At 37.8% G+C, this 57,671-nt stretch carries 49 protein-coding genes and 2 tRNA genes (1 of these 51 running past the window's edge); 18 read left to right on the top strand and 33 right to left on the bottom strand.

The features are described 5' to 3' along the window. A protein-coding gene (locus tag G530_RS0105235) for a rhomboid family intramembrane serine protease (protein WP_035716074.1) crosses the window boundary here: on the bottom strand, positions 1-55 show its 5' end (the start). 692 nt of this gene lie to the left of the window's left edge; the window shows 55 of its 747 coding nt (coding positions 1-55); the start codon lies at positions 53-55; its stop codon lies beyond the left edge, outside the window. Between the two features lie 79 nt (positions 56-134). Between G530_RS0105235 and G530_RS0105230 the strand changes: the two genes are divergently transcribed. After that, a complete protein-coding gene (locus G530_RS0105230; RefSeq protein WP_026933532.1) occupies positions 135-1,409 on the top strand; it encodes a replication-associated recombination protein A in 1,275 nt (424 codons plus the stop codon). Here the strand turns inward: G530_RS0105230 and G530_RS17245 are convergent. Genes G530_RS17245 through G530_RS0105190 form a run of 8 tightly spaced genes read right to left on the bottom strand, consistent with a single transcriptional unit; the run spans position 1,406 to position 9,259 of the window. Further along, positions 1,406-2,242: a hypothetical protein gene (locus G530_RS17245; protein ID WP_051199692.1), complete on the bottom strand. Its 837-nt coding sequence runs from the start codon at positions 2,240-2,242 to the stop codon at positions 1,406-1,408. The two genes, G530_RS0105230 and G530_RS17245, sit on opposite strands and share 4 nt — an antisense overlap. Beyond that, the gene (locus G530_RS0105220) at positions 2,239-3,648 is read right to left on the bottom strand and encodes a DUF5723 family protein (RefSeq protein ID WP_026933531.1); all 1,410 of its coding nucleotides are present in this window, start codon (positions 3,646-3,648) and stop codon (positions 2,239-2,241) included. Before G530_RS0105220 ends, G530_RS17245 begins: the two co-directional genes overlap by 4 nt. Position 3,649: 1 nt before the next feature. Then, positions 3,650-4,201: a hypothetical protein gene (locus G530_RS0105215; protein WP_026933530.1), complete on the bottom strand. Its 552-nt coding sequence runs from the start codon at positions 4,199-4,201 to the stop codon at positions 3,650-3,652. A 42-nt stretch (positions 4,202-4,243) separates the two neighbouring features. Then, the gene (locus G530_RS0105210; protein ID WP_026933529.1) at positions 4,244-4,933 is read right to left on the bottom strand and encodes a YjjG family noncanonical pyrimidine nucleotidase; all 690 of its coding nucleotides are present in this window, start codon (positions 4,931-4,933) and stop codon (positions 4,244-4,246) included. Further along, entirely contained in the window at positions 4,920-6,209 is a 1,290-nt protein-coding gene (locus G530_RS0105205; RefSeq protein ID WP_026933528.1) for a polysaccharide deacetylase family protein, read from the bottom strand. Before G530_RS0105205 ends, G530_RS0105210 begins: the two co-directional genes overlap by 14 nt. A 12-nt stretch (positions 6,210-6,221) precedes the next feature. Then, positions 6,222-6,920: a RadC family protein gene (gene radC / locus G530_RS0105200; RefSeq protein ID WP_026933527.1), complete on the bottom strand. Its 699-nt coding sequence runs from the start codon at positions 6,918-6,920 to the stop codon at positions 6,222-6,224. A 59-nt stretch (positions 6,921-6,979) separates the two neighbouring features. Continuing rightward, on the bottom strand, positions 6,980-8,332 hold the full coding sequence (locus G530_RS0105195; RefSeq protein ID WP_026933526.1) for a UDP-N-acetylmuramate--L-alanine ligase: 1,353 nt from the start codon (positions 8,330-8,332) through the stop codon (positions 6,980-6,982). Between the two features lie 48 nt (positions 8,333-8,380). After that, positions 8,381-9,259 carry a tetratricopeptide repeat protein gene (locus tag G530_RS0105190; RefSeq protein ID WP_026933525.1) on the bottom strand — a complete coding sequence of 293 codons (879 nt, stop codon included), beginning with the start codon at positions 9,257-9,259 and terminating at the stop codon, positions 8,381-8,383. A gap of 183 nt (positions 9,260-9,442) precedes the next feature. Here G530_RS0105190 and G530_RS0105185 point away from each other — a divergent pair, with 183 nt between their 5' ends. From G530_RS0105185 to G530_RS16565, 3 genes are read left to right on the top strand one after another with little or no spacing between them, the layout of a single operon-like run. Next, a complete protein-coding gene (locus G530_RS0105185) occupies positions 9,443-14,488 on the top strand; it encodes a T9SS C-terminal target domain-containing protein (RefSeq protein ID WP_026933524.1) in 5,046 nt (1,681 codons plus the stop codon). Between the two features lie 22 nt (positions 14,489-14,510). Continuing rightward, positions 14,511-15,443, top strand: coding sequence for a PorP/SprF family type IX secretion system membrane protein (locus G530_RS0105180; protein WP_026933523.1), 933 nt, complete (start codon positions 14,511-14,513; stop codon positions 15,441-15,443). 12 nt (positions 15,444-15,455) lie between these two features. Next, complete coding sequence (locus G530_RS16565; protein ID WP_240472132.1) at positions 15,456-17,150, top strand: OmpA family protein; 1,695 nt, start codon at positions 15,456-15,458, stop codon at positions 17,148-17,150. 87 nt (positions 17,151-17,237) lie between these two features. Here G530_RS16565 and G530_RS0105170 read toward each other — a convergent pair whose 3' ends face one another. The 3 genes from G530_RS0105170 to G530_RS17450 form a co-directional block, all read right to left on the bottom strand. Next, positions 17,238-17,759 (bottom strand): DUF4136 domain-containing protein, encoded by a 522-nt coding sequence (locus G530_RS0105170; RefSeq protein ID WP_026933522.1) that lies wholly within the window; start codon positions 17,757-17,759, stop codon positions 17,238-17,240. Positions 17,760-17,831: 72 nt separating this feature from the next. After that, positions 17,832-18,827: a GTPase ObgE gene (gene obgE / locus G530_RS0105165; protein ID WP_026933521.1), complete on the bottom strand. Its 996-nt coding sequence runs from the start codon at positions 18,825-18,827 to the stop codon at positions 17,832-17,834. Between the two features lie 7 nt (positions 18,828-18,834). Further along, positions 18,835-19,947: an adenylate kinase gene (locus tag G530_RS17450; protein ID WP_169514032.1), complete on the bottom strand. Its 1,113-nt coding sequence runs from the start codon at positions 19,945-19,947 to the stop codon at positions 18,835-18,837. Positions 19,948-20,069: 122 nt separating this feature from the next. Here G530_RS17450 and G530_RS0105155 point away from each other — a divergent pair, with 122 nt between their 5' ends. The 5 genes from G530_RS0105155 (at position 20,070) to G530_RS0105135 (ending at position 24,895) form a co-directional block, all read left to right on the top strand. Beyond that, the gene (locus G530_RS0105155) at positions 20,070-21,233 is read left to right on the top strand and encodes a 5-(carboxyamino)imidazole ribonucleotide synthase (protein ID WP_026933519.1); all 1,164 of its coding nucleotides are present in this window, start codon (positions 20,070-20,072) and stop codon (positions 21,231-21,233) included. A 1-nt stretch (position 21,234) separates the two neighbouring features. After that, the gene (gene purE / locus G530_RS0105150; RefSeq protein ID WP_026933518.1) at positions 21,235-21,720 is read left to right on the top strand and encodes a 5-(carboxyamino)imidazole ribonucleotide mutase; all 486 of its coding nucleotides are present in this window, start codon (positions 21,235-21,237) and stop codon (positions 21,718-21,720) included. Positions 21,721-21,946: 226 nt separating this feature from the next. Beyond that, positions 21,947-23,977, top strand: coding sequence for a M3 family metallopeptidase (locus G530_RS0105145; protein WP_026933517.1), 2,031 nt, complete (start codon positions 21,947-21,949; stop codon positions 23,975-23,977). A gap of 97 nt (positions 23,978-24,074) precedes the next feature. Beyond that, positions 24,075-24,626 (top strand): sigma-70 family RNA polymerase sigma factor, encoded by a 552-nt coding sequence (locus tag G530_RS0105140; RefSeq protein WP_026933516.1) that lies wholly within the window; start codon positions 24,075-24,077, stop codon positions 24,624-24,626. Positions 24,627-24,628: 2 nt separating this feature from the next. Beyond that, positions 24,629-24,895, top strand: a complete 267-nt coding sequence (locus tag G530_RS0105135; protein WP_026933515.1) for a hypothetical protein — start codon at positions 24,629-24,631, stop codon at positions 24,893-24,895. On the opposite strand, the gene G530_RS0105130 is transcribed toward G530_RS0105135, so the two are convergent. Continuing rightward, positions 24,864-25,703: a UbiA prenyltransferase family protein gene (locus G530_RS0105130; RefSeq protein ID WP_026933514.1), complete on the bottom strand. Its 840-nt coding sequence runs from the start codon at positions 25,701-25,703 to the stop codon at positions 24,864-24,866. The two genes, G530_RS0105135 and G530_RS0105130, sit on opposite strands and share 32 nt — an antisense overlap. A 134-nt stretch (positions 25,704-25,837) precedes the next feature. On the opposite strand from G530_RS0105130, the gene gcvP reads away from it, so the two are divergent. The 4 genes from gcvP to G530_RS0105110 all read left to right on the top strand — a co-directional run bounded on the left by gcvP (position 25,838) and on the right by G530_RS0105110 (position 31,296). After that, on the top strand, positions 25,838-28,687 hold the full coding sequence (gene gcvP / locus G530_RS0105125; protein WP_026933513.1) for an aminomethyl-transferring glycine dehydrogenase: 2,850 nt from the start codon (positions 25,838-25,840) through the stop codon (positions 28,685-28,687). Between the two features lie 126 nt (positions 28,688-28,813). Further along, positions 28,814-29,872 carry a 3-oxoacyl-ACP synthase III family protein gene (locus G530_RS0105120; RefSeq protein WP_026933512.1) on the top strand — a complete coding sequence of 353 codons (1,059 nt, stop codon included), beginning with the start codon at positions 28,814-28,816 and terminating at the stop codon, positions 29,870-29,872. Position 29,873: 1 nt separating this feature from the next. Next, positions 29,874-30,395, top strand: a complete 522-nt coding sequence (locus G530_RS0105115; RefSeq protein WP_026933511.1) for a methyltransferase domain-containing protein — start codon at positions 29,874-29,876, stop codon at positions 30,393-30,395. A gap of 40 nt (positions 30,396-30,435) precedes the next feature. Next, entirely contained in the window at positions 30,436-31,296 is an 861-nt protein-coding gene (locus tag G530_RS0105110) for a glycosyltransferase family 2 protein (RefSeq protein ID WP_340139845.1), read from the top strand. Between the two features lie 2 nt (positions 31,297-31,298). On the opposite strand, the gene pafA is transcribed toward G530_RS0105110, so the two are convergent. After that, positions 31,299-32,930, bottom strand: coding sequence for an alkaline phosphatase PafA (gene pafA / locus G530_RS0105105; protein WP_026933509.1), 1,632 nt, complete (start codon positions 32,928-32,930; stop codon positions 31,299-31,301). 116 nt (positions 32,931-33,046) lie between these two features. On the opposite strand from pafA, the gene G530_RS0105100 reads away from it, so the two are divergent. Together G530_RS0105100 and G530_RS0105095 are read left to right on the top strand one after the other, a co-directional pair. Beyond that, on the top strand, positions 33,047-33,784 hold the full coding sequence (locus tag G530_RS0105100; RefSeq protein ID WP_026933508.1) for an MlaE family ABC transporter permease: 738 nt from the start codon (positions 33,047-33,049) through the stop codon (positions 33,782-33,784). A 3-nt stretch (positions 33,785-33,787) separates the two neighbouring features. Then, the gene (locus tag G530_RS0105095) at positions 33,788-34,552 is read left to right on the top strand and encodes an ABC transporter ATP-binding protein (protein WP_026933507.1); all 765 of its coding nucleotides are present in this window, start codon (positions 33,788-33,790) and stop codon (positions 34,550-34,552) included. On the opposite strand, the gene G530_RS0105090 is transcribed toward G530_RS0105095, so the two are convergent. From G530_RS0105090 to porV, 9 genes are all read right to left on the bottom strand, one after another. After that, positions 34,553-35,986 (bottom strand): DUF389 domain-containing protein, encoded by a 1,434-nt coding sequence (locus tag G530_RS0105090; RefSeq protein WP_026933506.1) that lies wholly within the window; start codon positions 35,984-35,986, stop codon positions 34,553-34,555. A 4-nt stretch (positions 35,987-35,990) separates the two neighbouring features. Then, positions 35,991-37,082 carry a mannose-1-phosphate guanylyltransferase gene (locus G530_RS0105085; protein WP_026933505.1) on the bottom strand — a complete coding sequence of 364 codons (1,092 nt, stop codon included), beginning with the start codon at positions 37,080-37,082 and terminating at the stop codon, positions 35,991-35,993. Positions 37,083-37,085: 3 nt separating this feature from the next. After that, positions 37,086-37,685: a SprT-like domain-containing protein gene (locus G530_RS0105080; RefSeq protein ID WP_026933504.1), complete on the bottom strand. Its 600-nt coding sequence runs from the start codon at positions 37,683-37,685 to the stop codon at positions 37,086-37,088. 3 nt (positions 37,686-37,688) lie between these two features. Further along, entirely contained in the window at positions 37,689-38,372 is a 684-nt protein-coding gene (locus G530_RS0105075) for an SDR family NAD(P)-dependent oxidoreductase (protein WP_026933503.1), read from the bottom strand. Then, positions 38,372-39,340: a M20/M25/M40 family metallo-hydrolase gene (locus G530_RS0105070; RefSeq protein ID WP_026933502.1), complete on the bottom strand. Its 969-nt coding sequence runs from the start codon at positions 39,338-39,340 to the stop codon at positions 38,372-38,374. Before G530_RS0105070 ends, G530_RS0105075 begins: the two co-directional genes overlap by 1 nt. A 62-nt stretch (positions 39,341-39,402) precedes the next feature. Further along, positions 39,403-41,100, bottom strand: a complete 1,698-nt coding sequence (locus tag G530_RS0105065; protein WP_026933501.1) for a pyruvate dehydrogenase complex dihydrolipoamide acetyltransferase — start codon at positions 41,098-41,100, stop codon at positions 39,403-39,405. Between the two features lie 3 nt (positions 41,101-41,103). Then, entirely contained in the window at positions 41,104-42,105 is a 1,002-nt protein-coding gene (gene pdhA, locus G530_RS0105060; RefSeq protein WP_026933500.1) for a pyruvate dehydrogenase (acetyl-transferring) E1 component subunit alpha, read from the bottom strand. Positions 42,106-42,215: 110 nt separating this feature from the next. After that, a complete protein-coding gene (gene cdd / locus G530_RS0105055) occupies positions 42,216-42,698 on the bottom strand; it encodes a cytidine deaminase (protein WP_026933499.1) in 483 nt (160 codons plus the stop codon). 82 nt (positions 42,699-42,780) lie between these two features. Then, a complete protein-coding gene (gene porV / locus G530_RS0105050) occupies positions 42,781-43,932 on the bottom strand; it encodes a type IX secretion system outer membrane channel protein PorV (RefSeq protein ID WP_026933498.1) in 1,152 nt (383 codons plus the stop codon). A gap of 418 nt (positions 43,933-44,350) precedes the next feature. On the opposite strand from porV, the gene gldJ reads away from it, so the two are divergent. Both gldJ and G530_RS0105040 read left to right on the top strand, forming a co-directional pair. After that, on the top strand, positions 44,351-46,045 hold the full coding sequence (gldJ, locus tag G530_RS0105045; RefSeq protein WP_026933497.1) for a gliding motility lipoprotein GldJ: 1,695 nt from the start codon (positions 44,351-44,353) through the stop codon (positions 46,043-46,045). 65 nt (positions 46,046-46,110) lie between these two features. Continuing rightward, entirely contained in the window at positions 46,111-47,403 is a 1,293-nt protein-coding gene (locus G530_RS0105040) for a UDP-N-acetylmuramoyl-tripeptide--D-alanyl-D-alanine ligase (RefSeq protein ID WP_026933496.1), read from the top strand. Positions 47,404-47,576: 173 nt separating this feature from the next. Here G530_RS0105040 and G530_RS0105035 read toward each other — a convergent pair. The 9 genes from G530_RS0105035 to G530_RS0104995 form a co-directional block, all read right to left on the bottom strand. Beyond that, positions 47,577-47,651: transfer RNA gene (locus tag G530_RS0105035), tRNA-Val, on the bottom strand. 375 nt (positions 47,652-48,026) lie between these two features. Continuing rightward, positions 48,027-48,101, bottom strand: a tRNA-Val gene (locus G530_RS0105030). 144 nt (positions 48,102-48,245) lie between these two features. Next, positions 48,246-49,067: a hypothetical protein gene (locus G530_RS0105025; protein WP_026933495.1), complete on the bottom strand. Its 822-nt coding sequence runs from the start codon at positions 49,065-49,067 to the stop codon at positions 48,246-48,248. A 174-nt stretch (positions 49,068-49,241) separates the two neighbouring features. Further along, a complete protein-coding gene (locus G530_RS0105020; protein WP_026933494.1) occupies positions 49,242-50,462 on the bottom strand; it encodes a bifunctional folylpolyglutamate synthase/dihydrofolate synthase in 1,221 nt (406 codons plus the stop codon). Continuing rightward, on the bottom strand, positions 50,463-51,287 hold the full coding sequence (locus G530_RS0105015; RefSeq protein WP_026933493.1) for a hypothetical protein: 825 nt from the start codon (positions 51,285-51,287) through the stop codon (positions 50,463-50,465). 1 nt (position 51,288) lies between these two features. Next, positions 51,289-51,681: an ExbD/TolR family protein gene (locus G530_RS0105010; RefSeq protein WP_026933492.1), complete on the bottom strand. Its 393-nt coding sequence runs from the start codon at positions 51,679-51,681 to the stop codon at positions 51,289-51,291. Between the two features lies 1 nt (position 51,682). After that, entirely contained in the window at positions 51,683-52,384 is a 702-nt protein-coding gene (locus tag G530_RS0105005) for a MotA/TolQ/ExbB proton channel family protein (protein WP_026933491.1), read from the bottom strand. Positions 52,385-52,497: 113 nt separating this feature from the next. Continuing rightward, entirely contained in the window at positions 52,498-53,724 is a 1,227-nt protein-coding gene (locus G530_RS0105000; protein WP_026933490.1) for a Glu/Leu/Phe/Val dehydrogenase dimerization domain-containing protein, read from the bottom strand. Between the two features lie 65 nt (positions 53,725-53,789). Further along, positions 53,790-54,917 carry an anhydro-N-acetylmuramic acid kinase gene (locus G530_RS0104995; RefSeq protein ID WP_340139844.1) on the bottom strand — a complete coding sequence of 376 codons (1,128 nt, stop codon included), beginning with the start codon at positions 54,915-54,917 and terminating at the stop codon, positions 53,790-53,792. A gap of 28 nt (positions 54,918-54,945) precedes the next feature. Here G530_RS0104995 and G530_RS0104990 point away from each other — a divergent pair, with 28 nt between their 5' ends. Then, positions 54,946-56,088 carry an acyl-CoA dehydrogenase gene (locus G530_RS0104990; RefSeq protein WP_026933488.1) on the top strand — a complete coding sequence of 381 codons (1,143 nt, stop codon included), beginning with the start codon at positions 54,946-54,948 and terminating at the stop codon, positions 56,086-56,088. Between the two features lie 73 nt (positions 56,089-56,161). Here G530_RS0104990 and G530_RS17690 read toward each other — a convergent pair. Continuing rightward, positions 56,162-57,671 (bottom strand): T9SS type A sorting domain-containing protein (locus G530_RS17690; protein WP_035715941.1); only part of this gene is annotated, 1,510 nt, incomplete at its 5' end.

Below are 57,671 nucleotides of genomic sequence, written 5' to 3'. Positions count from 1 at the left end.
GCAATGGATATCCAATAGTTCCACTGGTAAAAACAAAAGGAGTAGATGCTTTCAAGTTTTCTTCAATTTTAATTAATATTACAAAAAACCATCCAAACTTTTCAGGATGTAAATCTGTCACATAACCAATTACCATGAATCAACCTCTTGCTGAGAGACTAAGACCAAAAACTTTAAACGACTACCTGAGTCAGTCACACCTGATTGGTGAAAACGGTGCTTTAAGACAGCAAATTAAGCAAGGCATCATCCCTTCTATGATATTCTGGGGCCCGCCCGGAGTTGGAAAGACCACTTTAGCTAATATTATTGCTTCTGAATCTGAAAGGCCTTTTTTTACATTAAGTGCAATTAGTAGCGGAGTAAAGGATGTTAGAGAAGTTATAGAAAAAGCGAAAAAGAGCGAAGGATTATTCACCACTAAAAGCCCTATTTTATTCATAGATGAGATCCATAGATTTAGTAAATCTCAGCAAGATTCCTTATTAGGAGCTGTAGAAAAAGGCTGGGTAACGCTAATTGGTGCCACCACCGAAAATCCAAGTTTCGAAGTCATTTCTGCTTTACTCTCCAGATGCCAGGTTTATATATTGAAACCTTTCTCTAAGGACGATCTGGTTGCACTGCTAAATAGAGCAATGAAAGAAGATAAGGTAATTGCTTCTAAAAATGTAAAGCTTACTGAAACTGAGGCGTTGCTTAGATTAAGTGGCGGAGATGCCAGGAAACTCCTGAATATATTTGAACTTTTAGTGACCTCAGCAGAAAAAAACGTTGAGATCACAAATGAACTTGTTTTATCGAAGGTTCAGCAAAATACAGTTCTTTATGACAAAACCGGAGAACAGCATTATGATATCATTTCTGCATTTATTAAATCTATTCGTGGAAGTGACCCAAATGCGGCAGTTTATTGGCTAGCCAGAATGATCGAAGGTGGCGAAGATGTAAAATTCATCGCCAGGAGACTTCTTATACTTGCCAGTGAAGATATTGGAAATGCGAACCCCACTGCTCTCGTGATCGCAAATAATTCATTCCAGGCAGTAAATACTATTGGCTATCCTGAAGCGAGAATAATATTAAGCCAGTGTGTCACTTACCTCGCAACCTCTCCTAAGAGCAACGCCTCTTATATGGCTATAAATGAAGCGCAACGACTTGTAAAGAAAACAGGGAATCTTTCTGTTCCACTATCAATTCGAAATGCTCCTACTAAATTGATGAAGGATATTGGATACGGACAGGATTATAAGTACGCTCATAATCATCAAGGCAATTTCGTAGCTTCTGAGTTTTTGCCAGAAGAGATTAAGAACACTACACTCTATCAACCCGGAAATAACCAAAGGGAAAATGCACAGCGTGAATTCCTGAAAAAACGATGGAAAAATAAATATGGATATTAGTCCTGCAGTATATATTTCAAGGTTACCTTCTTATTTTTCTGTCGATCAAAATACTCGACTACCAGGTCTTTATTGGCATCAAAATATCCCACCCCTTGTTTAGTTAACGAATTGTATATAAAATTACTTCCTCCTTCAGTTTCTATAAGAATGGCGATAGGCTCTGTAGATCCATCCTGAAATAAATTATAGCCTTCAGAAGACTCTTTTAAAATAAATTTTTTCCCTTCGTAGGCATAACTTTTAATAGAATCATTAGCTTTTGGAAGTGAGGTCACTTCTTCAACTACATTTTCAGCAACTGTCTTCACAGTACTTTCTACTTTTTTAGCCTGAGCAACTACAGGTGCAATTACTTCCTCAGAAACACCCTCTGCAGATTCATTTTGCATTTTCCTTGAAGATGGATCATATTTATAATTTAATTCTTCAATGCTGGTGAAGGCATCCCTCAAAGCTTCATGATAGGCAAGCTTGTATTCTTTCTCCCTGCTTCTCCCCTCTTTACTTTTAAAGACAACATCCCCGTTGCAGTCCTTCAGCTCAACTACTAGTTTTGTCACAAATAACCCTGAATTATTCTTCACATTAGATTTTAAACCTAAACACCCATTCATATTGAGATCCTGAGGTTTTTGTTCAGACTGCATTAAAGTGTTGTAGCCCTCCTGCTCAAAGAGAAATTTAAGAAGTGAATTTAACTGATATTCATTTACTTCACCTGCAAACTCAAAGCTTTCAGGAATTAAAACATATTTATATTCATTAATATTCTGTGCGGAAGACATTAAAATTCCTCCAAAAATAAATAGTGTTGTTAGTAATTTTTTCATAGATCTTTAAAAATAAACTGCATCCCCAATTGCAGGGACGCACTGTTAGCTTTTGCTAAATTAGTATAACCAATAATATCGTTTGCTGCAAGATAGATATTAAAATTTTTAAATCTTGAAGACATCATAAATCCAAGTTTGGTGAGAGTAAACTCATCTACGGCGTATGCCAGCCTGAATCTTAGATTATCGGTCACTTTTCTATCCCAGTAGGCCGTAACTCCATATGTAGGACCCTTTGGCCGGTTAACGCCAGAAATAATCATGCCGAATAAATTCATAAATCTTGGCTTCTTACTCAATAGATAATCACAGGGCAGTATAGACTTTCCAGTTCCAAATTGAAAAGATGCATTATACTTTAAAGGTCGCCAGGTAGTATACGTATTATTAGTGGTCTCCTCCTGTAAATTTCGATCTACCCGCTCCTCAAAGATCTCCCAATATGGAATTGTTGGTTCATTACCATCCAACTCGGGAAACAAAGGCTCTAATCCATTGGTTTGAAACGATCCAAAATAATTATAGTTCTCAACATCTTTTTGATGAAACATCAAGCCAAGATCCTGTATAGAGGCATTTATTGAAAACTGATCGGTAACGCGATAATTAAAACCCAGATCCACTCCAAGGCCGCCGTTCTGACCAAAAAAGGAGCGACTCAGTAATTCGGCCACTGCCTTATCTACAGTCATATCTTCTTCTTCCTTTAAAGAAGCATATCCAGAAGTATTCACAGTAACATCTAGCCCTCTTACTTCATGCAAATAAAAGTTAGGCCCTCCTGGAGTTTCGACTGTTCTAAAAAAACCATCATTACCTGTGCTTTCTGCATTGAAAATACCTGAATATAATTTGAATCTTCCACCTACCGTCAATTTCGCATCTACTTTATAATTAAATCCAGCATGATAGACGGTAAGCACCTCTCCCATAAAGTTAGCATCAGAAAACTTAAAATCCTGACCTATATAATCCGCATTCCCCTCAAAAGCCAGAAGTGCAGGATCTTTAGGGAAATATGCGAACACATCGAGTTCCTGATATATTCCTGCTGAAAAGTATCCCCTGGCCCCCATTTTCCAGCCAAACGAAAGAATTTCCAGCTGTTCATTGATCGAAAAATAATCTCCTGAAGTGATCTCGCGCATCACATTGCTAACCCGTTGATTCACGTTAGTTCCATCATCTGCAAAAATATCATAAGCAGTAACACCGGTAGACCCCGCTGATAAATGAATCTGGGAAAGAAAAGGAACCCCTATATGTCTGGTAAAATCTATTCTTGCTCCAGGATTTTGAAGTAGTGACTGCGGCAGATCGTCCACATTATACAACAATGGCCTGTTCTGACTAAAACCAGAAAAGAAAAAAAGAAGAAATATAATTGGGGCAAATCTCCTCATATTAAAATTCAAACCTGAATAGCCCTTTCGACATAAAATCTAGTTCACCTTCGAGCTCTTTACCAGCTCCAACAACCTCCAACTCCACTACCATTTGTATAGATCTACGCAATTTCTCAATTTCATTACTGTCTAGAACTCGCGTAGTATCTATTACAGATGTAGCAGCACCGGAACCTTCAGGAATTACATAAGCAACATTAAACTGGCTACGACCATTCTCGCCTAAAAATCTGATATTACTATTTATCTGGTAGGGAAATTTGTTTTGATGCTTAAATCTCAGGGCGGCATACATTAATCCATCCTGGATATAATCATCATCCAGAAATTCCAGCCTAACCGTATCTCTAATAACAGGTGTATATGCGTTGGTTTCGGAATCCAGAAAATCTGTTTCATTAAGTTGATAAAACAGCAGATCTACCTCCAGGTCTGGTTCAAGAGTGATATCTTCAGCCTGACTGAAATCAACATCCTTAAAACACGATGAAAAAAGAACACAGGAGATTAACCCTGAAAAAAGTAATTTTATGTATCTGGAATTCCGCAATTAAAAGATTTGTTGACGCACGAAAATACCTATTATCTCCTGTTATAAATAATTTAGAAGTTCTTTTAACTTTTGAACCTGAGGATACTGATCCTGAACCGTTTGCTCACTTGAACTAAGATGAATTACCCGCAGACCAAATTGATGAGCACCGATAATATCTGCCTCTAAATTATCACCTATCATGACAGATTTTGAAATTTCTGCCCCACTCTTGTTTAATGCTACCTGAAAGACCTGAGGATGAGGCTTTTTTACCCCCGCTTCTTCAGAAGTTGTAATAGTTTCAAAATAATCATGGATGCCGGAGCCTTTCATCTTTTTATGCTGAACCTCTTCGAACCCATTTGTAATAATGTGGAGCCTATATTGATCTTTAAGAGTATTTAAAAGTTCCATTCCTCCTTCCAGAAGGTGATTATTCTTGGGTAAATATTCAATATAATCGTCTGCGATCAGATTGATCGTGGCATCCAAAGTATCAAATTTTAAAGCAGTAAAACTTTCCTTTAATCGGCCAAAACGTAACGTTTCTTTTGAAACTGAATTGTTCCTGTATAGCTCCCAGTATTTGAAATTAATAGGCTTATAAACTTGAAGAAAATCTTCTACGTCTATGGTTATTTTCTGTTTTTCAAAAATCTCTTTGAAAGCCAGTTCAGAATTTCTATCAAAATCCCAAAGCGTATGATCTAAGTCAAAAAAGACATGTTCTATATTATCCAATTTCATGAATCTGTTTTAAAAGCGAGTAATAATAATCCTTGTTAGCATAGCCGGAGAAATCCTGACTCCTAAAAACACCGCGAAACATTCCTTTAACTTCCTTTACTTCTAATAACATTCGCCCGAGTTCTTCCTTCAGTTTATTTTTCGTCATATTATCAGCCACTTCCGAATTGAAAGCATAAGGATGAACCTTCAGCGGAGTGGTCACCTCCATATTGATATCATAGAAAAGATAGGGCGAACATGTCCCTGCCCTGAAGCCCAAAACATCTGGATATCCCATGGAGTGATCATTGTTTATTTCAAGCTCGGTTAGGTTATTGTATTGATCTGGTAATCGAAGATTATACTTAGAGTTCATAACATTTTCCACCGGACTATGTATAATTTCCTCCAACCGCAATTTTTCCTTTCTAAGACTTTTGATATTCTCCATTGCATAATAGCCCATAAGCAAACCTACTTTAGCATAATCTGCCACAGATTTAATAACCGCTCTATGCGGAATCCTGTTATGACTTATATTACGATCATGAATGGAAAAATCACTCAATTGAAACATAAACAGCATATATATTTTATGCTCTTTGATGAGATCAATTAGATCTTCAAAAATATCATGTGGATCATTTTTCACTCTAATCCACACCTGGAGCCTATCTATAACCTTTCCTATATTTAATTGAAACAGGTCTGCCCACATTCCTATAAAGCTCCTTAAAAAACCTTTATTCTTAAAAATGAAAGTATGTTCAGAAGCGACTATAGTTCCCACTTTATATCTTCTATCTGCAAATTCCAGATCTGGGAAACGATCTAAAAGTACATCTCTAAATTTATATGCCCAGATATCCACAACCGGTTTATGCAGAAAGCTTTCCTGGTGAGCCAAACTTTCTGAAGCTGGAAAGCGACCATATTCATCTTTCACATGTGGAAGATATTCTTCATATCGGCTTAACAGGTAAAAGGAAGCGGCAAAAATATCAAACGGTAAACCACTTGCTTCGGGCAGAGGAAAGAAGCAAATTGTATCATCCCAGGGCAGCACTTTAATTTCAAGTTCAGAAAACCCCTGTTCCATCAAAAGATCAACCTTTTGTATAAAAAATTCATTCCCCAGAGCTTGTTTCCCATAAGACAGTTTTGCACCATCATGAGCAATGAACTCCTCTATCTTTGAAGTGAATTTAATAGGAATCCCCAGAATATGAGTGCAAATATTTTTGAACACATAAATTATCCTTGGGGTAACTTTTTGAGTATAGATCAATAACATTCAAAAGCAGTCTTAAAGCATACCTTCATCGGCAAAGCTAAGGTATGATTTTTCAGTTACAATAATGTGGTCGAGCACTTTGATATCAAGACTCTCAGCCGCAGTCTTCAATTTATTGGTAAGTTGCTTATCTGCTTCACTGGCTTTGAGATTTCCAGAAGGGTGATTATGTACCAGAATTAGGGAAACTGCTCCAACTTCAAGGGCCTTTTTCAAGGTTATGCGCACGTCTACCAGAGTTCCGGTTATTCCACCTTTACTAATCTGAAACTGCTCGATTACCTTATTGCTATTATTTAAATAGACGATCCAGAATTCTTCGTGACCAAGCTCCCCAATAACGGGCTGCATAATTTCAAAAACCGAATTACTGGAAGTGATCTTTTTTTGTTCCAAAGCTCCTTCCAACCTTCTTCTCCTTCCTAATTCTAATGCCGCCGATATCGTCACAGCCTTTGCCGGACCAATTCCTTTAAATTTACAAAGTTGATTTACAGACAACTTACCTAGTTCACTAAGATTGTTGCCGGTTGAGGAAAGAATCCTTTTTGCCAGATCCAGGGCACTTTCATTCTTACTACCTGAACTAATTAGAATAGCGATCAATTCAGAATCACTTAAACTAAGTTTTCCCTTTTGAAGTAGTTTTTCTCGTGGCCTGTCATCTTCAGCCCACTTCTTTATACTTAGATTGGTTCTTTCATCACTCATCTTAAGTTAAAGATAAACAATGAATTGGATCTGAATGAAAATTAACTAAAAGTAAGTATTTAGATCAAAGCTTTCAATTCCTCGAGATCCAGGCTACCATAATTACCACTGCTCATCATTAATAAGGCAGAATTATTAAAATCTGTCTGGTGCAGCTCATTTTTAAATTCTTCAGGATTTACGAAAACCTTTAAACCTTCCTTATTAAAAGCCTCCCTTATTTGATCTACTGAAACCTCTTCCAGCTTTTTATTCGCTACTGCTTCTGGAGAATAAAAAACCAGGGCAACATCGGCTTCAGAAAGAGTGTTATTATACTCTTTAAGAAAGTCTGCATTTAAACTACTATAAGTATGCAGCTCTAAGCAGGCAACCAGTTTCTTATTTGGATATTGCTCTTTAACTGCTGCAGTGGTTGCTCTTACTTTAGAGGGACTATGGGCAAAATCTTTAAATATTACAGCCGAAGTTGATTCAGCAATTTTCTCAAGTCTTTTAGAAGCCCCTTTAAAAGTGGAGATTGCCTCATAAAAATCATCCTCATCAACACCCATATGCTGACAGATCCATTTAGCACCAGCAAGATTGTTTAGATTATGCCTTCCAAATATCTCTAAAGGCATTTCTCCTTCTGGTACATCCAGAACTGTATGTTCTCCATCTGTATGATATTCTGGTGTTTGATACGGATGCTTTCTAATAGGGATTTCGGTTCCCCCGGCTAACCTTTTCACCTCTGGATCTTCTTCATTATAAACCAGAATACCTCCATTTACAATTGAATCTATAAAAATCCGGAACTGCTCAACGTAATTCTCATAGGTTGGAAATACGTTGATGTGATCCCAGGCGATTCCGCTTAACAAGGCTATATTTGGCTGATATAAATGGAATTTTGGGCGTCTATCTATAGGTGAAGAAAGATATTCATCTCCCTCTATAACTATAAAATCATTTTCTTCGGTAAGATGCACAGGATTATCAACCCCCTCTATTGCTGCACCTACCATATAATCTATCTCTTTATCGTGATAATTCATCACATGAAGAATCATTGACGTGATACTCGTTTTTCCATGAGAACCTCCAATAACTACTCTGGTTTTATTCTTTGCCTGTTCGAATAAAAATTCTGGATAAGAATAGACTTTCAATCCTAATTCTTCAGCTTTCAGCAATTCTGGATTATCAGCCTTCGCATGCATTCCAAGAATTACCGCATCCAGATCTTTACTTATATTTTCAGTAAACCAACCAGTACTTTCAGGAAGAATCCCATACTCTTTTAATCTGGATTTAGCAGGCTCAAAAATAGCATCGTCACTTCCGGTAATTTCATATTCCTTTTGAGTTAATGCTATTGCTAAACTATGCATAGCACTACCTCCTATGGCAATAAAATGAATTCTCATAGAAAAATTTTGTGCAAATATATGATTTTGAAACAGGGTATAGCAAGATCAAAGCCTCTGGATCTTCTGTTTTTCAATTAACGCCTTTTCAAACCCAGGATCAATTGAAAGTGATTTTTCAATATGAGCTAAAGCGGCCTTTTGATTACTCTTTATTCTTTCTATCTGCGCTAACCTGTAATAGGCCCAAGCCGGAGACTTCAGATCTTTATATCCATAATCCTCGATATATTGCTTCAGAAAATTTTCTCCTGCATCCAATTGAATTTCATAGATTGCTGAGGCTTCTCCTAACTCATATTTCAAGTAGTTACGGGTGATCAATCCAGGTTTATTTACAGCTAGCCTTATAGCCTCTTCATATTTATTTTTGGCAAGATCCCGATACTCCTGAATTTTGTATATGTAAGCGTCAGCTAAAAGTGCATCCACTTCATTTATTCTATCAAGATCTGATGCATAACTTTCTGCGATAGTTTTACTCCCTCCAATTATACTGGGTATTTGCATATACAATTCTACAAGTGCCCTGCGTGTTTCTTTATGAGTAGGATCAAGATCTGCCGCCTTCTTCAGGTATTTCTTAATATCACCGAGTAAGATAGCAGCCTGAAATTTAGAACCATAATAAGCTTTCATACCCATAGCCCCTCCCAATTTGAAATTATACATGGCATTTTCTGAATCTAGATCAACAAGAGTTTCGTAATAATCAATTGCCTTATCCCATTCTTTATTAAAACTGGAAATATCTCCTAGAAATTCTAATGCCTTAGGATTATTCTCGTATTGAAGTAAAATTTTTTCGGCTTCTACAATTTCCCCATTATTGAGGAGTTTTTCAGCATCTTTTAGTGTCTGCTGTGCCAAAGAATTGACTGCGAAAAGACAAAATATCCCAATGATTAACTTATTCTTTATTAACATAAATATATTTTTTATAAATTTAGCGTGCCCAAAGAGTTGTCACTCAGCAAACTTAAGGCCTCTGGAGTCAAATGTTAAGATGTTTCTTAATTTAACTCCGCATATTAAATATTATTTTAATATTTGTGCAACTTTTAATGAGTTTTAACCGAATACAAATTTTTTGAATTTAACACCTAGCCTATGCAAAATTTTACTTTTGGGAGGAAAGGCCTTAATTGGTTCCTTTTCGCCTTTCTATTGTTTATTGGAAACCTGCCCTCTTTTGGCCAGACGGACTGTGTCTCAGTATCAGACCCAGCCCCTTCCAATCTATGTTATCTAGAAAGCACAATTGCTAATTTAGAAGCCGCTAGTGGCGCAAGCACTACGAGTGGTGATATTGTGTTTTTTAATGAAGCGGACTCCACGAATCCTTTGAGTCCGAGCGAGTTCTTAGTTGATGGAGAAGATTATTTCGCTGGAAGCTCGGACCCTAGTTGTTCTGAAAGAGAGCAGATTACAGTGAATTTTGAAGACACCACTCCTGCTCCAACTTCAAATTATGGAAACATTTATTCTCCATGCCTTTCATCTGAAACCGAAACCAGACCGGTTTCCGATCTTTTACAAGGATTTACTGAAGATTCTGCAGACTTAATCGCGTTTACGTCACGTACTGGCGGGGACACAGCTGCTCCTTCAGATGACCTTGAAGCAGGTGAAACTTATTTTATTGGACAAAACACCAGTGGAACCTGTAATTTTTCTTATAGAACACCAGTAAGATATAGCCCAGATCCAGCAATTGCTCCAACCGCAGATTCTACACAGGAATTGTGTGAAGGTGCTACCATAGCTGATTTGGAAGCTAGCGGGACAAGTGCAAACACACAGGCAATTTTTTGGTATTCTGCTGATAACTCGATCACAAGACTGGATTCTTCTGAAGAGCTGGTTAATGGAGCGACTTATTATGCAAGCCAAATAATTAATAATGAAGGAATTCCTGAAGAACCATGTGAAAGTCAGGATAGAACCCCTGTTACTGTAACTCTAATTGAGGGACCAGATGCAGGTGAACAAGTAGGTGATGGAACAGTATGTGAATCTGATGTACAGGAAACATTTCCTTCTAACGATGAAGTTAGAAATTTCTACTTGGGTCTTTTAGAGGAAGGAGTTCCGACTGATGGTACTTTTAATCCTACTATTGATCAAATAGTATCCCAATATCAAAATGATGTGGCTAACGACGATGGTTTGGGTGACTTCACCACAACGTATACTATAGGTGAAGAAAATTGCCAGGATTCAGTTGAACTAACAATATCTGTAGTTCCTGCTGAAGATGCTGAAGCGGGGGACAATTTCTCAGATTCATATTGTATTGACCAGAATGAAAATTTCGATTTATACAGCTTTTTAAGCGATGATGCTATTGTAACCGGAGAATTTTCAGCTCCATTCGAAGATGGAGTGTTCAATCCTTCAGAAGAGGGAGAAGGAACATATACTATCACTTATTCAGTTAATGAGGGTAACTCTTGTGTAACTGGTTCTGATGAAGCTACTTTTACTATTGAAGTAAATGAAGTAAATGAAGAGAACATTACAATTAATATCGATCCCTCGGAATACGAAGGAATGGACGAAAATCAAATTCTTGCTGATTTAAGCAGCAGATTTACTCCTTTCTTCGAGGGAACTCCAGATTTCTCTGCCTTTGACCCTGAGCTAGAAACTGCATTTGCAGGATTAGATCCACAAAATCCTGAAGGAACTTATCAAGTTACCTATTCCGGCAACCCTTGTGAGATTTTAAACTTCACTATTATTATTGAAGAAGAAGTAGTGGTAGATCCAGTTCCAGGGGACCCTACGGGAATTGTTTGTGAAAACGACGTTCAGGAAACTTTTCCTAGTATAGATGAAATTAGAAAATACTACCTGGCTTTATTACCAGAAGGCACACCAAGAAATGGAACTTTTGATCCTACACCAAGCGAATTGGCAGATATGTATCAAGATGATTTGGCAAATGATGATGGCTTGGGTGACTTTACAACCACTTATACAGTAAACGGTAATTCCTTTGAGCTTACAGTAACTGTAATTGCAGCGGTAGAAGCAAATGCCGGTGATTTCGACAACATCCCTGATGTTTGTACAGGAGATGCTATCATAGATCTTACTACATTAATCAACAATGATCCGGATGCTCAATCTGGAGGAACATTCTCAGGAACTGGCGTTTCTGGAAATATGTTTGATCCATCAACTGGTCAGGGCTCTTATATTATTACATATACGGTAGATGATTCTACTGGATGTATTGTAGAGGGAGATACTGATAGCACAGAATTTATCATCACAGTTGTAGAAGGTGATGCTAATGCAGGTGAAGATGGAACAGCAAATCTAAATGAAAATGATGATCCTGTAAATTTATTTGATTACCTAAACGGTGATCCGGATACAGGAGGAACCTGGAGCCCTGGAAACCCAGATGGTTCATTTGATCCGGGAACAGATCCTGAAGGAGATTATATGTATACTGTGACTGACGGAGATTGCTCTGATTCAGCAATTGTAACTGTAATTATTGAATCAGATACTAATTGCACCGATAACGAAGCTGGTTCAGACAATTTTGGTATTGTTTGTTTAGATGATGTACAGACTACTTTCCCTTCTGTTGATGAAACTAGGAAATACATTTTAGCTCTTAGAGATTCAGGTGTACCTAGTAATGGGTCATTTAACCCAAGTATTAGTCGTTTGATCGAGTTGTATAATGATGATGCAGACGGGCTTGGAGACTTTACTACAACTTACACAGTCACTGTTGATGGTTGTACTGACTCCACTGATTTAACTGTAAGAGTTGTTGAGGAAGGACCAGCAAATGCTGGAGATTTTGATAATATTGAAGATATTTGTTCAGATGAAGAAATTATAGATCTTGACACTTTAACGAATAATGATCCTGATGCAACTATAGGAGGAATATTTTCTGGTACAGGTGTTACAGATAATGAGTTTGATCCGTCTGTAGGAGCTGGAACATACACAATCACATACACAGTTGATGAATCTACTCCTTGTACAACTGGAAGTGATTTTGCAATCTTTGAAATTACAGTTGAGGAAGCTCCAGTATCTGCAAATGTAAACAGAAGCTTATGTATTAGTGAAGCTCAAAGTTTAATAACAGATACATCTGCTCTTACAATTTATCTAAATGATATTTTAACAGAAGCTGGGGTAGAATCTACTAATGCAGATGGTTTTGACGATGAAGACCTTTTAGAAGGTCAAGCACTTCTTGGTTTCATAGAAAATCCAACTTCAGATTCAGAAACTTTTAATTTTAGTTATGTAGATGAATCTGCTAATTCTGTTTGTAGTGATGGACTAATTAACATTGCTGTTACTATAAATAATGAATTAGATGCCGAAGCTGGAACGATAGAAGATCAAAATGTTTGTGTAACAGATGGCATGATTGATTTATCAGCATACTTAGGCTCTGACTCAATATCTGGTGGAACTTTCACTGGAACAGGAGTATCTGAAAATATGTTTGATTCGTCAGTTGGAGCTAACGAAGATGGATATTTAATTACATATACCGTAGATGACAGCATTGAATGTGTAGCAGACGGAACTACAGACTCTGAAGATTTCTTGATTTTCATTAATAACGGAGTTGATGCTGGAGATAGTAATAGCGGAGATGTTTGTCGAGCGAATGTGGGCGACCTCTTCCCTAATGATACTTCTGTACGCAGATATTATTTTAACCTATTGGAAGATGGTGTTTCTAGGAATGGCTCATTTAATCCTTCAATTCAACAATTGATAACAGATTATAATGCGAATCCTGAACAGGATGTATTCACAACAACTTACACTATTACTAACGGAGGTTGTTCAGATAGCGTTGATTTAACTATTAATGTTTATGATTCAATCCCAGCTGTAATTGGAGACATTACAGATCCAGATCCAATTTGCAGAAATGCAGAAGATGTAGATCTGTTCTCATTCTTGCCTGCAGATGCAAATCCAAATGGAACATTTGAAGGTTACGATAATGGAGTATTCAGTCCTTCAATGGAAGGTGCAGGTACATTCACCATTACGTATTCACTTTCTGATGATTCTCCATGTACGGAAGGTACAGCTACTGCAGATTTCACAATTACAGTAACAGAATCCGCCTATGCAGGTATGGACGTAACAGTTCCTGATGCATGTACTAATGATACTGAAGTTGACCTGAACGGTTCAATTTCAGCTGATGCAGATGCTGGAGGGGTTTTCACCCTTGATTCAACAGGAGAAGTTATTGCTGATGGAATACTTGATATTTCAGGACTTGCTACAGATACGTACACTATTACTTATACAGTAGCAGAGATCAATGACTGTGGCGATGATGACGCAACTTTAACCTTAACGGTTTCAGAAGCACCAGCTGGACCAACAGTAGATGGAGATCCATTTACTTTCTGTGCGAGCAATGCACCTACGGGAGCTGATCTTTCTGCAACAGGTTCTAACCTAACTTTCTATTCTGACGCTGAATTATCAACAATGGTAATGGCTGAAGATGCTCTAACTACGGGTACATATTATGTAACTCAAAGAGCTGATGATGGTGGTTGTGAATCTAATGCAACTGAATTTTCAGTAACCGTTAATGATGCAGACACTCCTACAATTTCTGATTCAACATTAGAATTCTGTGACTTTGACGACCCAACAGTTGCTGATCTAAGTGCTGAAATTAACGAGACAGGAACAATCACCTGGTACGATTCAGCAGATGGAGACAATGCATTAGCAGAAGGAACTCCATTGCAAGATGGTACAACCTACTACGCAGCATTATTTGATGCAGACTCGGGATGCGAAAGCTCAGTGAGACTTGCAGTAACTGCTCTAGTAGAAAATTGTCCGGTAGTTATACCAGAAGGATTCTCTCCAAATGGAGATCAACTAAATGACACCTTCGATATCAAATTTATTGAAGAAGTATATCCTAATTACACTATCGTCATCCACAATAGATATGGAGATGTAGTTTACAGAGGAAATGCCAACACCCCAGATTGGGACGGTTTCAGCAGTGAAAGCTCATTTGGTGATAATCTATTACCAGTAGGGGCTTACTTCTACTACTTGGACTACAATGATGGTAGTACCGAGCCAGTAAGAGGAACTGTATACTTAAGTAGATAATTAGGATAAACAAGAAAACGAAATGAAAAAAATAATCACAAAATATTTAATATTCGCAGGCATTATCCTTTTCTCTATAAAAGGTATGTCACAGCAAGATCCTTTATTCACTCAGTACATGTATAATATGAGTGTAATGAATCCTGCTTACGCAACAGACGATCCAGGAATGCTAAATCTTGGAGCTATATATAGAATGCAATGGACAGATGTTGATGGTGCACCTCGCACCCTCAACTTCTTTGCCCATACTCCCGTAAGTGAGAGAGTAGAATTAGGTCTAACAGTTGTTCATGACGAAATTGGTAATGTTGAAAAACAAAATAATATTACCGCAGATTTCGCTTATGTAATCCCAACTGGTGAGAAAACTAACCTTTCATTTGGAGCGAAAGCAGGTCTTACAACATTTGATGCAAATCTTTCAGGGTTAAACTTAAATGACCCGAATGATCCTGCATTCGAAAATGTGAGTGAAATTTTTCCTGTATTCGGTGTTGGAGCGTTCTGGTTTGGAGACAATCACTATTTAGGTGTATCTGCTCCTAACTTGTTAACTTCTGAGCATATCGATAACAGTCAGTTATTACGTGATCGTGGTTCAGAAGAGATCCATTACTACCTAACCGGTGGTTATGTATTCGACATTAGTGAGAACTTCAAATTGAAGCCTTCTACAATGGTAAGAGGTGTGCAAGGAGCTCCATTATCTGTTGATGTAAACGCGAACGTTCTGTTATACGACAGACTTGAAGCTGGTGTAGGTTATAGATTCGACGAAACTGTAACCGGTTTGATTAACTTTAGAGTTACTCCAGGCCTTAGAATTGGATATGCTTATGACTATCCAACCTACGATTTAAGTAACGATGGATCACATGAGATCATGCTATTATTTGATTTCGATCTATTCGGACTTAAAAAAGGATATGACAAATCACCAAGATTCTTCTAAAACCCGAATAACATGAAAAATATATATAGTACACTTTTAATAATTTTTGTAAGCATCACTGCTTTCGGACAGAAGTCTGACATCAGGGATGGGAACAAGTTCTTTGCTCAGGCAGCTTATATTGATGCTGCAGATGCATACGAGAACGTTAACAATAAATCACAGGAGGTTCTACAAAATCTTGGAGATTCATATTTCTATACTAACCAGATGCAAAATGCAGCTGAAGTATATGAATTACTTTTTCTAAGACACGCAGAAGCTACAGAGTCTGAATTTAAATTTAGATACGCTCATGCTTTAATGGCAGCTGGAAATTATGTGAAAGCTGATGAGTTGATGAATGAGCTAACTGGTGAAAACTGGGATCATGAGAAATTTGCAAGCGAACTTGATACGATGGTTCCTCACAAATTCAACTATGACCAGGTAATGAACAACCAGTCTTCCTCAGACTTTGGTATTGGATTCTACGGAGACCGTGTTGCTTTTGCTTCAACTAGAAATCAGGAGCGTCCTGTTTACCCATGGAACAAACTTCCAACTCTAGATCTATACAGTGCTGCCATGGATGACGAAGGAGAAATGACAGATATCGTTCTTTTCTCTGATGCCATCAATACAGATGAGCATGAGAGTTCTGCTACTTTTAGCAAGGATGGTACAGTGATGTTCTTTGACAGAACTAACGAAGACAGGGTGAAGAACGAGAACGATGTTCGCGTTGCTCATATTAGTCTTTACCGTGCTGAAAATGTTGACGGAGAATGGACAAATGTTGAGAAACTTCCATTTAGCAGCGAAGAGTATTCAGTTGAGCACCCTAGCCTAAGCGCAGATGGTTCTAAACTGTACTTTTCAAGTGATATGCCTGGCGGAAGCGGTTCTTTTGACATTTATGTTGTAGATGTGAATGAGGATGGAACTTATGGAACACCTCAAAATTTAGGACCAGCAGTTAATACTGCTCAAAGAGAACAATTCCCTTTTATTAGTGATGAAGATGTTCTTTACTTCACATCTGATGGTCACCAGGGATTTGGAAATCTTGATATTTTCAGAACTGAAGGTGATTTCTCAGAAGTAGAAAATCTAGGTGCATCTATCAACGGTGGTAACGATGATTTCGCTTTTGTAATTAAAGAAGGTGAAGAAACTGGATTTTTCGCATCTAACAGAAGAGGAACAGATAACCTATACCAATTCACTCGTGAAGAGAATGAAGTTATTGAGGCTCCAACTGTAACTGATGAAACTAGTGGTCAGGATATCATCCCAATCGATGGTAGCAAGATCTACTTCGACTTTGACAAGGCTACAATTAAGCCAGAATCTAAGCCGGTACTTGACTCTGTTGTAACCTACATGAACGACTACCCTAACATTAAGGTGAAGGTAGAGTCTCATGCAGATGCTAGAGGAAGTGATAAGTATAACATGGATCTTTCTAAGAGAAGAGCAGCTTCAACTGTAGATTACCTTGTTGAAAAGGGAATTGACAAAGGAAGACTTATTTCTGAAGGATATGGGGAAAGCAGACCCGTTAACGATTGTACCGAGCCAACAGGTTGTACAAACGAGCAGTATGCTAAGAACCGTAGAAGTGTATTCGTAGTATCGAATCGTAATAGTTCGATGAATGAAGATACAGATATGGATGATTCAGAAATGAATGAAGAGGAAATAGATGAGCAGGAAGAGAACTAAGTTCTTCACCTGATTCAACTAACCAATCAATTAGTAAAAAGCCCCATGCATTTGCGTGGGGCTTTTTTAATTATAAATATTAGTGAACTACTTTTTGGGAGGGTAGCCTTCCAAAGCCTTAGCCACTATTTTATCAAAGCTTTCTTTTCTCTTCTGTGGATCAGCATCAAATGAATACGGACTTTCAACAACCGCCTGCCAGATAAGTACATCCTTTTCTACATCTATAAAATCGAAAGTGAGCTTAAGATAAGTATCCATCTGGCCAATTGGGACACCACCAGAGACTCCAACTCCAACATTACCTCCTCCTCCACCAATTCCAACTCCAACGCGGCTACGATTATCCTGCTGGAATGCTTCAGTGTATACATTTACATATATTCCGGGATTTTCAGAATCTGTAAACCCTTTTTCCTTTAAACCTGATTTTAGGCTTTCTATAAGCCGGGAATCATCTAATTGACTAAGACCTGACTGGAAATCTGGAAATATTGAGTAGGTTGAATACTGGTCGAAATTGACCTTTTGATCATAATCGTAAACTGCCTGAGGTGCATTACAGGCAGCTACGAATAATAATAGAATAGAATATTTGAAGAGTTTCATAAACTGATTTTTACTAAAATTACGCAAAATCAGTTCGAAGCTTTATAGCTTTAACAGGATTTAAACAGGCTGCTAATTAAGCATTTGCCATAATTTATCCTTTAATTCAGTCAATCCCATTTGAGCTACGGAAGAAATGAAAATGTAAGGAAGCTTGAATTCTTTGTCCAATTCTTTAGACAGTTCAGCTTTCAATTCGTCATCCAGAAGATCACTTTTAGAGATAGCGATCAATCTGTCCTTATCCATTAATTCAGGATTATAACGCTTCAATTCGTCTAGCAGGATATCATATTGTTCTTTAATATCTTTAGCATCTGCAGGGATAAGAAACAACAACGTAGAATTTCTCTCAATATGCCTTAGGAATCTATGCCCTAAACCTTTTCCTTCAGCTGCACCCTCAATAATCCCAGGAATATCGGCAACCACAAAAGTTTTAAAATCTCGATATTCTACAATTCCAAGATTAGGCTTAAGAGTGGTAAACTCATAATTGGCAATTTTAGGCTTAGCCGCAGTAATAACAGATAACAATGTAGATTTTCCTGCATTTGGAAATCCTACCAGACCCACATCAGCAAGAACTTTTAATTCCAGCGTGATATCTATTTGCTGTCCATCAATTCCCGGCTGTGCGTACCTGGGAGTCTGATTCGTGGAACTTTTAAAATGCCAGTTCCCTAAACCACCTTTTCCACCTTCTGCAACAATAAATTCCTGACCATCTTCAGTTATTTCTTTGATGATCTCGTTGGTTTCGGTATCACGAATTACGGTTCCCAATGGAACATCGATATATTCATCTGTTCCCTGAGCTCCAGAACTTCTTTGCTTACTCCCGTTTCCACCATGTTCAGCTTTTACGTGTCGCTTGAACTTGAGGTGAAATAACGTCCAGAGGTTTTTGTTTCCTTTTACAATAACATGGCCTCCACGACCTCCATCTCCACCATCGGGTCCACCTTTAGTTATATATTTTTCCCTATGCAGGTGAGCAGAGCCCTTTCCTCCTTTTCCGGAAAAAACATGAATTTTCACATAGTCAACAAAATTCCCTTCAGTCATTTTCTTATTATTTCATTAATTCGTCAATCACTTTGCTTAATCGCTCTGTGATCTCCCCGATACTACCAACACCATCAACACCAAAATACTTATTCTGTTTCTGATAATAGTTTTTTAAAATGGCAGTTTCATTATAATATACTTTGATCCGGTTTCTAATAACCGCTTCATCAGCATCGTCTTTTCTACCAGAAGTTTTTCCTCTTTCCAATAAACGCTCAACTAGAATTTCGTCTTCAACTTCTAACGCAATCATAGCATGAACTTCAGTCCCTTTAGATTCAAGGTAGGCGCTCAAAGCTTCTGCCTGAGCTTCAGTTCTTGGAAAACCGTCAAAGATAAATCCGTTAGTCCCTTCATTCTTTTCAACTTCAGCATTTAGCATGTTAATGGTCACCTCATCTGGAACCAACTGCCCTTTATCTATGAAAGATTTTGCACTAAGACCCAATTCTGTTTTATTCTTGATATTGTACCGAAAAACATCCCCGGTAGAAATATGAATCAGTTCGTACTTATCTTTAAGAATTGATGCCTGAGTTCCTTTGCCTGCGCCCGGAGGACCAAACAATACTAGATTTGTCATTGTTTTTTCTTTGCGTTTATATACTTGAGTAAGGTTACGCCCCAATCCGTCATAATCAAGACCATAACCAACTATAAATTTATTCGGGATGTCAATTCCTTTAATTTGAACTGGAACATCCTTTTTATATGCTTCCGGTTTAAAAAATAATGTAGCTACTTTATAACTGGCAACTTCCGCACTTTTTAAGATCTTATCAATTTCAACCAGCGTATTCCCGGTATCTACAATATCCTCCAGCAATACTACCTGCCTGCCTTTTAACTCCTGGTTTAACCCAACCAGAGTTTTTACATTTCCGGTAGATTCGATGCCGTCATAAGAACCCATTTTCACAAAACTCACCTCACAATCACTATTAAATCTTTTGATAACTTCTGAAGCGAACATAAAAGACCCGTTCAAAACTCCAATAAAAACTGGCTTTTGCCCGGCATATTCCGCATTTAATTCATCAGAAATCTTATCTATCGCCGTGATAATTTCTTCTTCAGAAATATAAGGCTCAAATTCAAGATCGTGTAGTTTTATCAAAACTTTCAAATTTTAAGTCGCAAAGATAAGGAATCTCAATAAGCCCAACAGCCCGATTTCTTACCGAATATGTATGGCAGGAATTTCGAATAAGTTATTTTTGCGAAAAGCCTATTGAATTTATGGTAAATTATTTCTCTTCAGACTTTAAACTAGCTATTCTTGGTGGTGGTCAATTAGGAAAAATGATGTTGTACGAAACCAGAAAGTACGATATACAAACACTAGTTCTGGACCCTAATAATGAAGCTCCATGCAAAATTTCATGCAACTACTTTGAGCAGGGCGATCTAATGGATTATGAAACAGTATTAAATTTTGGTCGAAAAGCAGATGTAGTCACTTTTGAAATTGAAGGAGTGAATATTGCAGCTTTAAAACAGCTGGAATCTGAGGGAATAAAAACTTTTCCATCGGCAGAGACTTTGGAAAAAATCCAGAATAAGGCTGTGCAGAAAGAATTTTATAAAACAAATAATATTCCTACGGCAGATTTTGAGGTTTTTCAAAGGATAGATGATTTGAAAAATTCCGTTGCAAATGGTAAGATAAAAATTCCATTTGTCTGGAAAAGTGCTACAGGAGGATATGACGGAATGGGAGTTTCAGTAATTAAAAATATTGAAGATCTAAATGATCTGTCTGAAGGTGAATGTATCGCCGAAAATCTGGTACCTTTTAAAAATGAACTCGCCGTAATCGTAGCCAGAAATCCTTCAGGCGAAATGAAGACCTACCCGGTGGTGGAAATGGAATTTCATCCTACGGCCAACCAGGTTGAGTATGTAATTTGCCCGGCGCGAATAGACGATAAAGTTGCTGAGAAAGCCAGGAAGTTAGCTGAAAGTGTTTCAGAAGCATTTAATCATGTAGGATTACTTGCGGTTGAAATGTTCCAGACTAAGGATGATGAAATACTGGTAAATGAGGTAGCGCCCAGACCACACAACAGTGGCCACTATAGCATTGAAGGCTCCTACACCAATCAATTTGAACAACAAATAAGAGCCATACTTAATCTTCCTCTAGGAAACACAGATAGCAAAGTGGGCGGAATTATGGTAAATTTAGTGGGAGCTGAAGGTCACGAAGGCGAAGTGGTTTATGAAAATATTGAAGAAATCATGAAACTGGATGGCGTAACCCCGCATATTTACGGGAAGAAGCTCACGCGTCCTTTCAGAAAAATGGGACACGTAACTATTGTTGATATAGACCTGGCTAAAGCAAGAAAGGTTGCTGAAAAGGTTAAAAATAGCATTAAGGTAATAAGCAAAAATAAATAGCATGGGAAAAGTAGCAGTTATTATGGGTAGTACAAGTGACCTACCCGTTATGCAAGATGCCATAGATATACTTAAAGGTTTTGATATTGAGGTAGAAGTTGATATCGTGTCAGCTCACCGGACTCCTGAAAAGCTTTTTGATTTCAGTAAGACTGCCCATGAAAAAGGCATAAAAGTAATTATTGCCGGCGCTGGTGGTGCCGCTCATTTACCAGGAATGGTTGCTTCAATGTCCCCTCTTCCTGTAATTGGAGTGCCTGTAAAATCAAGAAATTCTATCGATGGATGGGATTCTGTACTTTCTATATTACAGATGCCAGGTGGAGTTCCAGTTGCGACTGTAGCCCTGGATGGCGCAAAAAATGCAGGAATACTGGCAGCACAAATTATCGGAACTTCTGATAAATGCGTTCTGGATAAGGTACTGGTTTACAAGGAAGGTTTGAAACAGAAAGTATTAGAAGGGGCAAAATCGATTAAAAAATAACGAAGGCCGCGAATGCGGCCTTCTAGTAGTGAACTTTGTAATCTGTACTTATTATTTATTAACCATTCTAAATATAAAACCAGAACTTCGCAAACTACTTTCTTTTATATCAAAGTAAATATTACGTTAATTTTTTCACGAACGAAACGCCAAATTAGTTAAAAAAATATTGAATACCACATTTAAGCTAATATTTTTTACCAATAGCGTTAATTGAACTATTTATATGGATTCTGAAAATATACTATTATCACAATTTAAATATGCTCCATTCTCCAAAATTAAAACAGTAGACTATAAACCTGCTATTTTAGAAGCCGTGGAGCTGGCGAAAGAAGAAATTAAAGAAATTGTTTCATCTAAAGAGGTACCTACTTTTAAAAATACTATTGAGGCACTGGAATTCTCAGGGGAAAAACTTTATAGGGTAACCAGTATATTTTTCAATATAAATTCTGCCGAAACCAATGAAGAGATCCAAAAGATCGCGCAGGAAATTTCACCAGTACTTTCAGAGTTCAAGAATGATGTTATCCTTAATAAGGATCTCTTTAAAAGAATAAAGGACGTTTTTAGCACTAAAGAAACCCTGGATCTTACTAAGGAGCAGTCAACTCTTCTAGATAAAAAATATAAAGTCTTTACCAGAAACGGGGCTAATCTTCCTGATGAAAAACAAGATGAATTAAGGGAAATAGATAAACAACTATCAAAACTTAAGCTCAAATTTGGAGAAAATGTTCTTGCTGAAACAAACAGGTACGAACTCCAGATTACAGATGAAAGCAGATTGGATGGTTTACCTGAAAGCTTCAAAGATGAAGCCCGTTCTGTCGCGAAATCCAAGGATAAGGAAGGCTGGATTTTCACTTTAGAATATCCAAGTTACATCCCTTTTATGAAATATGCCGAAGACAGGGAATTACGAAAAGAGCTTGCTCTCGCCTTTGGCTCCAGAGGTTTTCATAACGATGAATTAGACAACCAAGACAATGTTCTTCAAATTGCAAAATTAAGATATAAAAGAGCTAAACTTCTAGGTTTTGAATCTCATGCGCATTTTGTACTGGAGGAAAGAATGGCCGAAACTCCGGAAAAAGTTGATTCTTTCTTAAATGAAATGCTGGAAAAAGCAAAACCAGCTGCTGAAAGAGAATTTAAAGAACTGGAGGATTTCGCAAAAGAGTTAGATAATATAGATCAACTTCAGAAATGGGATTCTGCCTATTATGCTGAAAAGCTTAAACAGAAATTATTCAATCTGGATGATGAAAAATTAAAACCCTACTTCAAATTAGAAAATGTAATTGATGGAGTTTTTACAATCGCCGGGAAATTATATGGCCTTAATTTTGAAGAAGTAAATAATATTGACAAATATCATCCTGATGTAAAAACCTTTGAAGTCACTAATGAATTCGGAGAGGATGTTGCATTATTCTATGCCGACTTCCATCCACGTCCAGGAAAACGTGATGGTGCATGGATGACTATCTATAAGCAGCAATATGTAAAAGATGGTAAAAATGAACGTCCGCATATTTCTATAGTTTGCAATTTCACTAAACCCACAGAAAAAGAACCTTCATTATTAACTTTTAATGAGGTTACCACTTTATTTCATGAATTTGGTCATGCCCTGCACGGAATGCTGGCAAATACAACCTATCCAAGTCTATCTGGAGCTAACGTTTATTGGGACTTTGTAGAGCTACCTAGTCAGGTTCTGGAAAACTGGTGCTATGAAAAAGAATCACTTCAGTTATTCGCAAAGCACTACAAGACTGGAGAAGCTATTCCGCAGGAATACATAGAAAAGATAAAAGAATCGGCTAATTTCCTTGAAGGAATTGCAACCTTAAGGCAGCTAAGCTTTGGAATGCTTGATCTTAGCTGGCATGGTATAGATCCAACTCCAATTGATGACGTTAAAGAACATGAAGTTGAAGCATTTAAAGCCACAAAACTTTACCCAGAGGTTGATTCCAATTGTATGAGCACGGCTTTCTCTCATATTTTCCAGGGAGGATATGCTGCAGGCTATTATTCCTATAAATGGGCTGAAGTTCTGGATGCAGACACCTTCGAATATTTTACCGAGCATGGTATCTTCAGTAAAGATATTGCAGATAAGTTCAGGGAAAATATACTTTCCAGGGGTGGAACAGAGCATCCTATGGAATTATATAAAAGATTCAGAGGCAAAGAACCTAAACCAGATGCATTGCTTAGAAGAGCAGGTTTGATCTCGAAATAGTTGAAAACAGGAATGGTATCAGGAAATCTTATCTTTTCTATAACTATTGATAGTCATTCTTTTGCTACTTTTGAGTAGAACAGACGAACTATACATCATGTCAGCCAACACCCTCGACCCTAATAAATGGGTCGATAGATATTCAGATTATCTTTTTAATTACACGATTGTTAGGGTTAATAATCGCGAGGTAGCTAATGATCTAATCTCAGAAACCTTCCTGGCAGCTTTAAAATCGGCTAAGAATTTCAAAGGTGAAGCAAGCGAAAGAACATGGTTGATTTCGATTCTTAAGAGAAAAATCATAGATTACTACCGCAAAATTAATTCACGTAAAGGTAAAGCGGAAGTCAAGCTTAACTATTCAGATGATTACAATGAGGGTGAGTGGCTTGAAGAACAGGTAGCAGATCAATTCGACCGAACAGCAGAGGATGAAATGGAAAATACTGAGCTTGGTCTTGCCATACTTGAATGCCTTGACAGCATAAATGAGAAACATGCTGAAATTTTCAAAAGAAAAACAATTGACGGTGCAGACACTGAAGCAATTTGTAATGAATTCAATATCACGCCGTCTAACCTTTGGGTTATTATACATAGGGCCAGAACCGCTCTGGCCGCTTGTTTAGAAAAAAACTGGTTCTAGTTATGAGTAAAAAAAGTAAGTTTTTTTTTATTGATTGTTCTGAAGCTGCAGATTGCTGCAACAAAGCACAGTATGAAGAGGCAAATTTCCTGGATAAGGCAAAATTGTATATTCACCTGATACTCTGCAAAACCTGCCGGAAATTCTCACAGAGAAATTCTAAACTCACAGATCTTCTAGATAAATCGAAAATTGAACCCTGCCCTGAGGAAAAAAAACAGCAATGGCGTGAAGAGATTAAAAAGGAATTTGCGGAAGAAAGAACCTGAACAATAGATACAACCCCAAGTACATAATTGGCAAGGCCTCTACCCAGAAAGAGGAGTAAAATCTTCCTTGCTTCATCCCGGAGCCCCACAAGAAAAACCCGGAAATTACCAGCATCATAAGTAGCGAAAGAAATTCTGTAGAATTAAATGATCTTTGAAAAAGATCTGCGCATAAAATTATAAATAACAGGACGCTCCCAAAGACTTTGGTCATGAAAACCCCAAGTTTTTGAGGTATGGTTCCTAGGTGTACATTATCATATTCAAGGTCTCTTATTTCAAAAGGAAGCGTTAGCACCACCACCAACATTAAACGTTGTAGAAAATCAACGATCAAATCTATTCCCAGGACCTTTTCAGAATTGATAAGTGGAATTATAACAGTGCTACCTGCCCAGACAACAGCAATAATAATGATTTTAATTCCCGGCAGACTTCTCAAATTCTTTTCTCCCCCAAATACAGGTAGCGCATAAAATAGAGTGAAAACGCCCATGATTCCAGTTGCAATTAATACGTTTATATCTAATTTTGATGCGAAAAATATCATTGCAACAAAACATAAAAGTGAAAAGATCTGGATGAGTCTTAAATTCGTGGCAAGGCTTAGATGATATAACTTTGCGATCCCGGCATATTTTACAAAATTATACCCTGTAATCGAGGCAAAAAAAATGAACAGGATCAAATTTTTATCGACCTCGAGATCGTGTTCGAATATACTAACCAAAGTAAAGGCAACCACTGCCAGAGAAACATGGATGCTACTATTTATATAGAGTTCAAAAGCATTTTTTAAATACTTCATCCTACGAAATTACGTATAAAATAATACAGATAATTTTTGCTATAAAAACTTAACAACTGTATAGTACTAAACTCTAAAAAAATAGATTGAAATTATGTATTTTCGCAGCACGAAAAACACAACTATCTATTTTAATGAGAACAGATTCTTTCGCATTACGTCATATAGGTCCTAAAGCAGAAAATCTACAGGAAATGCTGGACACTATAGGCGCTGAGTCTATAGACCAATTAATTTACGAAACCCTGCCAGATGATATACGCCTGGATAATCCTCTAAACCTTCCAAAGGCGATGAGCGAGAACCAATACGCTGAACATATCAAAAAGCTTTCTGAAAAGAATAAGGTTTACAAAACGTATATTGGTTTAGGTTACCACCAGGCAATTCTTCCTGCAGTAATTCAACGCAATATACTTGAAAACCCGGGTTGGTATACGGCATACACACCTTACCAGGCTGAAATAGCACAGGGTAGACTTGAAGCTCTATTGAATTTCCAAACTATGGTAAGCGACCTTACCGGCATGGAAATAGCGAATGCCTCTCTTTTAGATGAGTCTACAGCAGCTGCAGAGGCCATGGCCTTACTTCATGCAGTTCGTGACAGAAAGCAAAAGAAAGCTGATGTAAATAAATTCTTTGTTTCTCAACAGACCTTACCTCAAACTATTTCCTTAATGGAAACCAGGGCTAATTTCCTTGGAATTGATATGGTTGTAGGTGATCATGAAGAATTTGATTTTTCTGAAGAATATTTTGGAGCCTTAGTTCAGTATCCTGGTAAATTCGGACAGATTTTCGACTATTCTGAATTTGTTGAGAATTGCCATAAAGCAAATATCAAAACTGCTTTTGCCGCAGATATATTGAGTTTAGTAAAACTTCAAGCTCCAGGTGAATTAGGAGTAGACGTAGTTGTAGGTACTACACAAAGATTCGGTATTCCGTTAGGCTATGGTGGACCTCACGCTGCATTTTTCGCTACAAAAGAAGACTACAAGCGTAACCTTCCGGGAAGGATCATTGGAATCACTAAAGATCTTGACGGAAACAACGCCTTAAGAATGGCTCTCCAAACCAGAGAGCAACATATAAAAAGAGACAAGGCAACTTCAAATATCTGTACCGCTCAGGTATTACTTGCAGTTATGGCCGGAATGTATGCAGTTTATCACGGACCAAAGGGTCTGGAATATATTGCAAATATCGTACATGCATCTGCCGTTTCCCTGGAAGAAGAATTAAAGAAATTAGGATTCGAGCAATTGAATTCTGCTTATTTTGATACGATTCACGTAAAGGCTAAAGCTGCAAAATTAAAAGAGATCGCTGAAAAGCATGAGATCAATTTCTTTTATCCAGATGCAGATAGTGCCTGTATTTCTATAAACGAAACAACAACTACAGATGATCTTAATGCAATAGTTGCTGTTTTTGCTGAATTTGCTGAAAAGAAAAATTCAGAGGTCGAAACGCTTTCTGAAAGCACTGCGATCCCTGCAAATCTTGAAAGAAAGACAGAATTCTTAACGCATGAGGTTTTTAACCTGTATCATTCAGAAACTGAATTGATGCGTTATATCAAGAAACTGGAGCGTAAGGATCTTTCTCTGAATCATTCCATGATCTCTCTAGGTTCCTGTACCATGAAGTTGAATGCAGCTTCAGAAATGCTTCCATTAAGCAACCCGCAATGGGGTAACCTTCATCCATTTGTTCCTGTAGACCAGGCAGAAGGTTATCAAACGGTATTAAAAGAATTAGAACATCAATTAACTGAAATAACAGGTTTTTCTGCTACTTCCCTTCAACCGAATTCCGGTGCACAGGGAGAATATGCAGGACTAATGGTTATTCGCGCATATCACGAAGCTCAGGGCGAAGGACATAGAAATGTTTGCCTGATCCCTTCTTCGGCTCATGGTACCAACCCAGCTTCAGCTGTAATGGCTGGAATGAAGGTTGTCGTGACCAAGGCTTCTGAAAATGGAAATATCGATGTTGACGATCTTAGAGAAAAAGCTATAAAATACAAGGATAACCTTGCAGCATTGATGGTCACCTATCCATCTACCCACGGAGTTTTTGAATCCGCAATTCGTGAAGTAACGAACATCATTCATGAAAATGGTGGTCAGGTTTACATGGATGGCGCTAATATGAACGCTCAGGTTGGATTGACCAACCCTGGAAGAATTGGAGCAGATGTTTGTCACCTGAATCTTCATAAAACATTCGCGATCCCTCATGGAGGTGGTGGACCGGGAGTTGGACCAATTTGCGTTGCTGAACAGTTAAAACCATTTTTACCCGGAAACCCGGTCATTAAAACTGGAGGAGACCAGGCAATTGGAGCAATTTCATCTGCACCATGGGGATCTTCCTTAGTTTGTTTGATCTCTTATGGGTATATAAAAATGCTTGGAACCGGCGGACTTCAGAAGGCTACAGAATATGCGATCTTAAACGCAAACTATATAAAAGAGAGACTTAAAGGTCATTATAAAACTCTTTATTCAGGAGAAAGAGGACGTGCTGCTCATGAGATGATCATAGACTGCAGGCCTTTTAAAGAACAGGGAATAGAAGTTACAGATATCGCCAAAAGGCTTATCGATTATGGCTTCCATGCTCCTACCGTTTCTTTCCCGGTTGCCGGAACCATGATGATAGAACCAACAGAGAGTGAGAGTAAACCAGAACTGGACCGTTTCTGTGAAGCTTTGATATCTATAAGAAGAGAGATCGATGAATGTTCTACCGATGAACCTAACAACGTTCTAAAGAATGCTCCGCATACTATACATATGCTAACTTCAGACGAATGGAAGCTACCTTATTCAAGAGAAAAGGCTGCTTACCCATTAAGCCATTTGCATGATAATAAATTCTGGCCTAGTGTGAGAAGAGTTGATGAAGCTTTTGGTGACAGAAACCTGATGTGTACCTGTCCTCCCACTGAAGAATACGCTGAAGCATAGACCTTTCAATTGAACAAAATACAAACCTGTCAGTTGGCAGGTTTTTTTTCGACCAAAAATTTATATATTTTAATAGGCTATAACTAGTAATTATTTAAATTGTAACCTAAATTTTAAGAAAGTCAGATGAATTGTAAAATCACGGGAACTGGAAGCTACATACCAAATGTTATTACTAAAAACGCTGACTTTTATCAACATGAGTTTTATAACCTGGATGGTTCAAATTTCCCTCATGACAACGAAACTACGATTCGTAAGTTTAAAGCAATAACAGGGATAGAGGAAAGACGTTATCTAGACGAGAACCTAACGACCTCGGATATTGCGGTAATAGCAAGTCAAAAAGCTATTGAAAGTTCTGGAATAGATCCGGAAACCCTGGATTATATTATCGTTGCGCACAACTATGGAGACGTAAAATCAAATTCTATACAGAGTGATACAGTCCCAAGTTTAGCCACTAGAGTTAAGGCTCACCTAAGAATCAAAAATCCAAAATGCGTGGGGTACGACCTTCTTTTTGGTTGCCCGGGATGGATAGAAGGAATGATCCAGGCGAAAGCATTTATAAAGGCTGGTCTGGCTAAAAAATGCTTGATTATTGGCGCCGAAGCTCTTTCCCGAGTGGTAGATAAGCACGATAGAGATTCCATGATATTTTCAGATGGCGCCGGAGCTGTAATATTAGAGGCTACCGAAGGTGAATCCAGGATCCTATCTCATGAATCTGCAACATACTCTTTCCAGGAATCTGAATATATTTATTTCGGAAAATCAAATCATTCTACCGCTCCAGACGATATCAGGTATATCAAAATGCATGGTAGAAAGATCTACGAATTCGCCCTGGTAAATGTTCCGAACGCCATGAAAGAATGCCTGGAAAACAGTGGCAAATCTATTAAAGACCTGAAGAAAATCTTTATTCACCAGGCTAATGAAAAAATGGACGAGGCGATCATTAAACGTTTCTATAAATTACATGAAATGACACCACCAGAAAATGTGATGCCCATGACCATTCATGAATTAGGAAATAGTAGTGTTGCTACGGTACCTACCCTTTTCGATCTGGTACAAAGAGGAAAAATAGAAGACCAGAAACTTGAAAAAGGTGATATAATTATGTTCGCAAGTGTTGGAGCGGGAATGAACATCAATGCGATCACTTACCAGATCTAAAATGTACGAGAATAGCTTTCCTGAAAAAAGATATCAGAAAACTTTAGAATTTTTAAAAGAACTAGTCCCTCCGCCGGCCAGAGTACTGGATCTTGGAGTAGAGAATCCATTTTCTAAAATAATGAAAGAGAATGGCTATGAAGTAACTAATACTTCCGGGGAAGATCTTGACGAAGAATTCTCAGCAGTAAAAAATGATCAATACGATCTGGTTACTGCGTTTGAAATTTTCGAACATCTGCTTGCTCCTTATAATGTACTTAAAGAAATTAAAGCCGATAAGATCGTAGCGAGTGTTCCTCTTAAATTATGGTTTTCACCAGCCTATAGAAGCAAAACGGATAAATGGGATCGTCATTATCATGAATTTGAAGACTGGCAATTCGACTGGCTATTCGAAAAATCTGGTTGGAAAATCAAGAAAACTTTGAAATGGACCAATCCTGTTAATAAAGCTGGTATTCGTCCGATACTTCGAAAATTCACTCCGCGTTATTATGCGGTTTACGCTGAAAGAAACTAAGCTTCTTCTTCTAAAATTCTATCTTAGCAATTGATTGTAAATGAATTCTACCTTGAAGATAGATATTGTTATCCCAGCCCATAATGAGGCTAATTTTATAGCCCAAACCCTTGAATCCCTCGCTAACCAAACATTGCTCCCAAACAAACTGGTGATAGTAGATGACAGCTCTACCGACAATACTTCTGAAATTGTAGAAAAATACACTGCTCTATACCCATTTATGGAGCTAGTAAAGAACAATTCATCAACTGAGCATGCTCCCGGCAGTAAAGTGATCAATGCTTTTTATAAAGGATATTTTAAACTAAGTGATGATTATGACATCATATGTAAATTTGATGCAGACCTCATCTTTCCCAATAATTACCTCGAAAAAATAGCTGAACATTTTAAAAATGATCCCCAGGCCGGAATGGTTGGTGGCTTTTGCAGCATTCAAAGAAAGGAGAAATGGATACCTGAGAATCTAACCGGAAAAGACCATATTAGAGGTGCTCTTAAAGCCTACCGGAAACATTGTTTTATACAGATCGGAGAATTAAAACCTGCGATGGGTTGGGATACCGCAGATGAATTATTAGCGAGATTTCATGGATGGAAGGTGATAACTGACGATTCTTTGCTGGTTAAGCACCTTAGACCAACGGGAATGAATTATTTCGAACATTCCGGACGCAAACAGGGTGAGGCTTTCTACAGGTTAAGATATGGCACCTTGCTAAGTCTTATTGCTTCAGCAAAGCTGGCCGCAATGAAAGCAAATCCCTTCGCATTTCTACACTACATTTCTGGCTACTTTAATGCCAGAAATAAAAAACGACCTTTTCTGGTTTCTGAAGAAGAAGGTCGTTTTATTAGAAAATTACGCTGGGCGAATATTCGCAAAAAGATAGCTTAGGCTTAATCTTTCAGCATTATACTTAATGGCTTTCCGGTAGTTGCATTCGGAAAGGAGATTCCCAACATGGCAGAAATTGTAGGAGCAATATCCGGAATTTCAGAATGCTCAAATGTGCTTCCCTTCTTGATCCCTTTTCCGAAGAAGATCAAGGGTACATGGGTATCATAAGAAAATCCGCTTCCGTGTGTAGTTCCTTTCTCAGGGTAAACTATGTAACCTGGATCTGTTACAAAAACTATATCCCCACTTCGCTTCTGATTATAACCGTTCTGTATCGATCCACTTATACCGCTTGCATAACCAGCCGATACTAATTGATCCCTGGTGAAAACTTTAGAAATATTATCTTGTTGTAGCATGAAATGAGCAATTTTCGACTCCACATCTTCAGCCAAAAGCTTTTTTTGCTTCATTAGACCGTAGTTTAGAAAGATCTGGGAATTCGAAACATTTCGTATTAGGCTATCTACTTTAAATTCTTCTTTAGCAAAAGTTTCTAACTTGTCCCTGGCCTTTCCATCATCAAAATATCCCGACGGAATATTTTTTGACTTAAGATAGGCGGGCACATCTACTGCGCCATGATCTGAGGTAAGAAAAACAGTATATTGCCCCTCTCCTACTTCCTGGTCTAAATATTTAAGAACATCGGCTATCGCAAGATCAAGCCTAATATAAGTATCTTCAACCTCCTTAGAATTCACCCCAAAATTATGTCCAACATAATCTGTACTCGAGAAGCTTAGTGTAAGTACATCTGTAATTTCATCTTTACCTAATGATTCTCCTTTAATCGCTGCTTTTGCGAAATCGGCAGTTAGATCATTTCCAAAAGGCGTTGCTTTAATAATATCGAAATCTCCATTTTGCGGAGCTAATTTTTTCAGGTCATAAGGAAATGTTGCCGTTTCTTTACCATCATATCCAAACTCGAAATTGTTTTCATCGATTCCACTTTGAGCATAAGAATTAACATCCTTTACCGTATTCCAGGTTTTTAAATAAGACTTTGCTTTCCCTGAAGAATTAAAATCTTTCACCCACTTAGGCAGATCTTCCATATAAAAAGAACTTGAGATCCAGTGACCTTCTTCCTTTCCATGGAACCAATAGGCAGCGTTTGCCGTATGGCCCGCAGGAAGAATTGCTCCCCGATCTTTTAGAGCCACTCCAATGGTCTTTCCCTTCATTTGTGTATGCAGGCGGTTCTCATCTGCAAAAGTTGTAGAAAGCATTCTATGCGGTGACATCTCGCCGGCATAACTCTCTGTACCAACCGACTTAACAGAGGAATCTGACACGCAGTAAACAGGCTCTTCTTCGAATTTATTGTACCATCCATTCCCAATAATACCATGCGATGCAGGAGTCGTTCCCGTAAAAACAGATGCATGACCCGGTCCGGTATAGGTAGGGATATAATTAAAGTGATTATTTTTAAAAGTAAATCCGTTATTCACCATTCTTTTGAAACCATCATTTCCGAACTGATCCCAGAACCTGGTCAAATAATCATACCTCATCTGGTCTACAACGATTCCAACTACCAGTTTAGGCTTTTCATTTACAAGTTGAGCTTTTACTGGAGATAAAGCTAACAGTAAAGCAAAAGCTAAAAAATACCTTTTCATTAAAACAAAATTTTTAATCTGACCCAAAAATACTAAACTTCAAACGCTAAAGTTTAATTAAGCGTTAAATACTTTAGAGGGAAATTTTAGTATTTTAGCTTTTCAAAATTCAATTAATGACCTACCTGTACTCCATTGGGGAATATTTTTTAATGCTTAAGGGAGTTTTTGGCCGAATGACTAAAGCTTCGGTGCTAAGAAATCTCATTTTTAAAGAAATAAATGAATTGATAATGGGGTCATTAGGGATCGTAGCATTCCTTTCATTCTTTATTGGGGCTGTTGTTGCTATACAAACTGCACTGAATTTAAACAACCCTCTTATCCCAAAAACGCTGGTAGCATATGCAGCCCGACAATCTGTAATTCTGGAATTTGCACCAACGTTTATTTCCATTATTATGGCAGGAAAAGTTGGGTCTTTTATCACTTCCAGTATCGGTTCTATGCGAGTAACCGAACAGATCGATGCTTTGGAGGTAATGGGAATAAACTCTAAGAATTATTTGATATTCCCTAAGATCATCGCCATGTTCACATATCCATTTGTAATAGCTATTTCTATGTTTCTGGGAATCGCGGGAGCTTACACGGCAGCTGTATTAGGTGGGTTTGTTACTTCAGATCAATTTATGACAGGTTTACAGGATGATTTTAATCCTTTTCACCTGACCTATGCGTTTATAAAAACATTCCTTTTTGCCTTTATTTTATCTACTGTACCTGCCTACCATGGGTATTATATGAAAGGTGGTGCACTGGAAGTAGGTGAGGCTTCAACAACCTCCTTCGTCTGGACCAGTGTGGTTTTAATTGTAACTAATTATGCGGTTACTCAACTCTTATTAAGTTAAAGAATGATACAGGTAAAAAATCTACATAAAGCTTTTAACGACCAGGAAGTTCTTAAAGGTATCGACTATACCTTTGAAAGAGGAAAAACCAATTTAATCATTGGCCAATCTGGATCTGGGAAAAGTGTCTTTTTAAAGTGTATGCTAGGCCTATTTAAAGCTGATAAAGGGACTATTGAATATGATGGTAAACCCTACTCTACATTCTCTGATGAAGAGCAACGAGAGCTAAGAACAGAAATGGGAATGCTTTTCCAGGGTGGTGCGCTGTTCGATTCCATGACGGTTGAAGAAAATGTAATGTTCCCTTTAAAAATGTTCACCAGACAGAAGAAAAGCGATATGATCTCCAGGGTTCATGAGGTGCTGGAAAGAGTAAACCTTGAAGGAACTGGAGATAAAATGCCTTCAGAAATTAGTGGTGGAATGCAGAAAAGGGTCGCCATTGCCAGGGCGATCGTAAATAAACCAAAGTATCTATTTTGTGATGAGCCTAACTCAGGACTGGATCCACAGACCGCTACGGTAATAGATAATCTTATCCAGGAACTTACTCATGAAAATGACATTACTACAGTTCTAATTACTCACGATATGAACTCTGTACTGGAGATTGGTGAACGCATTGCGTTTTTGAAAGAAGGAGTTCTCGCCTGGAAAGGCACAAAAGACGAAATATTCAGAACTGAAGATCAAACAGTTACAGAATTCGTTTATTCTTCCAATTTATTTCAGAAAGTAAGAAAAGCTCAGCAACAAGGCCTTTAATCAACGCACATTTTTAATAGAAAGTGTATCTAGATTTAATCTAACCTTCATCCACTTCTGAAATTTATCCTGCTCTGCAGCTAATTCTGAATTTCTCAATTTGGAGTTCCAGGTTACAGTAAATGTTGGAATGGTATCCTGCTTTTGAAAATTAGTAGTTATAAGGTTAGAATATCCTATCTCTTCGATATTTTCATAATTAATCTTGGCTTCCCGGCTAAGATTAGAAAATGAAAAAGCATCTCCCCTGTATTTGGAAAGTTCAGATTCAAGTAAGTTTATCCTTTTATCTTTATCGGCAAGGACCTCCTGATTCTTTACATATAGATCTTCAAGAATCCCACTTCTAAGTTCGGTAGACAACCTGTTTATATCCTGTGTTTGATCATTGCCCTGGTGAATAACTAATTCAGATTGCTTAAGCGCTTCAATTTCACCCATGCGTTCTTGCCAGGTTGCGATTGTAGCCAGAGGAACGGTGTTCCCTATCATATAAACATCAATAGTCTTTTCTTTAAAATCACTATCGTATTTTAATGTTTCAGCTCCGGTATATCTTACTGTATTTTCGATAAATTCTACAGCCTTACTTTGAAAGACCTGCTCCCGGAGGAGTTTCACGAAAAGGATCACACTGGGTATCATTACTATTATCGCAACTGTAGAAGCTATTTGTGCGGTACGCTTTCTTCTTTTACTGTTCGCATACTTTACAAGCGGAAAACCAAGTAATTTACATACAACAAAAGTAGATAAAGCAATAAAAACCGCATTAATCGAAAAGAGATATATGGCACCTAAGGAAAATTGCCATTTAGCATTTGCCAATCCATATCCAACAGTACATAAAGGGGGCATAAGAGCTGTAGCAATAGCAACCCCAAGAATTACACTTGCAATAGTACCTTTCTTAGTTTTTGCTACAATCAATGCTAACCCACCAAATATTGCAACTAAAACATCCAGGATCGTTGGATAGGTTCTGGCCACCAGCTCTGGTGTTTCATTTTTTACCGGTGAAATAAAGAAATAAATGGTTGCAGTAAGCACACTTAACCCCACCATTATCCCAAGGTTTACAAAGGAACGCTTCAAGGTATCCACATCATTTATAGCCACAGACATTCCTACACCCACAATTGGCCCCATTAAAGGAGATATAAGCATGGCTCCAATTACTACTGCTGTACTACTAACGTTTAATCCTATAGAAGCCACAAAAATAGAAAAGATAAGGATCCAGGCATTATGTCCTTTAAATGATATATCCTTTTGAACCGCCTCTACCGTAGACTCTCTGTCTGTATCCTCGCGGATATCCAGCAATCTACTCAAGAAAGTTCTGGCTTTCTTCTGAATTTCTATTGCATCCTCACGAAGGTTCTCCCCGCCTGAACTCTTAGAACTGGTCTCTGTATTTTCTGTATTTGCCATTTTATTAACCTAGATCTTCTCCAAAATCCTTCATCACCTTCTCACGTATATGTTTTATCTCCTGTTCCTCAGATTTTGGGACTATCATTAAGACATCTTTATCTTCTACCACAATGTAATCTGAAAGACCCTTTAAAACTACTATCTTTTTATTATATGTAGAAATAATATTATCCTCAGCATCTTCAACAACCAACCTTGAATTCACCGCCGTATTTCCTTTTTCATCCTGAGGCAACTCACTTTGTACCGATGACCAGGTTCCCAGATCACTCCAGTGGTATTTCACAGGAATCACATAAACCGAATCTGATTTTTCCATAATACCATAGTCTATGGAAATATTAGATGCCTGCCCATAATGAGTTTCAAGGAATTCATCTTCGGCCTTGGTATTCCAGATATCCTTTCCTTTCTCAAAAAGTCTGAACATCTCAGGTTGATATTCTTCGAAAGCTTTAATAATGAAACTGGCCTTCCAAATGAATATACCGGCATTCCAGACATAATTACCTTCCTCAATAAACTTTTTAGCTTTTTTCTCCCCAGGCTTCTCAGTGAAACGTGCTACCTTTTTAACCACTTCTCCGTCGTCCTTGTCGTATTTTATATAACCGTATCCAGTATTGGGATAAGTTGGCTCAATTCCCAGGGTGATAAGTTGATCATTATCCTGAGCACTATCTAAAGCAAGCTGAATTGACTCTATAAAATCGTCTTCCTCCTTAATCCAATGATCACTTGGCGCGATCACTGTAAGTGCCTTAGGATTCTTTTTATAAATCTTTAAAGCTCCCAGCAATATACTTGGGGCAGTATTGCGCATTTCCGGCTCAGGAACTATCTGCTCATCTTTTATATGCGGAATTTGATCTTTGATCATTTCCACATATTTCTTGTTAGTAAGAACGTAAATATTCTCTACTGGTATTAACCTGGATAATCTTTTAAAAGTAGTTTGAAAAAGCGTTTCTCCAACCCCCAGAACATCTATAAATTGCTTGGGATTGGATGCCTTGCTCGAAGGCCAGAACCTTGAGCCAACTCCTCCAGCCATTAAGATGGCATAATAATTATCCTTGTTTGATCCAGTCATATTTTAAACCTTAATTAAATGTACTTCAGCATTAGGCTGAAAAAGATAAATTCTTCCGGTATCCATTTCCATACATTCATATCTCTTGATCTTTCTGGGGCCTTTTTTAAAGGTTTTCCCATTATGGATCTTGAACAAGCTCCCGGCAGGAATTTCAAAAATATAGCTCTTATCATTTTCAGGGTCGAAAGATTTAAGAGCTACAGATAGTTTAGCATCTGTATCACTACTCGCCTTTGGATTTCTGAAGTGATTTGCTATCACAGGAAGCAGGGAATTGGGGAAAATTTCCGGTCTTATAAAAGGTAACATCAAACTTCTAAAGCAATGCTTCCATTCTGCTCCGTGCGGCTTAATACTCCTCCCATATTTTTCAAAAGCTATAAGATGGGCAATCTCATGTATGCTGGTGATCAAAAACCTATATTTATTCAGATTTGCATTGATCGTAATTTGTTGAGACCCATCGGGCATTCTTCTGTAATCACCATGACGGGTAACCCGTTCATTAACGATTTTAAGATGAACCCCATTCATTTTAATAAGTTCTGAAACAGGTACAACTGCATTCTCTGGTAAATATTTAGAAAGGATCTCTCTCATTCTTTATGGTGTACTATTAGACACCTGCATTATTTTACCATTATAGAGCTTATGCCCCGTTAAACTAAATTCAGCAATATATTGCGCCATTTCCTTTGCCGAAACCGGCGCCTCATATCCTGGAAAAGCTTCTTCCAGCATTTCTGTCTGTACTGCTCCTAGCGCTAAAGCATTGAATGAAGGTCCGGTTTCTTTATATTCTTCAGCAAGTAATTCGGTAAGCGTTAATAATGCACCTTTACTACTGCTATATGCCGCAAGTCCCGGAAACTTCATACTCCCCTGAATCCCACCCATGCTACTTATATTTACAACATGAGATCCTTTATGCATAAAAGGAAGTAATTTCCTGGTCACTTCTGCCACTCCAAAAACATTTACCTTATATACCTCGCTAAAATCTTCCCAGGTTGAATCTGAAAATGGTTTATTTAGAAGTGCCCCGGCATTATTAATAAGTACATCTACTTTAGAACCCCATTCATGAGTAATAAAACTTTCAGCCTTTAAATGACTGTCTTCACTAGTAATATCAAATGAAAATGCTTTTACGTTTTCTAAATTCTTTTCCTTAACAGGTTTCTCATCCCGGGAAAGGGCTAAAACATTATGTCCCATCCCGGCAAATATTGCAACCATTTCAAAACCAATTCCTCTACTTGTACCAGTAATAACTATATTCTTCATTATTCAGTCATTTTAATTTCCTTCTCAGCTGTATTAGACATTTTATGCAAACCAGGGATAAGATTTTCAATTAAAGAAGCCATATGGCCTGCATCTAAAAATTCAGCTTCATCATCTACATGATGGTAATAAGGATAGTTAGAGAAATCGAAAGTACAAATCGTTTGAGAAGGCACTTTGAATTCCTTATAAAAAGGGTAATTATCACTACGCTTAAAAAGATTCATTTGACCCGCCTGAGGCAAAAAGCCTAATACTTTATCTCCAGCTGAATATTCGTTGAATTTTTCAGCCAGATTAGATCTTTCAAAACCTGTGATATAAGCCTGATAATCTTTCGCTTTCATAGGCACACCTATCATCTCTAAATTGATCATTGTATAAAGATCGACACCTTCCATTTTCAATTTTCCAGCAAGATGCTCAGAACCTTTCAAGCCCATCTCCTCACCAGAAAATAAAGCAAATATGATACTTCTCTTATTAGCGCCAATTTCAGCTAAATGCTTTGCAAGGTGCATAACCCCAACCGTCCCGGCTGCATTATCATTAGCTCCATTCGCGATCACGTCGCCATCTACTTCTTTACCGTGACCAATGTGATCATAGTGAGCACCAATCAGGATATATTCATCTTTAAGATCTTCATCTGTACCTTTTAGAAGACCAACAACATTAAAAGCTTTCTTTTCACCTATCGTATAATTATCTCTATAAGTTTCAAAGTAAGGTTTGATCCCGAGATCTGAAAAATGTTTTTCTATATAAACTGCAGCTTTTTCAATTCCTTCAGACCCGGTATTTCTTCCTGCTAATTCATCTGATGATAGATAATTTAGATCTTCCTGAACCTCAGCGACAGAAACCTCAATAGATCTATCTAAAGTAGACTGAGCAAATCCCACCTGAACTAAAAAGAGCATTATAGTAAATACCGCGATACCTGATATTGATGTATGTTTTCTCATACTGCTAAAGATAAAAAAATCCCGCGATTAAGCGGGATTCAAAATATTATTCAAAGCTTGAATTAAGCCAGCATGGTAACCGGATTTTCAAGATAAGTTTTTAAAGTTTGCAGGAAGGCTGCTCCAGTCGCACCATCTACTGTTCTATGGTCGCAGGCAAGAGTAAGCTTCATAGTATTTCCAACTACAATTTCTCCATTCTTAACAACCGGCTTTTCCACAATAGTTCCTACTGAAAGGATTGCTGAGTTTGGCTGATTGATGATACTTGTAAATTCTACAATTCCGAACATTCCCAGGTTAGAAACAGTAAAAGTACTTCCTTCCATTTCGGCCGGCTGTATCTTTTTGTTTCTCGCTTTACCAGCAAGATCTTTTACGTTTCCTCCAATTTGAGTTAATGACATCTGGTCTGCAAACTTTAGTACAGGAACCACAAGACCTTCTTCTACCGCTACCGCAACTCCCATATGGATATGCTTTGCAATTTTCGTAGTATCTCCTGTCCACTGACTATTTACCTGCGGATGTTTTCTTAGTGCCATTGCCGAAGCTTTGATCACCATATCGTTGAAAGATACCTTAACATCTGGCATTTCATTAATATGCTTTCTCGAAGACATTGCATTTGCCATATCCACCTCTATAGTAAGATAGTAATGCGGAGCAGTAAATTTAGACTCTCCAAGACGCTTGGCAATCACCTTACGCATTTGAGAATTCTTACGGTCCTCAAAACTTTCTTCTCCTGCCGGAGTGTAAGGCTGAACTGATGCTGTAGTCTTTTCATCAGAATCTGCTTTCGCTTCAACCGGCTTATCGGACTCTTTAAAGTTCTCTATATCCTTCTTTACAATCCTTCCATTTTCACCAGATCCTTTTACATTAGAAAGATCGATGCCTTTATCTTCGGCCATTTTCTTAGCTAAAGGAGAAGCAAAAATTCGGCCTCCATCTTTAGTTTCAGTTTGAGACTTAGATTCCTTTTTATCTTTTGAATCTTCCTCTGTAGATTTATCTTCAGATTTAGATTCAGATTTTTTAGACTTTTTAGATCCACCACCAGAAGTTCCAATTTTAGAAACATCGGTTCCTTCAGGCCCTATAATAGCCAAAAGACTATCTACTTTTGCAGATTCACCTTCCTGAATTCCAATTTTCAAAAGAGTTCCTTCGTAGAAAGATTCGAATTCCATTGTGGCTTTATCGGTCTCGATCTCAGCCAGGATATCTCCTTCTTCTACTTTATCTCCTTCTTGCTTAAGCCATGCAGCCACAGTACCTTCTTCCATGGTGTCACTTAAACGAGGCATATTTATAATTTCTACGCCTTCAGGAACATCTCCTTCTTCTGAATCTTCAGAGTCATCACCTTCCTCATCAGAATCATCTCCCTCATCATCAGATTCTGAATCGTCTTTAGAATCCTTTTCTTCAGACTTATCTTCTTTCTTTTTATCTTCTTTCTTATCATCAGCATCATCACTTCCGCCTCCATTAATAAGATCTGAAATATCTTCTCCTTCTTCACCAATGATCGCAAGTAATTCGTCTACCGGTGCTCCATCACCCTCTTCAACACCAATATGAAGCAAAGTACCTTCATAAAACGATTCGAATTCCATCGTGGCTTTATCAGTTTCGATTTCAGCCAGAATATCTCCTTCTTCTACTTTATCTCCTTTTTGTTTCAGCCACTTTGCAACGGTACCTTCTTCCATAGTATCGCTAAGTCGCGGCATTTTGATAACCTCTGCCATAATCTAGTCTAATTTATGTGATAGAAACGGATAATCCTCCTGTTCGTAAACAACGTCATACATAATATTCTTGTCTGGGAAATCAGATTCATCTGCGAATTTCTCACATTCTGAAACTTTATCCTTAACGCGTTTATCGATTTCTTTGATCTCTTTATCTGAAGCGTATTTCTTCTCCTTAATTATATCACGAACTTTAGCAATAGGATCCAGTTTCTGATAATCAGCAACCTCATCCTTAGTTCTGTATTTTTGAGCATCACTCATAGAGTGACCACGGTAACGATATGTCTTTAATTCAAGGAATGTAGGTCCATTTCCTTTTCTTGCTCTGGTGATCGCCTCGTCAAGTGCCTCAGCAACTTTAACAGGATCCATTGCATCTACAGGCCCACATGGCATTTCATAACCATTACCAAGTTTCCATATCTCTGTATCTTTAGAGGTACGCGCAACAGAAGTTCCCATTGCATATCCATTATTCTCTACACAGAAAACTACTGGAAGGTTCCAGTTCACCGCCATATTAAGCGTTTCATGAAGAGCACCCTGTCTAACAGCACCATCACCCATAAAAGTTAAGGTAACGTTGTCTCGTTTATGGTATTTATCTGCAAATGCAAGCCCGGCACCTAGTGGAATTTGACCACCAACGATTCCGTGACCTCCATAAAATCTTTGTTCTTTAGCGAAGATGTGCATGGAACCACCAAGCCCCATTGAGGTCCCGGTTTTCTTACCATAAAGTTCTGCCATCACTTTTTTAGGATCTACACCCATACCGATTGGCTGAACGTGATTTCGATATGCGGTGATCATACGATCTTTTTCAAGATCCATTGCATGAAGTGCTCCCGCCAAAATAGCTTCCTGCCCGTTATATAAATGTAAAAATCCTCTAACTTTTTGTTGAATATAAACCTGCGCAAGCTTATCTTCGAATTTACGCCAGAACAACATATCCTCGTACCACTTTAAGTATGTGGCTTTTGTAATTTTCTTCATCTAAAATTTATATTTAAAGGCCAGACAGATTGGTTTTGCCAAGCGGATAACAAAAATACTATTTTCGATAAGAAACGAAAACAGTTTTCAAGCAAAAAATAACGAAAACCTTATAGGCAGGTACTATCGAAAACTAAAGGCAGTAAATCCTTGACCGAATCGGCTTTTACAACTTTGCCGGTTTCGCCCATAAAGTATAGCTCTATAGGATCTTCCTGTTTTACTTCATACTCCACTAATGCCTGTCTACAAGCACCACAAGGCGGTACCGGAGAAACAACTTTATGTCTCATTGATTTTGCTGAAATGGCGATTCTAAGAATTCTGGCTTCCGGAAATTTTGCGCCGGCGTAGTAAACCGCAGTTCTTTCAGCACAAAGTCCAGATGGATAAGATGCATTTTCCTGATTGCTCCCCACGACAATCTCTTCATTCTCCAAATAAATTGCGGCTCCAACTTTAAAATTGGAGTAGGGAGCATAAGCTGCATCTCTAACTTCAATAGCTTTTTGCATAAGATCCTGAACATCCTGCGGGACCTCATCTATAGAATCATAAACTTCCAAACGGGAAGTAATAGTAAGTGGCTTCATATTAAATTATTGGGAAGACAAGGTAATGGAAACCTAAGCAGTTTCCAGTTTTAATAAGATAGTTTTAAGAATAATTGAATTTCTAATTGTTGAAGCTATCTCCAAAATTATAACTCAACCCAAACCTAAGTGTTCCTTCTAAAGGACTTGGAACAGAAGATGTGGAAAATAGGTAGGAAGCATCAATTACAATAGATTCATAAGCAAAACCGGCTCCTAAAGAAAAGAATCTTCTGAATCCTTTTTCTTCACTTTCATTAAAGTAACCCAATCTCAAAGCAAATTTTTCCTGATACCAGTACTCGGCACCAATTGCCATTGTTACTTCCTTCAACTCTTCTGAAAATCCATCTGGAGCATCTCCGAGAGATTTAAAAACACCTTCTATAGATCCAATTTCATTATACTCTTCATCATCCTCTCCGTCTATATCGCCATCACCATCAAAATCTTGTGGAGTTGGAACCAGTAATTTATTAAATTCGACATATGTGCCTAGACGGTTCTGTGTATCAAATATAAAATCAAATCCAGCTCCTAATTTAAGATTGGTAGGAATAAAGTTTTCCTGCCCGGCATCATCATATTTCATTTTCGGGCCTATATTAGCAATATTCGCTCCTAATCTCCACTGCGCATCAAACCCACTAAAAGTTAATTGCTCCCCTTCATAATATGCGGCAACATCTACTCCAAAAGTAGAAGCGGCACCAAGATCCTCATTGTCTTGCAAACCAAGATCAGATCTTAAATATCTTCCGGCAACCGCCATGGAAAAGGTTTCACTTAATTTCAATGCATAAGAGACATCGAAGGTCATCTCATTAGGATTCACCAAAATAGGACTCTCTTCAAAACTCCCCCTAGTCTCTATAGACCCAAGACTGAAATATCTTAAACTTGTTGAAACAGCACTACGATCATTTAACTTATGAGAATAATTTATACTCCCAAGAAATATATCATTAACGATTTCAGACAGATAAGGTGTATATGTTACGGCGACGCCATTTTCTCTCGTAGCAAATGCATATTTAGCCGGATTCCACTGTTGGGAAAAAACATCTGGCGAAGTTGCAACACCCTGATCACCCATTCCAGCCGCCCTGGCATCTGCAGCTACTAATAGAAATGGAACAGCAGTAGTTATAACTCTATCTCTGTCGTTTTGCGCAAAACCTGAGAAATCGGCAAATAAAACTGCCGCAATCAAAAAGAATGTAATTTTTTTCATCATAGTAGTTAATGATAAACAAATATATAGTAATATTCCTGTTAAGAAAGACCAGATGGTCGAAAAAGCTTTCTTAGCCGGTATAACCACATTAAAATTAAGACGTTGAATTTGTAAGGGTTAATGAATATAACTCAAAATAATTGAAATTATTGCAAGCTTCGGTCAAGAGACAATTAAAATCGACAACCTTTAAAATTACAGGACAATTTTTCTTTTTTTTGTGCGTTTATTAATCCCAGAAATTTTCAAACTTAAAACCCTAAAAATAAACCGAATATAAATCAATCATAGGTCATAGCATATCAGAGAGTTATACGATCTTTACTACTTTCATAATTAACAAAATAATCTTGTACATTTATCGTTAATTAGTATATTGCAGAGCCTAAATTTCTATCATAAAGAAGGAAATCATATGAAATTGAATGTAGCTTTAAAAGGCGTTATTGCTGTAGTTTGCGGCCTTAGTTTACTTAGTTGTAACAAATCCAACAATTACAAAAATACCTCCCGTGCCACCGGTTGGGATATAAATTCTGACGAAGGTGGATTTCAGTACAATACAGATTATAAGGAACAGGATGCTGCTCCGGGATTAGTTTTTGTTGAAGGTGGTACCTACACTATGGGGCGTGTTCAGGATGATCCAATGCACGACTGGAACAACACTCCAACACAACAACATGTACAGTCTTTCTATATGGATGAGACTGAAGTTACTAATAAAATGTACCTGGAATACCTTGACTGGTTAAGAAGAGTTTTCCCACCTAGTGAGGAAAATTATAAGAACATTTATAATGGAGCCCTTCCAGATACACTTGTGTGGAGGAATAGGCTAGGTTATAATGAAACCATGGTTACAAATTATCTACGCCACCCTGCCTATGCTGAATATCCTGTAGTGGGAGTTAGCTGGATCCAGGCCGTGGAATTTAGTAAATGGAGAACAGACCGTGTAAATGAAAGCAATCTTGAAAGCGAAGGCTTCATAAAAGAAGGTGCCAGATATACAGATGTCAATGCATCTACCACTTTTAATACAGACACTTATATTCATACGCCTAGTAAGGCTTATGGTGGTAACACCGAAATTAGCCAGGGTGGAGATGAAGCCCAGGACAGGCTGAATGATGTAAATGAAGCCGGAAATCCTATCAAAAAGGTATACCCGGGCAGAGAAAGCGGTTTGATATATCCAGAATACAGACTTCCAACTGAAGCTGAATGGGAATATGCTGCATTAGGACTTGTAGGAATAAGAAACTATAATACTTACCGTGGTAGAAAAAAATATCCATGGGATGGACAATACACCAGAAATGGTGATGTTAAGAAAATGGGTGACCAGCTAGCCAACTTCAAACAGGGAGATGGTGATTATGGTGGAATTGCCGGATGGAGTGATGATGGAGCAGATATTACTGCTGAAGTAAAAAGCTACGAACCAAATGATTTTGGTCTTTACGATATGGCTGGAAACGTTTCAGAATGGGTAGCAGATGTTTATCGCCCTATAGTAGACGACGAATTTAACGACTTCAACTATTATCGTGGTAACGTTTACACCAAACATGAGATCAATGAAGATGGTTCTGTAAAGGTTGTAGGAACAGATGATATTGTCTATGACACACTTAGTAATGGAAAGTTAGTAGCTAGAAACTTACCAGGTGAAATTGCTCAAACAGCCGTTACAAAGGAAGATACTTACATGAGAACTAACTTTACAGAAAGTGATCAAAGAGATTTCCGTGATGGAGATAAAAGTTCAAGCAGATATTACCAGCCTTTCCAGGAAGTAGATGAAGATCCTGCAAAAAGAATGTACAACTCTCCTACTTATGATAATTTCTCTTACGCAGATAGCACTTCTGAAGGAGCTATTTCTGAAAGAGGGTACGACAAAGAACAAAGAACCACTCTTATCAGTAACGAAGTTAGAGTATATAAAGGAGGTAGCTGGAGAGATAGAGCTTACTGGCTAGATCCTGCACAGCGTAGATTCTTCCCAGAGGATATGGCAACAGACTATATTGGATTTAGAAATGCAATGTCCAGAGTTGGATCAAAATCCTTAGATAAAAATAAGACTGCAAGAAGTAATTAATTTCTGTAACATAAAATATACTTAAAGCCCTAATTTGTTTAGGGCTTTTTTTATAGATTTATTTTATGAATACAGCTAGACTCCATCAACGTTTCCTGCTTTGCACAGGTGCAGACACAGATACTCGTAAAATCACAAATAACAGTATGTTCTTTGCCCTTACCGGGGACAATTTTAATGGAAATGAATATGCTGAAGAGGCATTAAAGAAAGGAGCCCGTTATGCAGTTGTAGATGATAAGAAATATGCCAGGAACAAAGAAGACTATATAATAGTTAAGAACACCCTGGAAACATTACAGAAACTTGCACTTTTCCACCGAAATTTTCTTAGGCTACCTATTCTAGCCATCACGGGGAGCAATGGAAAAACTACCACCAAAGAGCTTGTGAATTCTGTCCTTTCTAGAAAATTTAAAACTGTTGCTACCACGGGGAATCTAAACAATCATATTGGCGTACCACTTACATTACTGTCAATGGATAATCAAACTGAGTTTGGAATTGTGGAAATGGGTGCAAACCACCCGCAGGAGATTGAATTTCTCTGCTCCATAGCCAATCCAGATTATGGCTATATCACCAATTTTGGAAAAGCACACCTGGAAGGTTTTGGAAGCCTTGAAGGGGTCATACAGGCGAAAACTGAGTTATACAGATTTCTCCAGGAAAAACATAAATTAATATTTCTGAATGTTGATGACGAAGTCCAGATGAAACACAGGAATTACAACCACACCTTTAGTTTTGGAGAAAGCAGACATGCAGATGTAAAGCTTAATTATCAATCTGGGTTAGCTAATGCACAGCTAAACTATAACAACACAGATTTTAAAAGCAAGTTAACCGGAAATTACAATGCTACCAATATGGCTGCAGCGCTTTGTATTGGCCTATACTTTAAAGTTGAATTTTCTGAAATACAAAAGGCAATTGAAAGCTATAATTCAGACAATAACCGCTCCCAGTTAATTAAAAGTGGCAGCAATATAATTATCCTTGATGCGTATAACGCAAATCCAACTAGTATGTTCGCTGCCCTGGAAAATTTCAAAAGTCTAAGAACCGATAAGCAGAAAATCGCAATTTTAGGTGACATGTTCGAGTTAGGAAGTGCAGCACCTACAGAGCACCAGGTCATCGCAAATTATGTGAAAAACAGCGATTTTTCTGAATCATACCTTGTTGGTAATAATTTCAAGAACACTGATTCAAATAATAATTTCATTTTTAGATTCAGAGATACGGACCATTTAATAGAACACCTGCAGGGCAGCAATTTTCAAAATTGCTACTTCCTTATAAAAGGTTCCAGAGGCATGGCCCTAGAAAGAACTTTAGGTTCTATAAAAAAATAAGAGCTATGCTGATATTTATTTTTTCACTGATTGAAGCAAATACATTCTCCAATCTTCTTTTATCTGAATGGCAATAAACAGATATAAAGCTTCATAATAGATTAAAATGATCTATTGGAATATATATTCCCCAAAATAATAAAACCTCACCATTAAGTGAGGTTTTATTATTGTGAAGTGTACTGGATTCGAACCAGTGACCCCTACCCTGTCAAGGTAATGCTCTGAACCAACTGAGCTAACACTCCAAATTTCGAGCTAATATAATGATTAACTGAAACGAATCTTGATAATATAAAAAAATAGCAACACGACTTTACCTATTACAGCAGAACAACCCCGTCTTATCTGAATTATAACCTGTAAGCGGAATCCGCAGAAAGATTTGTGTTATAATACTAACTATCCCAAATCCATCATAATTCACACATAATACTGTAGATTCATGCACATTATCCGTTCATTACCGAAACAATCCTCTAGCTTATAAGTATAACTAGCTTTAAAAAACAGAATCTCAGGATCTAGTTTTATAAATCACACGGAAATAACCTGGTCCACGAAGATAATTTAATACTATAAAATAAAAAAGGCTTCCATTTCTGGAAGCCTTTTCGACTTTGTGGGCGCGAAGGGATTCGAACCCCTGACCCCTTGGGTGTAAACCAAGTGCTCTGAACCAACTGAGCTACGCGCCCTTGCGTGATTGCGGATGCAAATATAGACTAGAATTTCAATTACACAAAACAATTTGAACGAAAAATAAAATATTTTTTACCATTGAAAATTCCAGCATTAAAAATTAAAAAAGGCCCTGAACCAAGCAGCTCAGGGCCAGTTGATTATTTCATTAATTCAGGTACACTGCGGTAGACGTAATCTGAATGTTTACCTGTAAAAAGTTTATTCATTTCTTTCATAAACTCTCCTCTTTCATTTTCATCATTCCAGGCAGAGGCCGCCAGTTCTTCCTGTTCTTCAAAAAACTCTTCTATCTCTCCAAGTTTATCAAAAACATATACTTCACTCATTTCCCGGCTATTAGACCCCCACAAATGTCTATGAGTATAGTAGCCCTTAAGTTTCTTACTCTTCTTGGTCACTTTCTCATAATACTCCTTGAATTTTTCAGGCGAACCTTTTCCGTCCATCGCAAGATCACTACTTCTCACATAAAAGATCCTGGATTCATCCGATTCCGTTTCTGGAATCATATAGCTCATAGACTGGTAAATCTCATCCTTATGATCTGCTTTATAATAACTGGATTGCTTATCAAAGAATGCCTGCCTTTCATCTTCATTAGGCCAGGCTTTTTCAATTAACTCCATATTTACATCATTTGCCTTTTCGATGTCTTCCCAGGTTCTGTAGACACTAACCAAAACAACTTCAGAATTATCTGCAGTAAAATAGTGAGTATAGACTCCTGAACTAATAATTAGATCGTTCTTACTGGTAACATTCTCGAAATACTCTTTTTCGGTTTCTAACCAATCTGAGAAATCGGCATCTGGATTATCGCTCCAGTGCGTAGTTGTCATCGTGATGTAAACGGGTTCATAGGCTTGCTCCTGTGACTGTTCAGTTTCTTCCTGACTCATGGCAACTCCGCTAAGAGAGATCATGAATACAAAGACTAATAGTTTTGCAATTGTTTTCATTTTTAGTTGGATTTTTTGTTAATAAAAATCATAGCTAAAAAGTTGACTAACGCAGTAGGGATGGGTTATAACACAAGAAAGTTATAAGGCAGGATGGGGGATTCTATTTTAATTTATTGTTAAACAGAGTGTTATAAAGATAAGTTAAATTTTACATCTACCTAATCTTTTCAATTATAAAGCTTCAGCAACTGTAAAATTACTTCCTCCAATAAAGATTACGTCTTCATCTAAAGCCTCTTCTTCAGCAGCTAAAAAAGCCTCATGAACGCTTTCATAATTATCACCTTCGAGGTCGTAATTTGAAGCTGAATTCTTTAAAAGAATTGAATCAAGCCCTCTGGGAACGTCTGGTTTAGAGAAGTAATACCTAGCCTCTTTTGGAAATAAAGGAAGAATAGTACTAAGATCTTTATCATTTACAACCCCAAGTACAATATGTAATTGCTGAAATTTCTCCTTTTTCAATTGTTTTAATACCAGCTTTAATCCTTCTGCATTATGAGCTGTATCACAGATCACTTTTGGTTTTTCCCTGATCACATCCCATCTTCCCTGAAGTCCCGTATGCAGTTTTACGTTTTGAAGACCATTTATTAAAGCCTCTTCGGAAATTTCCCAACCAAGATCCTTACTCACTTTTAAAGAGGATAGTGCAGTTCTTAAATTTTTCTTCTGGTACGATCCTTTTAGATCAGTTTGATACTTGGGAAAAGAGTTGTCCTGTGCGAAGTAAATTTTAGAGTTCTGTTCCTTGGCACTTTTTCTGAAAACCTCTTTGGTTTTTATATGCTTCTCTCCTATTACCACAGGTATTTCTTCTTTGATTATACCTGCTTTTTCAAATGCAATGGCACCTAGATCTTCACCCAAAAATGCCGTATGATCCAATCCTATATTAGTAATCACAGAGAGTTCTGGCGTTATAATATTAGTAGAATCCAATCTACCACCCATACCGGTCTCTATAATGGCTATATCTACCTTCTCATTAGCAAAATAGTCAAAAGCCATACCTACGGTCATTTCAAAAAAACTAAGCCTATTCTGCCCTAGAAAGATTTGATTTTCTCCTATAAAAGAAATAACCTTTTCCTGAGAGATCATTTTTCCATCGATCCTGATCCTTTCCCGAAAATCTTTTAAATGTGGTGAAGTGTATAGACCTGTCTTAAATCCTGCCGATTGAAATACCGAGGCCAGCATATGACTTACCGATCCCTTACCATTAGTCCCGGCAACATGAATACTCTTAAATTTGCTTTCTGGATGATCTAGATGTTCTGCAAGCTTCAAGGTATTAGAAAGATCTTTTTTGAAAGCCTGTTTACCTATTCTTTGATACATAGGTAACTGCTGAAACATCCAATCAACAGTATCTTGATAAGTTTTCAATTACTCGGTGAGTTTAAAGTCGTATATAATTGTCCCTACCTGGGTAGCAGGTGCATTGGAATCACTATTAAATCTTGTAGCTAATGCAGCTCTTTTTGCCGGCCCGGTTAGACAGGCAGCGCTATTCGTAGTCCCTTTCATTCCAGGCTGCGCACTTATTACACGACCTGTTTGATCTACCACTATCTTAACCACCACAATTCCAGATTCATTACAATCCTGCACGAACTTTTCTTTGTTTAAAGCCTTACGTCCTCCCAGTCTGTAATTACCATCTCCATCTAATCCAGCACCCTGACCATAATATGAACTGGCCTTAGGATCTCCATCTGGACTTCCTTTATCACCAGCTACATTATCATTTCCTTCCCCTCCAGTAGCTGTTCCAGATCTCTCCGGACCGTTCAATATACTACTTAACGCGTCATTAGTAGATTTATCTGGTTTTGGATCTGGCTTCTTAACAGGTTTTGGAACCTCTTTTGGAGGCTCTGGCTGCTTGGTTTCTAAAGGTGTAGGTTTCTTTTTCTTCTTTTCGATCACCGGAGCTTCTTCGATGTCCTGAGTCACCACTTCCTTCTCGATCACAGGTTCAGATTTTACCGGCTGGGCTGTTGACTGTTTAGGGGCAGATTTCACAGGCTCTTTAGGCTGTTCATTGCCAGAACCAACTTCAGAAGTTCCAAAATTAATGGCAATACCGCTTTCAGGTGGTGGATCAAGATATGTAAGGCCGAAAAATATTAAAAGAAGTATTAAAACCACATGTAATACTACCGTGATCGTAAAAGATTTCTTCTCATGTTTAGTTTCCAGCATCGACATTCTATTCGGGTTTTACCGCTAATACTATCTTATAGCTATTTCGGTTTGCAATATCCATCACATTCACCGCCTTTTCAATAGGCACTCCTTCTTCAGCTCTTAGAATAATGGTAGGATTTTCTTCTCCCGCCAAACGACTTTTCAAAGTAGATTCTAATGCGCTATTACTTATTCTTTCACTATTAATATAAACCTGAAGATCTTTGGTAATACTAACAGAAAGAGTTGTCTTGCTTGTCGTCTTACCTTTCGCTTTTGGCAGAATAAGATCCAAAGCCTCAGGAGTTATCACCGGTGAGGTTAGCATGAAAAAGATGAGCAGTAGAAAAACTACATCTGTCATCGAACTCATGCTAAACTCCGGACTTATTTTATTTCTTCCTCTTAAATTCATATTAAGCAGGTTCGTTTAGAAGATCCAGGAAGTCTACCGCGGTAGCCTCCATTTGATGAACCACTTTATCTGTTTTTACAACCAGGTGATTATAACCAATATAGGCGATAATACCTACAATTAAACCTGCTACTGTAGTCGTCATCGCAGTATAGATACCTTCTGCAAGGGCTCCCATCTGTGCCTGGCCACTACTTGTTGCCAGTTCATGAAATGCAAGCACCATACCAATTACAGTCCCAAGGAAACCAATCATTGGTGCTGCTCCTGCTACCGTAGCAAGAATACTAACATTCTTCTCTAGCTTATATACCTCCAGGCGCCCGGCATTTTCAATGGCTGTGTTTATATCTTCTAAGGGACTACCAATCCTGGAGATCCCTTTTTCAGTTAGCCTGGCTACCGGTGAATCGCTTTGTGCACATCTCATCTTTGCAGATTCGATATTTCCATTTAAAACGCTGTCTTTAATTTGAAGCATAAAGTTCTTATCTACTTTACTGGCTGCCTTGATGGCAAACAATCTTTCAAAATAGATGTAGACTGCCGCGAATAAAAGAACAAAAAGAATAATAATAATAATTTGACCGCCAAGACCTCCACTAAACATTAGATCGAATAATGATAGAGTCTTTTCTTCTACGATCGGCTCTGCTGCCTGAGCAGCTTCGGCTACCTCGTCCTGCTGAAAAAAGTTAAGCATATGTATAAATGGGTTTTTTAATGTAACGTGCTTTAATGATATTAATTGTCAGCCAAATTTAATTAATCAGCATCTCGGTTTTACGTGCAGTGGTAAAATGTTTGCACAAACTTTTAAACAAGCTGTTTTAGAGCGACTTCGAAAGCTGTTTTACTGATGTTCGTCTTACTGCTATTATTATCAAAAGTATTCTGAATAGCATTCTTAATGGTCATAGAAGTATCATTAAAAATTGCCTCATCGGTCATTTGAACTCTTCTTTCCATAAAATAAGCGAAGACTCTGGCCATTCCGCAGTTTGAAATAAAATCTGGAATTAGACTTACGCGCTCATCGGTATACTCCATAATTGGTCCAAAGAAAATTTCTTTATCTGCAAAAGGTACGTTAGCACCACAGGAAATCACCTCTAGTTTTCTATCGATAAGGTTGGTGATCTGGTCTTTAGATATCAATCTTGAAGCAGCACATGGAGCAAAAATTTCAGCATCTAGCTTCCATACTTTTTCATTTACCTCTTCAAAAGGGATTACATTATCATGTCTCAACGCATTTCCATCTTTATCCAGGAACATCTGCTGGATCTCTTCAAAGCTGAACCCTTCTTCATTTATAAGTCCGCCGGCACGATCTATAATCCCAACGATCTTAGCTCCCATTTGAGATAGGTAATAAGCGGCTGCAGAACCAACATTTCCAAATCCCTGAACGATAGCTCTTTTTCCTTTAATATCGCCACCATAGATGGTATAGTAATGATGAACAGCCTCAGCCACACCATAACCAGTGATCATATCTGCAACCGTATATTTTCTACTTATATCTGGAGAAAACTTAGTGTTTTCTAAAACTTTTATCACCCCTTGTCTAAGCTGACCAATTCTATTGATCTTATCTGCTTCGGTCGGCTGAAAGTGTCCGTTAAAAACTCCTTCTTGCGGATGCCAAACACCACAATCCTCAGTAATTGGAATTACTTCATTGATCTCATCTACGTTAAGATCCCCTCCCGTTCCGTAATAACTCTTCAGAAGCGGAGAAACTGCTTTATACCAACGCTCTAAAACACCTTTTTTACGAGGATCTGCAGGATCAAAATTAATTCCAGATTTAGCCCCACCAATAGGAGGTCCTGAAACAGTGAATTTCACTTCCATAGTTTTGGCCAGGGAAAGCACCTCATTCTGGTCCAAACCTACTCTCATTCTGGTACCACCTCCAGCAGCACCTCCTCTAAGAGAGTTTATCACTGTCCATCCTTCAGCTTCAGTTTCAGAATCTTTCCAGTTAAATACAATTTCAGGCTCTTTATTTTCGTATACTTTGAGTAATTCTTTCATTTTTGAAATATTTTGAAGCAAATATAAAAAACTAAGCAGGCTACTTTGAGAATTTGGTAAAATTTTCAGGGTTCATAGATCCTTCCTGAGGAATGATCAATTTTGGCCCCGGTAACCGAACTTAGAACATTTATTTCGCCCCTTAACTTTAGGACCCCCAGTAAAGCGAAAATAAGGGCTTCTTTAAAATCTATTACCTGATTATCTGGAATTATGAAATTACAGGAAGATCTTAATTTTAATTCTTCAATAAGATAAGTATTAAAGACACCTCCCCCGGTTAAAAGCACATCAGAACTTGGATCATTATCCAGGCTTTTTGCTATTTGTATTGCAACGTGAACGGTATAGGTTTTAAGAATTTCAGGAATTTCAATTTTATACTTTTCAATTAGTGGAAGTATATCAGAATTCACCCATTCTATACCTAAAGATTTGGGTGGCTTTTTTCGATAAAATTTAAGAGAATTTAGCTCCGCAAGCAACTCTTCATTAAGTTCTCCAGATCTGGCTAAGTTTCCATTCTCATCATATTCTTCTCCAATTTTCTGCATGAAATAATTAGAGACTGTGTTAACCGGACAAATATCATAGGCTATCCTTTGTGAATCTTTCTCCTGTGAGATATTAGCAAAGCCTCCCAGGTTTATACAATATTTATACTGATTAAAAAGTAATCTATCCCCAATAGGTACCAGTGGTGCTCCCTGACCTCCAAGCTCGACATCCTGCACCCTAAAATCGCAAACTACTGGAATTCCCAAAGCCTTACCCAGTTGTGGCAGATTCCCAATTTGCAATGTAATACCATCTTTTGGCCGATGTTTCACCGTATGCCCATGACTACAAACAGCATCCAATAGATCTATATCATTTTTTTTAATAAACTGACTGATAACTTTAGATAAATACGATGTATATTCTACATCTAATTGATGCAACGCACCGGGATCTAAATTAATAGCGGAGGATAGTTTTTGGCGCCACTCTGCTGAATATGGGATAGTTTCAGAGTTTACAATAGAAAAATCAACTTCATCATTAAAGTTTATCTCGGAAAATACAAGATCTAATCCATCAAGTGAAGTTCCAGACATAACACCAATAACACGATATTCCATTTTTTTCATATTCGTAAAAATACTCAATATCAATTGAAAAATAGGTATCAAAAGGCTATCTTTGGCGTCCAAAAATCAGTTTTTTATAAATTTCTTTTATATGGATTTTAAACTTACCGAAGAACATTTAATGATACGAGATGCCGCCCGTGATTTTGCGAAAACAGAATTATTGCCGGGGGTTATAGAGCGAGATGAAAAGCAGGAATTTCCTAAGGAACTCATTAAAAAAATGGGAGACCTGGGTTTTCTTGGAATGATGGCTTCTCCGGAATATGGTGGAGGTGGAATGGATACCATTTCTTACGTCCTGGCTATGGAAGAGCTTTCTAAGATAGACGCTTCTGCATCTGTAATGGTGTCGGTGAACAATTCTTTGGTTTGCTGGGGACTTGATACCTTCGGTAATGAAGAGCAAAAGAAAAAATATCTTTCAAAATTAACTACTGGGGAAAAACTAGGAGCTTTCTGTCTTTCTGAACCTGAAGCAGGAAGCGATGCAACTTCTCAAAGAACAACTGCAATAGACAAGGGAGATCATTATATTCTTAACGGTACGAAAAACTGGATCACGAACGGAAGTTCTGGAGACTACTTTTTAGTAATAGCCCAAACTGATAAAGAAAAAAAACATAAGGGGATCAATGCCTTTATCGTGGAAAAAGGATGGGAAGGATTTGAAATAGGTCCTAAAGAGCAAAAATTAGGAATTAGAGGAAGTGACACGCATTCACTTAATTTTAATGATGTGAAAGTTCCAAAAGAAAATAGAATTGGTGAAGATGGTTTCGGATTCAAATTCGCTATGAAAACACTTTCAGGTGGTAGAATAGGAATCGCTGCGCAGGCTTTAGGAATTGCGGCTGGAGCCTATGAACTTGCAAAAGATTATTCAAAACAACGTAAAGCATTTGGAACTGAAATTTGCAACCACCAGGCAATCGCCTTTAAATTGGCCGATATGCATACACAAATTACTGCTGCCCGGCACCTGGTAATGAAAGCTGCCTGGGATAAAGACCAGGGAGAAAATTATGACCTTAGTGGTGCTATGGCCAAATTACATGCTTCTAAAACAGCTATGGATGTAACCATAGAAGCTGTTCAGGTTCATGGTGGTAACGGTTATGTAAAAGAATACCACGTAGAAAGATTAATGCGGGACGCTAAGATCACCCAGATATACGAAGGAACATCTGAAATTCAAAAGATCGTAATTTCAAGAAGCATCCTGAAAGATTAACTTTTTTGGATTATATAAAAAGTAAAAGAGCAGCCAAATGGCTGCTCTTTCTTTTTTAAAGATTAAACTGAATTTACTTTCTCTTAGAAGAGACCACGTTTTTGGTTAATACCTCACGATCTGTCTGCATTCTAATTATATACACCTGATTTGCTTTTAGAGCGAAATCAACATCAAGCTCTTTAGTATCTCCTCTGGTTACTTTCTTATCATGATAAGTTCTAAGAAGTCTACCACTCAAGTCATAAACCTGGATCTCAACTTTCTTAGAAGTATACTCAAAGTCGTACTTAACAGTCAGTTTTTCATTGAACGGTACCGGAGAAGCACTAAAGCTACTTTCTGAAGCTTTGTTTCTACCATTACCTTTTCCTGGTTTAGTATCTTCAGGAGCATCGCAACCTTCAGAAGGTTCTGAAGTTGCTCTTGAACCACCAAGAGTACAACCAGCGTTATTCAAATCGTCTAAATAACTACCAGCTGCCCCAGCATTGTCAAAATTAGAGTTAACATATGCTATCAACTCGTCTGTAGATGGAACTTCATAGTTCACATCTTCATGACAGGTATTAAGTAATGCAGCTACAGATTGTCTACCTAAATTGTAGATTCCGCCACCACCTTGATTCAATACTTCCAGTAAGGTCATATCTGCTAATTCAGAAGGTGCATTATTAAACACTTCTCCATAAAGAGTACATGTTGAGTAACATTCCCATCTATCAGTATGATTTTTCCAGTAACCTAAGGTACATCCTTCGAACACTACGCAAATTGGTTCCTGAAGGGTAATCTCTGTTCTAGCAGAGGAACATCCGTCGTCACTAAGTCCAAAGATCACATAATTACCTGGAGGTAATACTCCGAAACCTCCAACTGGTTGTTTTACGCTATCGTAATAATCAACACCTCCACTACTAACTGTATAATTGAAAAATCCAGTATCTAAATCAGGATTTTCTCCTATTCGTATAAGTACAGACCCTGTAAGTGTCTCACAATCTGGCTCTACAACTTCTGCATTGATAATTAACTCAACTGCTGGTGGTTGCTGAATTTCAACCTGTCCCGGCTCACTAACACAACCATCTTCTCCGTACTTTATAATGAAATCATAAATTCCAACTGGAAGAGATATTGTACCATCATATAGTTCAAAATTATCTCCATCATCAAAACTTAAATAAAGATTTTGAGGATCACCAACGAAAATAAAGCTTCCATCACCGCCTATACAATCCGCTTGTTGAGTTTCAATTTCAGGGATTCCAGGTGTCGGCAAAATTTCCACATCAAACTCCGATTCATCAGCAACACAAGGAGCGGTCGCCGCAAAGTAAATGTAGATCGTCTGAGAACTGGTAATATCATCACCAGCAAACAATTCTGTTCCTGTGCCCCCAGAGCCAGTGAAATATTGGTTGCCTGCGGTAAGTGCTGGAAGCTCATAACTATCACAACGGGTTACATCATCCAACTCATCGGCAACTGGTGTATTATTAATCGTGACATCAAACTCTGACTCATCGGCCACACAAGGTGCGGTCGCTGCTGCATAGATATAGATCGTTTGGGAACTACTG

It is taken from the genome of Christiangramia echinicola DSM 19838 (assembly GCF_000423065.1).
Taxonomy (GTDB): domain Bacteria; phylum Bacteroidota; class Bacteroidia; order Flavobacteriales; family Flavobacteriaceae; genus Christiangramia; species Christiangramia echinicola.
This window is presented reverse-complemented; position numbering and strand designations above follow the sequence as displayed.

Coding starts and splice junctions, on each gene's coding strand:
- G530_RS0104990 (WP_026933488.1), top strand. CDS start 54,946: ATGGATTTTAAACTTACCGAAGAACATTTAATGATACGAGATGCCGCC.
- G530_RS0105230 (WP_026933532.1), top strand. CDS start 135: ATGAATCAACCTCTTGCTGAGAGACTAAGACCAAAAACTTTAAACGAC.
- pafA (WP_026933509.1), bottom strand. CDS start 32,930: ATGAAAAGGTATTTTTTAGCTTTTGCTTTACTGTTAGCTTTATCTCCA.
- G530_RS17245 (WP_051199692.1), bottom strand. CDS start 2,242: ATGAAAAAATTACTAACAACACTATTTATTTTTGGAGGAATTTTAATG.
- G530_RS0105010 (WP_026933492.1), bottom strand. CDS start 51,681: ATGAATTTAAGAGGAAGAAATAAAATAAGTCCGGAGTTTAGCATGAGT.
- radC (WP_026933527.1), bottom strand. CDS start 6,920: ATGAGTGATGAAAGAACCAATCTAAGTATAAAGAAGTGGGCTGAAGAT.
- G530_RS0105155 (WP_026933519.1), top strand. CDS start 20,070: ATGGTAAATTATTTCTCTTCAGACTTTAAACTAGCTATTCTTGGTGGT.
- G530_RS0105130 (WP_026933514.1), bottom strand. CDS start 25,703: ATGAAGTATTTAAAAAATGCTTTTGAACTCTATATAAATAGTAGCATC.
- G530_RS16565 (WP_240472132.1), top strand. CDS start 15,456: ATGAAAAATATATATAGTACACTTTTAATAATTTTTGTAAGCATCACT.
- G530_RS0105120 (WP_026933512.1), top strand. CDS start 28,814: ATGAATTGTAAAATCACGGGAACTGGAAGCTACATACCAAATGTTATT.
- G530_RS0105180 (WP_026933523.1), top strand. CDS start 14,511: ATGAAAAAAATAATCACAAAATATTTAATATTCGCAGGCATTATCCTT.
- G530_RS0105110 (WP_340139845.1), top strand. CDS start 30,436: ATGAATTCTACCTTGAAGATAGATATTGTTATCCCAGCCCATAATGAG.
- G530_RS0105080 (WP_026933504.1), bottom strand. CDS start 37,685: ATGAGAGAGATCCTTTCTAAATATTTACCAGAGAATGCAGTTGTACCT.
- G530_RS0105095 (WP_026933507.1), top strand. CDS start 33,788: ATGATACAGGTAAAAAATCTACATAAAGCTTTTAACGACCAGGAAGTT.
- G530_RS0105075 (WP_026933503.1), bottom strand. CDS start 38,372: ATGAAGAATATAGTTATTACTGGTACAAGTAGAGGAATTGGTTTTGAA.
- G530_RS0105170 (WP_026933522.1), bottom strand. CDS start 17,759: ATGAAACTCTTCAAATATTCTATTCTATTATTATTCGTAGCTGCCTGT.
- pdhA (WP_026933500.1), bottom strand. CDS start 42,105: ATGAAGAAAATTACAAAAGCCACATACTTAAAGTGGTACGAGGATATG.
- G530_RS0105100 (WP_026933508.1), top strand. CDS start 33,047: ATGACCTACCTGTACTCCATTGGGGAATATTTTTTAATGCTTAAGGGA.
- G530_RS0105220 (WP_026933531.1), bottom strand. CDS start 3,648: ATGAGGAGATTTGCCCCAATTATATTTCTTCTTTTTTTCTTTTCTGGT.
- G530_RS0105015 (WP_026933493.1), bottom strand. CDS start 51,287: ATGTCGATGCTGGAAACTAAACATGAGAAGAAATCTTTTACGATCACG.
- G530_RS0105190 (WP_026933525.1), bottom strand. CDS start 9,259: ATGTTAATAAAGAATAAGTTAATCATTGGGATATTTTGTCTTTTCGCA.
- G530_RS0105070 (WP_026933502.1), bottom strand. CDS start 39,340: ATGAGAAAACATACATCAATATCAGGTATCGCGGTATTTACTATAATG.
- G530_RS0105145 (WP_026933517.1), top strand. CDS start 21,947: ATGGATTCTGAAAATATACTATTATCACAATTTAAATATGCTCCATTC.
- G530_RS0105140 (WP_026933516.1), top strand. CDS start 24,075: ATGTCAGCCAACACCCTCGACCCTAATAAATGGGTCGATAGATATTCA.
- obgE (WP_026933521.1), bottom strand. CDS start 18,827: ATGACTGAAGGGAATTTTGTTGACTATGTGAAAATTCATGTTTTTTCC.
- G530_RS0105185 (WP_026933524.1), top strand. CDS start 9,443: ATGCAAAATTTTACTTTTGGGAGGAAAGGCCTTAATTGGTTCCTTTTC.
- G530_RS0105085 (WP_026933505.1), bottom strand. CDS start 37,082: ATGACTGGATCAAACAAGGATAATTATTATGCCATCTTAATGGCTGGA.
- G530_RS0105000 (WP_026933490.1), bottom strand. CDS start 53,724: ATGAAAGAATTACTCAAAGTATACGAAAATAAAGAGCCTGAAATTGTA.
- porV (WP_026933498.1), bottom strand. CDS start 43,932: ATGAAAAAAATTACATTCTTTTTGATTGCGGCAGTTTTATTTGCCGAT.
- cdd (WP_026933499.1), bottom strand. CDS start 42,698: ATGAAGCCACTTACTATTACTTCCCGTTTGGAAGTTTATGATTCTATA.
- G530_RS0105005 (WP_026933491.1), bottom strand. CDS start 52,384: ATGCTTAACTTTTTTCAGCAGGACGAGGTAGCCGAAGCTGCTCAGGCA.
- G530_RS0105065 (WP_026933501.1), bottom strand. CDS start 41,100: ATGGCAGAGGTTATCAAAATGCCGCGACTTAGCGATACTATGGAAGAA.
- G530_RS0105025 (WP_026933495.1), bottom strand. CDS start 49,067: ATGAAAACAATTGCAAAACTATTAGTCTTTGTATTCATGATCTCTCTT.
- G530_RS0105195 (WP_026933526.1), bottom strand. CDS start 8,332: ATGAGAATTCATTTTATTGCCATAGGAGGTAGTGCTATGCATAGTTTA.
- G530_RS0105115 (WP_026933511.1), top strand. CDS start 29,874: ATGTACGAGAATAGCTTTCCTGAAAAAAGATATCAGAAAACTTTAGAA.
- G530_RS0105040 (WP_026933496.1), top strand. CDS start 46,111: ATGAATACAGCTAGACTCCATCAACGTTTCCTGCTTTGCACAGGTGCA.
- gcvP (WP_026933513.1), top strand. CDS start 25,838: ATGAGAACAGATTCTTTCGCATTACGTCATATAGGTCCTAAAGCAGAA.
- G530_RS0105090 (WP_026933506.1), bottom strand. CDS start 35,986: ATGGCAAATACAGAAAATACAGAGACCAGTTCTAAGAGTTCAGGCGGG.
- gldJ (WP_026933497.1), top strand. CDS start 44,351: ATGAAATTGAATGTAGCTTTAAAAGGCGTTATTGCTGTAGTTTGCGGC.
- G530_RS0105135 (WP_026933515.1), top strand. CDS start 24,629: ATGAGTAAAAAAAGTAAGTTTTTTTTTATTGATTGTTCTGAAGCTGCA.
- G530_RS0105210 (WP_026933529.1), bottom strand. CDS start 4,933: ATGAAATTGGATAATATAGAACATGTCTTTTTTGACTTAGATCATACG.
- G530_RS0105205 (WP_026933528.1), bottom strand. CDS start 6,209: ATGTTATTGATCTATACTCAAAAAGTTACCCCAAGGATAATTTATGTG.
- purE (WP_026933518.1), top strand. CDS start 21,235: ATGGGAAAAGTAGCAGTTATTATGGGTAGTACAAGTGACCTACCCGTT.